Source organism: Lactobacillus sp. W8093, assembly GCF_016100925.1.
GTDB classification, from domain to species: Bacteria; Bacillota; Bacilli; order Lactobacillales; family Lactobacillaceae; genus Lactobacillus; species Lactobacillus helsingborgensis.
Window position 1 is genome coordinate 57,672 of the sequence record NZ_JACFRL010000007.1, and the last position, 57,671, is coordinate 115,342.

60 protein-coding genes, 4 tRNA genes, 1 riboswitch and 1 other annotated feature (1 of these 66 only partly in view) are annotated in these 57,671 nt (G+C 36.5%); of the genes, 8 read left to right on the forward strand and 56 right to left on the reverse strand.

Going from position 1 to position 57,671, the window contains the following annotated elements; all coding sequences use genetic code 11:
- Both H3T47_RS05995 and H3T47_RS06000 read right to left on the reverse strand, forming a co-directional pair.
- Positions 1-611, reverse strand: partial view of an ABC transporter permease gene (locus H3T47_RS05995; protein ID WP_199282844.1) — the 5' portion only. The gene continues 589 nt to the left of window position 1, outside the view; only the first 611 of its 1,200 coding nucleotides appear in the window; the start codon lies at positions 609-611; its stop codon lies beyond the left edge, outside the window.
- Entirely contained in the window at positions 604-1,344 is a 741-nt protein-coding gene (locus H3T47_RS06000) for an ABC transporter ATP-binding protein (protein WP_199282845.1), read from the reverse strand. Before H3T47_RS06000 ends, H3T47_RS05995 begins: the two co-directional genes overlap by 8 nt.
- A gap of 90 nt (positions 1,345-1,434) precedes the next feature.
- Between H3T47_RS06000 and H3T47_RS06005 the strand changes: the two genes are divergently transcribed.
- The 3 genes from H3T47_RS06005 to H3T47_RS06015 all read left to right on the forward strand — a co-directional run bounded on the left by H3T47_RS06005 (position 1,435) and on the right by H3T47_RS06015 (position 3,231).
- Entirely contained in the window at positions 1,435-1,866 is a 432-nt protein-coding gene (locus H3T47_RS06005; RefSeq protein WP_038523342.1) for an HIT family protein, read from the forward strand.
- 9 nt (positions 1,867-1,875) lie between these two features.
- On the forward strand, positions 1,876-2,217 hold the full coding sequence (locus tag H3T47_RS06010; protein ID WP_046327329.1) for a hypothetical protein: 342 nt from the start codon (positions 1,876-1,878) through the stop codon (positions 2,215-2,217).
- Positions 2,218-2,331: 114 nt separating this feature from the next.
- Complete coding sequence (locus H3T47_RS06015; RefSeq protein ID WP_046327330.1) at positions 2,332-3,231, forward strand: peptidylprolyl isomerase PrsA; 900 nt, start codon at positions 2,332-2,334, stop codon at positions 3,229-3,231.
- 114 nt (positions 3,232-3,345) lie between these two features.
- Here the strand turns inward: H3T47_RS06015 and H3T47_RS06020 are convergent, their stop codons facing one another.
- From H3T47_RS06020 to H3T47_RS06040, 5 genes are read right to left on the reverse strand one after another with little or no spacing between them, the layout of a single operon-like run.
- The gene (locus H3T47_RS06020) at positions 3,346-4,323 is read right to left on the reverse strand and encodes a 3'-5' exoribonuclease YhaM family protein (RefSeq protein ID WP_199282846.1); all 978 of its coding nucleotides are present in this window, start codon (positions 4,321-4,323) and stop codon (positions 3,346-3,348) included.
- Positions 4,316-6,811: an AAA family ATPase gene (locus tag H3T47_RS06025; protein WP_199282847.1), complete on the reverse strand. Its 2,496-nt coding sequence runs from the start codon at positions 6,809-6,811 to the stop codon at positions 4,316-4,318. Before H3T47_RS06025 ends, H3T47_RS06020 begins: the two co-directional genes overlap by 8 nt.
- A complete protein-coding gene (locus tag H3T47_RS06030) occupies positions 6,798-8,009 on the reverse strand; it encodes a DNA repair exonuclease (RefSeq protein WP_199282848.1) in 1,212 nt (403 codons plus the stop codon). Before H3T47_RS06030 ends, H3T47_RS06025 begins: the two co-directional genes overlap by 14 nt.
- Positions 8,010-8,011: 2 nt before the next feature.
- Positions 8,012-8,368 carry a YlbF family regulator gene (locus H3T47_RS06035; RefSeq protein ID WP_046327333.1) on the reverse strand — a complete coding sequence of 119 codons (357 nt, stop codon included), beginning with the start codon at positions 8,366-8,368 and terminating at the stop codon, positions 8,012-8,014.
- Positions 8,369-8,385: 17 nt separating this feature from the next.
- Positions 8,386-10,443, reverse strand: coding sequence for a PBP1A family penicillin-binding protein (locus tag H3T47_RS06040; RefSeq protein ID WP_199282849.1), 2,058 nt, complete (start codon positions 10,441-10,443; stop codon positions 8,386-8,388).
- Positions 10,444-10,525: 82 nt separating this feature from the next.
- Between H3T47_RS06040 and H3T47_RS06045 the strand changes: the two genes are divergently transcribed.
- Positions 10,526-11,401, forward strand: coding sequence for an RluA family pseudouridine synthase (locus H3T47_RS06045; protein WP_199282850.1), 876 nt, complete (start codon positions 10,526-10,528; stop codon positions 11,399-11,401).
- A 231-nt stretch (positions 11,402-11,632) separates the two neighbouring features.
- On the opposite strand, the gene H3T47_RS06050 is transcribed toward H3T47_RS06045, so the two are convergent.
- Positions 11,633-12,547: a proline-specific peptidase family protein gene (locus H3T47_RS06050; RefSeq protein ID WP_199282851.1), complete on the reverse strand. Its 915-nt coding sequence runs from the start codon at positions 12,545-12,547 to the stop codon at positions 11,633-11,635.
- 20 nt (positions 12,548-12,567) lie between these two features.
- Positions 12,568-14,334, reverse strand: a complete 1,767-nt coding sequence (locus H3T47_RS06055; RefSeq protein ID WP_199282852.1) for an oligopeptide ABC transporter substrate-binding protein — start codon at positions 14,332-14,334, stop codon at positions 12,568-12,570.
- Positions 14,335-14,511: 177 nt separating this feature from the next.
- On the opposite strand from H3T47_RS06055, the gene H3T47_RS06060 reads away from it, so the two are divergent.
- Positions 14,512-15,888, forward strand: coding sequence for a serine hydrolase (locus H3T47_RS06060; RefSeq protein WP_199282853.1), 1,377 nt, complete (start codon positions 14,512-14,514; stop codon positions 15,886-15,888).
- A 65-nt stretch (positions 15,889-15,953) separates the two neighbouring features.
- On the opposite strand, the gene H3T47_RS06065 is transcribed toward H3T47_RS06060, so the two are convergent.
- The 7 genes from H3T47_RS06065 to H3T47_RS06095 form a co-directional block, all read right to left on the reverse strand.
- The gene (locus H3T47_RS06065; RefSeq protein WP_199282854.1) at positions 15,954-16,280 is read right to left on the reverse strand and encodes a hypothetical protein; all 327 of its coding nucleotides are present in this window, start codon (positions 16,278-16,280) and stop codon (positions 15,954-15,956) included.
- 130 nt (positions 16,281-16,410) lie between these two features.
- On the reverse strand, positions 16,411-17,280 hold the full coding sequence (locus H3T47_RS06070) for an aldo/keto reductase (protein ID WP_199282855.1): 870 nt from the start codon (positions 17,278-17,280) through the stop codon (positions 16,411-16,413).
- 192 nt (positions 17,281-17,472) lie between these two features.
- Entirely contained in the window at positions 17,473-18,387 is a 915-nt protein-coding gene (gene fba / locus H3T47_RS06075) for a class II fructose-1,6-bisphosphate aldolase (RefSeq protein ID WP_038523383.1), read from the reverse strand.
- Positions 18,388-18,485: 98 nt separating this feature from the next.
- Positions 18,486-20,171 carry an arginine--tRNA ligase gene (gene argS / locus H3T47_RS06080; RefSeq protein ID WP_199282856.1) on the reverse strand — a complete coding sequence of 562 codons (1,686 nt, stop codon included), beginning with the start codon at positions 20,169-20,171 and terminating at the stop codon, positions 18,486-18,488.
- A gap of 255 nt (positions 20,172-20,426) precedes the next feature.
- Positions 20,427-21,071 carry a L,D-transpeptidase gene (locus tag H3T47_RS06085; RefSeq protein ID WP_199282857.1) on the reverse strand — a complete coding sequence of 215 codons (645 nt, stop codon included), beginning with the start codon at positions 21,069-21,071 and terminating at the stop codon, positions 20,427-20,429.
- A 42-nt stretch (positions 21,072-21,113) separates the two neighbouring features.
- The gene (locus H3T47_RS06090; protein WP_199282858.1) at positions 21,114-21,956 is read right to left on the reverse strand and encodes an NAD(P)H-hydrate dehydratase; all 843 of its coding nucleotides are present in this window, start codon (positions 21,954-21,956) and stop codon (positions 21,114-21,116) included.
- 2 nt (positions 21,957-21,958) lie between these two features.
- A complete protein-coding gene (locus tag H3T47_RS06095; protein WP_199282929.1) occupies positions 21,959-23,188 on the reverse strand; it encodes a serine hydrolase in 1,230 nt (409 codons plus the stop codon).
- Between the two features lie 155 nt (positions 23,189-23,343).
- Here H3T47_RS06095 and H3T47_RS06100 point away from each other — a divergent pair.
- Together H3T47_RS06100 and H3T47_RS06105 are read left to right on the forward strand one after the other, a co-directional pair.
- Positions 23,344-23,427: transfer RNA gene (locus H3T47_RS06100), tRNA-Leu, on the forward strand.
- Between the two features lie 329 nt (positions 23,428-23,756).
- Complete coding sequence (locus tag H3T47_RS06105) at positions 23,757-23,981, forward strand: PspC domain-containing protein (RefSeq protein WP_199282859.1); 225 nt, start codon at positions 23,757-23,759, stop codon at positions 23,979-23,981.
- Positions 23,982-24,103: 122 nt separating this feature from the next.
- On the opposite strand, the gene H3T47_RS06110 is transcribed toward H3T47_RS06105, so the two are convergent.
- Together H3T47_RS06110 and leuS are read right to left on the reverse strand one after the other, a co-directional pair.
- On the reverse strand, positions 24,104-25,747 hold the full coding sequence (locus H3T47_RS06110; RefSeq protein WP_109918581.1) for a polysaccharide biosynthesis protein: 1,644 nt from the start codon (positions 25,745-25,747) through the stop codon (positions 24,104-24,106).
- 95 nt (positions 25,748-25,842) lie between these two features.
- Positions 25,843-28,257 carry a leucine--tRNA ligase gene (leuS, locus tag H3T47_RS06115; protein ID WP_199282860.1) on the reverse strand — a complete coding sequence of 805 codons (2,415 nt, stop codon included), beginning with the start codon at positions 28,255-28,257 and terminating at the stop codon, positions 25,843-25,845.
- 35 nt (positions 28,258-28,292) lie between these two features.
- Positions 28,293-28,485 (reverse strand) — a binding site (T-box leader).
- 56 nt (positions 28,486-28,541) lie between these two features.
- On the opposite strand from leuS, the gene H3T47_RS06120 reads away from it, so the two are divergent.
- Positions 28,542-29,204 (forward strand): phosphatase PAP2 family protein, encoded by a 663-nt coding sequence (locus H3T47_RS06120; RefSeq protein ID WP_199282861.1) that lies wholly within the window; start codon positions 28,542-28,544, stop codon positions 29,202-29,204.
- A 49-nt stretch (positions 29,205-29,253) separates the two neighbouring features.
- On the opposite strand, the gene H3T47_RS06125 is transcribed toward H3T47_RS06120, so the two are convergent.
- The 38 genes from H3T47_RS06125 to H3T47_RS06310 form a co-directional block, all read right to left on the reverse strand.
- Positions 29,254-29,742, reverse strand: coding sequence for a cupin domain-containing protein (locus H3T47_RS06125; RefSeq protein ID WP_109918584.1), 489 nt, complete (start codon positions 29,740-29,742; stop codon positions 29,254-29,256).
- 288 nt (positions 29,743-30,030) lie between these two features.
- A complete protein-coding gene (locus H3T47_RS06130; protein ID WP_109918585.1) occupies positions 30,031-30,777 on the reverse strand; it encodes a tyrosine-protein phosphatase in 747 nt (248 codons plus the stop codon).
- Between the two features lie 141 nt (positions 30,778-30,918).
- Entirely contained in the window at positions 30,919-32,373 is a 1,455-nt protein-coding gene (locus H3T47_RS06135; RefSeq protein ID WP_199282862.1) for an MDR family MFS transporter, read from the reverse strand.
- A 29-nt stretch (positions 32,374-32,402) separates the two neighbouring features.
- Positions 32,403-33,602, reverse strand: coding sequence for a methionine adenosyltransferase (gene metK / locus H3T47_RS06140; protein ID WP_199282863.1), 1,200 nt, complete (start codon positions 33,600-33,602; stop codon positions 32,403-32,405).
- A riboswitch (SMK box riboswitch) is annotated at positions 33,600-33,680 on the reverse strand. It overlaps the preceding gene by 3 nt.
- A gap of 68 nt (positions 33,681-33,748) precedes the next feature.
- Positions 33,749-33,821 (reverse strand) — tRNA-Val (locus H3T47_RS06145).
- A 4-nt stretch (positions 33,822-33,825) separates the two neighbouring features.
- Positions 33,826-33,897 (reverse strand) — tRNA-Glu (locus H3T47_RS06150).
- Positions 33,898-34,019: 122 nt separating this feature from the next.
- Positions 34,020-34,092 (reverse strand) — tRNA-Val (locus H3T47_RS06155).
- 581 nt (positions 34,093-34,673) lie between these two features.
- Positions 34,674-35,135: a DUF1828 domain-containing protein gene (locus tag H3T47_RS06160; protein WP_199282864.1), complete on the reverse strand. Its 462-nt coding sequence runs from the start codon at positions 35,133-35,135 to the stop codon at positions 34,674-34,676.
- 25 nt (positions 35,136-35,160) lie between these two features.
- Positions 35,161-35,679 carry a hypothetical protein gene (locus tag H3T47_RS06165; protein WP_199282865.1) on the reverse strand — a complete coding sequence of 173 codons (519 nt, stop codon included), beginning with the start codon at positions 35,677-35,679 and terminating at the stop codon, positions 35,161-35,163.
- Between the two features lie 1,286 nt (positions 35,680-36,965).
- Positions 36,966-37,154 carry a hypothetical protein gene (locus tag H3T47_RS06170; protein ID WP_199282866.1) on the reverse strand — a complete coding sequence of 63 codons (189 nt, stop codon included), beginning with the start codon at positions 37,152-37,154 and terminating at the stop codon, positions 36,966-36,968.
- A 491-nt stretch (positions 37,155-37,645) separates the two neighbouring features.
- The gene (locus H3T47_RS06175; protein ID WP_199282867.1) at positions 37,646-38,056 is read right to left on the reverse strand and encodes a hypothetical protein; all 411 of its coding nucleotides are present in this window, start codon (positions 38,054-38,056) and stop codon (positions 37,646-37,648) included.
- Positions 38,049-38,714, reverse strand: coding sequence for a hypothetical protein (locus H3T47_RS06180; RefSeq protein WP_199282868.1), 666 nt, complete (start codon positions 38,712-38,714; stop codon positions 38,049-38,051). Before H3T47_RS06180 ends, H3T47_RS06175 begins: the two co-directional genes overlap by 8 nt.
- Before the next feature lie 135 nt (positions 38,715-38,849).
- A complete protein-coding gene (locus H3T47_RS06185) occupies positions 38,850-39,071 on the reverse strand; it encodes a hypothetical protein (RefSeq protein ID WP_199282869.1) in 222 nt (73 codons plus the stop codon).
- Between the two features lie 69 nt (positions 39,072-39,140).
- Positions 39,141-39,536, reverse strand: a complete 396-nt coding sequence (locus tag H3T47_RS06190) for a hypothetical protein (protein ID WP_199282870.1) — start codon at positions 39,534-39,536, stop codon at positions 39,141-39,143.
- Positions 39,537-39,598: 62 nt separating this feature from the next.
- Positions 39,599-40,396, reverse strand: coding sequence for an N-acetylmuramoyl-L-alanine amidase (locus tag H3T47_RS06195; protein ID WP_199282871.1), 798 nt, complete (start codon positions 40,394-40,396; stop codon positions 39,599-39,601).
- Positions 40,383-40,703, reverse strand: a complete 321-nt coding sequence (locus H3T47_RS06200) for a phage holin, LLH family (RefSeq protein WP_199282872.1) — start codon at positions 40,701-40,703, stop codon at positions 40,383-40,385. Before H3T47_RS06200 ends, H3T47_RS06195 begins: the two co-directional genes overlap by 14 nt.
- Positions 40,704-40,737: 34 nt before the next feature.
- The gene (locus tag H3T47_RS06205) at positions 40,738-40,965 is read right to left on the reverse strand and encodes a hypothetical protein (protein WP_199282873.1); all 228 of its coding nucleotides are present in this window, start codon (positions 40,963-40,965) and stop codon (positions 40,738-40,740) included.
- Positions 40,966-40,977: 12 nt separating this feature from the next.
- Entirely contained in the window at positions 40,978-41,367 is a 390-nt protein-coding gene (locus tag H3T47_RS06210; protein WP_199282874.1) for a hypothetical protein, read from the reverse strand.
- Positions 41,342-41,512, reverse strand: a complete 171-nt coding sequence (locus H3T47_RS06215) for an XkdX family protein (RefSeq protein WP_233335862.1) — start codon at positions 41,510-41,512, stop codon at positions 41,342-41,344. Before H3T47_RS06215 ends, H3T47_RS06210 begins: the two co-directional genes overlap by 26 nt.
- Positions 41,490-41,978, reverse strand: coding sequence for a hypothetical protein (locus tag H3T47_RS06220; protein WP_199282875.1), 489 nt, complete (start codon positions 41,976-41,978; stop codon positions 41,490-41,492). The genes H3T47_RS06215 and H3T47_RS06220 overlap by 23 nt, the downstream gene beginning before the upstream one ends.
- Positions 41,979-41,980: 2 nt before the next feature.
- Positions 41,981-43,054, reverse strand: coding sequence for a hypothetical protein (locus H3T47_RS06225; RefSeq protein WP_199282876.1), 1,074 nt, complete (start codon positions 43,052-43,054; stop codon positions 41,981-41,983).
- A complete protein-coding gene (locus H3T47_RS06230) occupies positions 43,051-44,637 on the reverse strand; it encodes a hypothetical protein (protein ID WP_199282877.1) in 1,587 nt (528 codons plus the stop codon). Before H3T47_RS06230 ends, H3T47_RS06225 begins: the two co-directional genes overlap by 4 nt.
- 17 nt (positions 44,638-44,654) lie before the next feature.
- Positions 44,655-45,203: a putative phage tail protein gene (locus tag H3T47_RS06235; RefSeq protein WP_199282878.1), complete on the reverse strand. Its 549-nt coding sequence runs from the start codon at positions 45,201-45,203 to the stop codon at positions 44,655-44,657.
- Positions 45,196-46,344: a baseplate J/gp47 family protein gene (locus tag H3T47_RS06240; protein WP_199282879.1), complete on the reverse strand. Its 1,149-nt coding sequence runs from the start codon at positions 46,342-46,344 to the stop codon at positions 45,196-45,198. The genes H3T47_RS06235 and H3T47_RS06240 overlap by 8 nt, the downstream gene beginning before the upstream one ends.
- Positions 46,331-46,765 (reverse strand): DUF2634 domain-containing protein, encoded by a 435-nt coding sequence (locus tag H3T47_RS06245; protein ID WP_233335867.1) that lies wholly within the window; start codon positions 46,763-46,765, stop codon positions 46,331-46,333. Before H3T47_RS06245 ends, H3T47_RS06240 begins: the two co-directional genes overlap by 14 nt.
- Before the next feature lie 43 nt (positions 46,766-46,808).
- Complete coding sequence (locus tag H3T47_RS06250; RefSeq protein ID WP_199282881.1) at positions 46,809-47,150, reverse strand: DUF2577 domain-containing protein; 342 nt, start codon at positions 47,148-47,150, stop codon at positions 46,809-46,811.
- On the reverse strand, positions 47,132-48,163 hold the full coding sequence (locus H3T47_RS06255; protein WP_199282882.1) for a hypothetical protein: 1,032 nt from the start codon (positions 48,161-48,163) through the stop codon (positions 47,132-47,134). The genes H3T47_RS06250 and H3T47_RS06255 overlap by 19 nt, the downstream gene beginning before the upstream one ends.
- Positions 48,164-48,180: 17 nt before the next feature.
- Positions 48,181-48,867, reverse strand: coding sequence for a hypothetical protein (locus H3T47_RS06260; protein ID WP_233335864.1), 687 nt, complete (start codon positions 48,865-48,867; stop codon positions 48,181-48,183).
- Between the two features lie 13 nt (positions 48,868-48,880).
- The gene (locus H3T47_RS06265) at positions 48,881-52,018 is read right to left on the reverse strand and encodes a tape measure protein (RefSeq protein ID WP_199282884.1); all 3,138 of its coding nucleotides are present in this window, start codon (positions 52,016-52,018) and stop codon (positions 48,881-48,883) included.
- Positions 52,019-52,217: 199 nt separating this feature from the next.
- Complete coding sequence (locus H3T47_RS06270; RefSeq protein ID WP_199282885.1) at positions 52,218-52,649, reverse strand: hypothetical protein; 432 nt, start codon at positions 52,647-52,649, stop codon at positions 52,218-52,220.
- Positions 52,650-52,662: 13 nt separating this feature from the next.
- Positions 52,663-53,148 (reverse strand): phage tail tube protein, encoded by a 486-nt coding sequence (locus tag H3T47_RS06275; protein WP_199282886.1) that lies wholly within the window; start codon positions 53,146-53,148, stop codon positions 52,663-52,665.
- Between the two features lie 17 nt (positions 53,149-53,165).
- Complete coding sequence (locus H3T47_RS06280; RefSeq protein ID WP_199282887.1) at positions 53,166-54,569, reverse strand: phage tail sheath C-terminal domain-containing protein; 1,404 nt, start codon at positions 54,567-54,569, stop codon at positions 53,166-53,168.
- Positions 54,566-54,973, reverse strand: a complete 408-nt coding sequence (locus H3T47_RS06285) for a DUF6838 family protein (RefSeq protein ID WP_199282888.1) — start codon at positions 54,971-54,973, stop codon at positions 54,566-54,568. The genes H3T47_RS06280 and H3T47_RS06285 overlap by 4 nt, the downstream gene beginning before the upstream one ends.
- Before the next feature lie 2 nt (positions 54,974-54,975).
- On the reverse strand, positions 54,976-55,410 hold the full coding sequence (locus H3T47_RS06290; protein WP_199282889.1) for an HK97 gp10 family phage protein: 435 nt from the start codon (positions 55,408-55,410) through the stop codon (positions 54,976-54,978).
- Entirely contained in the window at positions 55,407-55,772 is a 366-nt protein-coding gene (locus H3T47_RS06295; RefSeq protein ID WP_199282931.1) for a hypothetical protein, read from the reverse strand. The genes H3T47_RS06290 and H3T47_RS06295 overlap by 4 nt, the downstream gene beginning before the upstream one ends.
- Complete coding sequence (locus H3T47_RS06300; protein WP_199282890.1) at positions 55,772-56,137, reverse strand: hypothetical protein; 366 nt, start codon at positions 56,135-56,137, stop codon at positions 55,772-55,774. The genes H3T47_RS06295 and H3T47_RS06300 overlap by 1 nt, the downstream gene beginning before the upstream one ends.
- Positions 56,138-56,139: 2 nt before the next feature.
- Positions 56,140-57,090: a capsid protein gene (locus H3T47_RS06305; protein WP_199282891.1), complete on the reverse strand. Its 951-nt coding sequence runs from the start codon at positions 57,088-57,090 to the stop codon at positions 56,140-56,142.
- Positions 57,077-57,643, reverse strand: coding sequence for a phage scaffolding protein (locus H3T47_RS06310; protein WP_199282892.1), 567 nt, complete (start codon positions 57,641-57,643; stop codon positions 57,077-57,079). The genes H3T47_RS06305 and H3T47_RS06310 overlap by 14 nt, the downstream gene beginning before the upstream one ends.
- Positions 57,644-57,671: the final 28 nt, after the last annotated feature.

Genomic DNA, 57,671 nt, shown 5'->3' on the forward strand with positions numbered 1-57,671 from the left:
TGCGGCTTTAAAACAAAAATTATTAGGCAGATAACTAATAACCCTGCAATTATCAGTAAACTTTTGGGCTTAAACATTCCCAAACCAAACAAAAAAAGGAAAAAGATATTTACTAGCGAGATGGAAATCTTACGGTTAAAAAACAAATTATGTTCCATAATTTTAAGCTGCAGCAGCTTAGCTAAAAAAACAGCCAAAACAGCAAAAATATAATCTATTGGTTCAATCCTTGCCCTAATCGTAGCAAAAGGAAATAAAATTCCTGCCGTTAACACCAAGCAAATTGTAGGTACAATCAAGCTGTAATTTAGCATTGGTTTCAAATATAATTTTATATTTTCATCTTCAGGCAGTAAAAATTGTAAATCAGCTGGTTTTAACAAAGTTACCAGTTTGCCTATTAAAAGTGGCAGCCATAGCAAAATACCAACTAGTGGACGGTAGTACCACAGATTTTCGGGCATGGTTTTCATTGTCTGCGCATACCAAAACATGAGTGCTCCAAAGAGAAAAATTAGAGCTAAGATAAAGAAATCATTAAAAACCAATACAAGATATTTTAAAGATTGGCGTAAATTTTCCTGCAGCCTTCTTTTAGCCAAATCACGCATTTTGTTGCTCCTGACTTAAAATTTGGTAAATTTGGTCAAATGAATCTGCTTCCTTTAAACCATAGTGCATGCGAATTTCGGCTAAAGTGCCGGCAGCCGTAATTTTGCCATTATTTAAGACCGCGTAACGTGAAACGGCCTGAACACTGTTAGCTAAAATATGCGTTGACATTAACACCATTTTACCTTGACCAGCAGCGCTTTTGATTAATTGTACTAAATTAGCTACTGCTAAAGGATCTAGTCCAGTAAACGGCTCGTCAATTACAAGTAGTTTCGTATTTGCTAAAAAGGCGGTTACAATCATCACCTTTTGCTTCATACCCTTAGAAAAGTGAATTGGCAACCAATCAAGCTTATCATCTAGCCTAAACATCTGCAGCAACTCATGAGCTTTTGCCCAAGCCTGTTTTTCATCTAACTGATAGCTAAGAATAGTTAATTGCAGATGTTCCTTCAAAGTCAGTTCTGAATACAAAACTGGTGTTTCTGGAATATATGCAACTTGTCTTTTAAATTTAGTTGGTTGAGCAGCTAAATCAATGCCATTCAGAGTAATTTTCCCTTTTTGGGGTCTTAATAAGCCCAGAATGTGTTTAATAGTAGTAGATTTACCAGCACCATTTAGCCCAATAACCCCTAAAACTTCCCCTGGTTTAATTTCCAAGTTAATATCTTTAATGACCGGCACACCCGTATAGCCACCTGTCAAATGTTCAATTTTTAAAGTCATATTTCCTATCTTTCTTTTAATGAATTTACTCATTTATTATGATAGCATGATATTAAAAGAAACTAAATTTTGAAGTGAAGAGGTTTTAAAATGGAAGATTTAGATAAAGACTGCTTATTCTGCAAAATTATCAGAGGCGAGGCCAGCAGTTACACAATTTTTGAAAACGATGATGTCAAAGCATTCTTGGACTTATCTCAAGTTAATCCCGGCCATACTTTGATGGTCCCGAAAAAACATATTACAAACTTTTTCGATTATACAGCTGCTGATGCTCAGCGCTACTTACAATACATTCCAGCAATTGCAAATGCAATTAAAAAATTCGATCCCAGAATCACCGGTATGAATATTAGCAGCAATAACGGCGCCAGTGCCAGTCAAGTCGTTATGCACTCACATATTCATTTCATTCCCCGCTTTGACGGAGACGGCTTAAAAATTGCCACCCGTAATAATGCGGAAAAATACACTGACGAAGATTATCAAAAAGTGGCTGCCGCAATTAGAGCACAATTTTAAGGTGATGAGATGAAACATTTTAGTATTGGTTTAGCAGTTGGAGCAGGTTTTGGCGTAGTACTTTCATTATTTAAAGATAAAAATGGTAAGCGTTTATTCCCAGAAGTGCAAAAAGGCGTTAACGCTCTTAAAGCTGATATTCAGGATCTTTCTGCTTCTCAAGCCAAGCTGAAAACAGCTCAGCAAAACCTAAAGAATTCTCTGCCACAAGCTAAGAAAGCAATTTCTGAATTACAAAATGAATTAGAATATTACCAGATCAGCGTGAACCGAATCATTCACAAGTTAAAAGCTAAAACTGCAACTTTCCAGCATAATGATGATGAAGAAATGAATAGTTCTAAAAATTAGTAAAGAAACTAAGAATTTTTGGCAAAAAACGAAAAAATAAAAACTAGATTTGCCAGTTTATGTTATATTAGTTGACGGTGACTTAATTTATTAAGGATGTGGAGAATTTATTTTATGAAGAAATATATTAAAAAAGCTGCTGCGGTAATTGCTGTCGCAGGAATTGCATTGTCAACAGCCGCTTGTTCTAGTGGTAATAAAACTGTTGCTTCCTATAAAGGCGGTAAGATTACTCAGCAAGAATACTATGATGAGATGAAAAAATCTCAGTCTGGTAAAACTGCCTTGGCTAACATGCTTATTAATCATATTCTTGAGCAACAATATGGCGACAAGGTATCAAAAAAGCAAGTCGATAAACAATACAATAATTACAAAAAGCAATACGGCAATCAGTTTGAAGCAGTTCTGCAACAAAATGGTATGACCGTATCAAGTTTTAAGCAAAACCTGAAAACCAACCTGCTTTCTGAAGCTGCTCTAAAAGACATTAAAAAGATTTCAAAGAGCCAAGAAGAAAAGGCTTGGAAAGCCTACCAACCAAAAGTAACAGTTCAACACATTTTAGTTTCTAAGAAATCAAAGGCTGAACAAATCACTGCTGAACTCAAAAATGGTAAGAGTTTCAAGAGTCTGGTCAAGAAATATTCTTTAGATACAGGAACTAAAAATAATGCTGGCAAGTTGCCGGCATTTGACTCAACTGACACTAGTTTAGATCCTGCTTTTAAGGCAGCTGCATTTAAACTGAAGACGGGTGAGACCACTAAAAGTCCAATAAAATCTCAGTCAGGTTATCACATAATTAGAATGATTAAGCACCCGGCTAAGGGAACTTTTGCTTCACACAAGAAGGAAATTGATAATCAAATTTACCAAACAATGTCACAGGATCAACAAACGATGCATGAAGTCATTTCTAAGGTAATCAAAAAAGCTGGAGTTGATATTAAAGATAAAGACTTGAAGGATGTCTTAGCTTCCTATGTTTCAACTCCATCGACTAAAAAATAATTAAACATTATTTTAAAGCGAATAAAAATAACAAAAAGCACAAGCCCTTAAACAGCTTGCGCTTTTTTTATACATTAGTTTTGAAATAAAAAGAATTTAACTAATATTATGATATTACTCTAACTTGCGCGCTTTACCCAAAGACTCATCGGTCTTAGGACGATAAAACTTACGCCCTCCTTGACTCATGATATTATCCGTAAAATTACCTGGACGAGTATGTTGTAAGGCGTTAGTGATTGCATAAATTGACGCATCTAAATCATCAATTCGATGCAATAGTTCCGCTTCAAGCAGCGCTGGTAATTTAGGCGAGCCATATTCAAACTTGCCGTGATGAGATAAAACCATGTGCCGTAAAAGCAGCAAATCTTCAGATTCAAGGTCAATCTTAAGTTGTTGTGCTGCCAACATAATTTGCTCGTCAATTAAAACCAAGTGCCCAATTAAATTGCCCTCAGTCGTATACTGAGTGGCAGCAGGTCCAGTCAGTTCCAACACTTTGCCCATATCATGTAGAATGCAACCAGCATAAAGTAAGGAACGATTAATTTGCGGGTAATTAGTGGCTAAGCCCTTGGCATCACGCAACATAGATACCGTATGGTATGCCAAACCGCCACGTACGGCATGATGATTACTTTTGCCAGCAGGGAATTCGAAGAAACGTTTCTCCCATTTTTTTAACAAAAACCGCACAATCCTATTCCATGTCGGGTTTAATATCTCAAAAACGTATTGATTTATTTCTTCTTTCATATCCGCGATTTTTTCAGGAGCAGACTTTATAAATTGGCGCAGATCATAGCCTTCTTCTGGTCCCACGACACGGAGACTGTAGATTTTAATTTGCGGTTGGCCTTGATATTCTTCACGCTTACCATTCAACTCAACAATTGTACCGGCATTGAAAGTAGCAGCATCTTGATCATTAGCATCCCAAAAATTACTGCGAATTTCACCCGACGAGTCACCAAAGGACATTGCTAAATATAGTTTGCCTTTCTTGGTATGTCTTAATTGTGAATTTTTGATTAACACCACTAGTTCCAATTCCTCGCCGTCATTGTAATCCAGCAAACGTTTATACATTTTGGGTTCCTTTCGTTAAAGTCAATGGTTTAAGCTGCAATTTATCAACCAGACTCGTTTGTGCGGTAAAAATCATAACTTGATTATTTTGGGCAATTTTATGAAGCAATTTATTTATTTCATCCACCCTAGTATCATCAAAGTTAACGAATGAATCATCAATTAAAATTGGTAAATTGATCTGGTCTTTAATTTGCTCGACAAACGCTAACTTTAACGCAAAATACAATTGTTCTGATGTTCCTCGAGAAAGATACTGCACTTTAATTTTTTTACCGTCAAATCGGGTAACTGTTAATTTTTTATCAATATCAATATCATTATACCGATTATTTGTTAATAGTCGCAAATATTCTTTTGCTGTAATTAGCATTTTAGGGAAACGCTCATTTGAAGCAAGATCAAGAGCTCGTGCAATCCACTTTGAAACGACGAGATCAGACAAATAGTCAGCACTTAAATTTTTCAATGAAGTTCTTAAATTGGCAAGTTTTTGTTTTTCTGCAAATACAACGGTCGAATTGGCCAAAGCAGTCATTTTTACCTTGATTTCTGCAATTGCTGATTGTGTCTGCTGAATATCTTTTTGAATTAAGGAGAGTTCTTCTGTTAACTTGCTTAATTTTTGAGTGCTCTTTTCCTTATCTTTAGTAAAATCTTCAAGTTGATTTAGATCATCCTGTAAATTAGATTTCAGAACTGCAATTTGCCTTGCGATTTCTTTCTGTTCCTCACTTTGGTGCTTAATTTGCTGGTATTCGTTAAAGTCGGCCACATGAGCACGAGCAAAAATCATTTTTAATTTGATATTGCTATCATGCAGTTCCTCTTTACTTTCAGCCAAATTATTTTCCAAACTAATCTGTTCTTCACGCTGTGAGCGAGCAACTTCCAGCTTCTTACTCAGCTGGTCGAGCGCAGCTAACACACTGTTAAAGTCAACAGCCACATTCTGTCCAATAATTTGACTAACTTGTGCTGCCAAATCTGCTAACTCATTATGCACTTCTTTTTTGCGCACTAAAGTACTTTCTAGTTTTTGCTGCTGCACCTGATACTGCCGCCAGTCATTAATTAAACTATTTATATCAAAGTGAGCCAAATTAACATGGTAATAATTTTCAAAAGCTTGGCGCTTTTGCCTAACTTTTTGTATTCTTTGCGCCTGATCACTGTTTTTTTGCTGCTTTTGCTGGAAATATCCTGATAGAAGTAAAAGGGCGCCTAAAGCTAAAGCAAGCAACCCAAACGCACGGGCAATAAATAATAAAACAATACCCAATACAACAGCAGCAATACCAATAAGCATGACGGAGTTGGCCTTACTATTGTCAGCTGCTTCATTTTTTGTTTTGTCATCAGGTAAATTGCGATAATCATCTTGCAACTTGAGAATTTGTTCTTGTGAAAATCCTGCAACCTGCTTTAAATTGGGATCTAATGTCAACAGCTGTTGCTCATCATTTTTTATTTGGGCTTCTTTTTGAATGCAATTATGATATTCCGTTTGCCATTGCAAAACTGCGGGCTTTTTTTGAATTAAATCCTTTTCATTAGAATCATCATTTTGATTTTGCCTAAACTCACTTAACTTAGCCGCTATTTTTTCCTGCTTTTTACGTAAATTTTCTATTTGCATAGTTAAAGTTTGTGCAGACTGATATTGTTCTGAGTCAAAAGCAATTGGTTTAGCCTGCTGCTTTAAATGTTGCAGTTTTTCATAACTAGGAATGAGCTTTTGGGTCTTTTCCAAGTCATTATACTTGGTTTGGAGTTCAAGTTGTTTTTGTTCTTGCTTATTTAAGGCTTCTTCCTGCTCTTTATAATCTTTACTTAAATCTTGATAAAGCGCAAATTCGTTTTCAGAGGCACGAACATGATTTTCTTGATCTTGCAGCTGCTTTAGCAGTTGGTTAACAGGTGGATTTTTACCTGCTTTTTTAAAGAGACTACCAGCATTTTTAGCAAAATAATCACGTAAATCAAGCAGTTTATCACTATTAGCAGCTCCGAGATAATAAATACGTTCTAACAAATCGGATTGCTGAATTTGTCCAACCTTTGCTAACATATCTTGATTAAAAATAAAACTGTCTGCGTAAAAACCACCATTAATATTTTTTATTTGATCAAAAAAAACATTCTCTGGAACTACCTGATTATTGCGTTTGACAGTCAAAGTGCCAAGTTTTGAGCCTTTGCCACTAGCATATAGTCTTTCTAATTCATAAAGCTCATGATCATCATTTTCAAAAAAAAGCGACCCACCCATTGGGCTAACTCTTGCTAGTGGTTTATAGTCTTCAAAAAAAGCAGAGCTATGTTTAGCTAAATGAAAGCCAAACAAGACTTGCTTAATGAAAGCAACAATAGTACTCTTTCCTGCTTCATTAGCACCGTAAAAAACGTCAATATCTGAATTGGGCAAATCAATAGTAAAATTTGAAAATTGACCAAAATTAACTATTTTGATTTTAATTAATTTCATCGTTAACACCTTTCAATTTACTATTCAGCTTCACTTCAGCTAATTGTTTTACTTCTTCCACAAAGTCATCACTTTGAGCTAAATCATCGGTGTATTTGTCTTTTAAAGCCCAATCCTTGCTAATTCGTGCAAACTCATCTGTAGCAAAAATTTCTTTTTCCGCTTGCATAAAATACTTCCGATCATTTTCAGCAACTTCCAAATGGCTATCAGTAACAAAACGCACATCTACAAGCTGAGATTCATGTTCAAGCTTAGCCGAAATCATTTGCCAAAAATCGTTATCTTGAACCAATTCTCTTTCCTTTTCACTAAGCAAGTCCGCACCTTTAATCCGCAAACAAAAATAAGTAGTTGTAGTAGCCGTGAGCTGCGCAACAATTTTGTGTTCTAGTTCAGTTTTTGATAGAGGCTCAGTTAATTCAATTTCTTTTTGCATCCAAGTGATCGGATTAGTTTGCACAAATTTTATTTCCGTTTGCTTAGTCTGCTCATCGATATTGCCTAAATAACATCCCTTTGGTCCGGTTTCATTAATATGGCGGCCTTGGATATTACCCGGATAAACAATTAAAGGGGAATTGGCTAATACCTGCCGCAAATGAATATGACCCAAAGCGAAGTAATCATAATTAAGATCTTGCAGTTCACTCAACTTGAACGGTGCATATACATTTTGACTATTTTGACTGGTCTTTTCTTGAGCATGCATTATCCCAAAGGTGTAGCAATTTCTTTTAACGGGAAATTTCGCAATTAAGTCACTGGTAATGTGGTTGGCAAAATAAGAAAAGCCAGTTACGTCATACTCAAAACCAGTTTTCGTTGTGAAAGAACAAGTTTCTATTTTTTCGCGGTTACCTAATAGCTTAAAAAACGGACTTTCAGGCATCAATAAGTCCTCTTTTGCCATATGATCATGATTACCAAAAATCATAATTACCTGGATTTGAGCCTGGATTAAACGCTCAATTTCATGAGCAAAGAAAATTTGTGAGCTGGGATTTGGTTGATAACTGTCAAACGTATCTCCAGCAATTAGAACTAAATCGACCTGCTCTTGCAATGCTAAATTTACTATATTGGTTAAAGACTTAAGTGGGGCTTTTTGAATTTGCGCAAAACTATCAGATGGCAAAAAAGATAGCCCGAGAAAAGGACTATCTAAATGTGCATCAGCAAAATGGATGAATTTCATTGTTACTTATTATTTCTAAGACCATCATAGAGGTCATTAATCGGCTTAGTTATTGCTTTTTGAACGTCATCAACAGTTTTATACAGAGCTTGTTCAGCTTGCAAAAGCTTTAGTATCTGTTGGTCTTTTTGGACCTTTTCGTTCAATTTTTGATAGTCATCTTTTAAATCTTTGGGAAAATCTCTGCCTTCAGTTTGAGAATTGATAATTTTGGTTTGCATTTCGTCCATCTGTTTAAACAGAGCAGTACTTTCTTGGTTATTTTTAACTGCCGCAATCGCCTCTTGCAATGCTTTAAATTCGTCCAGTTTTTGCAAATCAGTTGCTACTTGATTTGCTGAATCATAAATATTAATCATGTATTATATCCTCCTTATTAATGACCCAAAAGTCCTTTAAGGTCATTATACCATTCATTGATTTTTTGACCTGCAGAACCCAGACCTTTTTCAATTTTATCTCCAATTCCTTTAGTCCAGTCTGTGCCGGCACCGTTATTTTGGATAATTTGTCTTGGAGCTTGTTCTTTAAACTGATTTTGAGCTGTATAAGGCAAAATACTTTCCATTTCAGCTTTATAAAGTCTGGTAATTTCAGTTTCAGAAACACCGTGCATAAAATGCTGCCGGTTAGTGCGGTCAAAGCCGACCCAGGTAGCAACTACAATATCAGGTGTATAACCAACAATCCACTGGTCTTTTGTGCCAAAGCCATAAGAATTCGGCACTTCAGTTGAGCCTGTTTTTCCTGCCACACGGTAGCCTGCTGGTTGCGCAGAAGTTCCCGTTCCTCCGGCAAAGACTCCTAACAGCATTGTAGTCATTTCTTTAGCAGTATTTTCGGAAATAATGCGGTGAACTCCAGTATCATGATTTTCAGCTATGACATTGCCACTAGCATCAGTAATTTTTTTAATGAAATACGAATTGTTAGGTAAGTTGCCCTTATTAGCAAAAGCAGAATACGCCCGCGCCATTTGCACAGGTGATACCCCTGTTGAAAGTCCCCCTAGAGCCAGTGCCAAGTTTTGATCCTCTTTTGGCACCTTAAGACCAAAATTATTGGCAGATTGAACGCCCTTCGCAACGCCTATACGGTCTAAAAGCCATACAGCAGGAACATTTTTACTTTGTGCTAATGCCATATACATTGGTATTTTATCTGAATAACCATTATCAACGTTATGTGGTTGGTAGCCATTTTTACCAAAACGCTGTAATTGATTTGAAAGTTGGGAATCATAATGATATCCCTGCTGCAGCGCAGGCGCGTAAGAAACTATCGGCTTAATGGATGAACCTGGCTGCCTCTTCATCTGTGTTGCCCTATTATAGCCGCGAAAAACATGTTTACCACGACCGCCAACTACGGCGCGAACTGCACCTGTAGTTGGATCCATGACTACTGTTGCACCCTGCGTTCTTGTGCCATCAGCTGCATTTTGCGGGAATAAATAATCTTGCTCAAAACGTTGCTGTAATTGCCGTTGGTAGTTTTGATTAAGGGTAGTATAAATCTTAAGCCCCTTGTTCATCACGTCTTCTTCTTTTAAGCCATAGCGATTGATTGCTTCATCAACCACAGCATCAAAGAAGTATGGGTAACGATAACCATTTTGATTATGATATGTATCACGCAGAGTTAACCCGATCCTTTGCTCACTTTTGGCACGTGCTTTTGTTAGTTTCTTATTATCCACCATCAAATTCAATATTAAATTACGTCTGGATAAAGCATAGGACATGTGATCAATAGGATTGTATCTACTAGGATTACGGAGAATTCCCGCCAATGTGGCACCTTCACCTACAGTCAGCTCACTGGCATTTTTGCCAAAATATTTCTTGCTGGCATCCTGAACTCCCCAAACGCCATTGCCAAAATAGGAATTGTTAAGATACATAGTCAAGATATCTTTTTTGGAATAAACATGATTAATTTCAACTGCAAAGAAAAGTTCTTCAATCTTGCGGGAAAATGTTTGCTTTTGAGTCAATAAAGCATTTTTGGCTAACTGCTGGGTAATTGTTGATCCACCACCAGCAATTTGCCCGTGATTAAGCACTATACCAAGAGCGGCACGACCCATGCCCTTGATGCTAAAGCCCGGATTTTTCCAAAATGTTCTGTCCTCAGTCGAAATGACAGCATTTTTGACGTTAGGAGAAATCTTGTTGTATTCCACAAATGTGCCCTTTTGCGAATACAGCGAGCCTGAATTTTGGTTTTTATCATCGTAAATGCCGGTCGTTGCGGCTAATGATGCTTTTAAATTTGATATATTTGAAGTTTTAACTTTAACGGTATAATAAGTACAAACCAAGAGAGTTACGGTAAGCAAAATCAAAATGATCCAGCGACCGATAAAAAAACGGTTATCAAAACGGTGCCATAAAGCACTCAGCCCGTTTTTCCGTGGTTCATTGTTTTCCATTTGTATCTGCTCCTTTACAAACAAAAATTGTACCATATTAGAAAGAATCGCTTTTATTTTCAAAAAGATTTAATAAATATTTATGAGCTATTATTTTACACTAAATTATCCGCAAAAACTTAAACCGTGTTCTGTGAGCGATTTACTGCGTCTTTTATTAATCCCGCGTAAATGGCGTCATTTCTTACGTACCGAACGCAAAGTATTGATTAACGGTAAATATCACTCATTTAATCAACTGGTCTACCCTAAAGACAAAATTGAGCTCTGGCTGGATCACGTTGAAAAAAAACAGAATACATATCCTGCAAGCGGCAATTTACCAGATGTTATATTTGAGAACCAAAATATTTTAATCATTAATAAGCCAGCCGGTCAGAAAACGCATCCCAATTTAGCTGAAACAGATACCGCTTTAAATGATTGCGCCACTTATTTGGGTTATTCACCGTTCATTGTACACCGCTTAGACATGTTAACGAGTGGTCTGCTTCTTGTTGCCAAAAATCCTGCTGTTGTCCCAATTTTAAATCGTGAATTAGTCAGTAAAACTTTTCACCGTGAATACTTAGCAGTAATAGATTTTTTAAAACCCTTCCCCCAAAAGGGAACGATTAGTTTACCAATTGGGCAAGACCCACTTGACCAACGCAAACGGATAGTAACTGCATCTGGTCTTAAATCCGTAACTCATTACCAGGTACTAAAAATTCTTTCAAGACAGACTGCTTTAGTCCAATTAGCACTAGAAACAGGTCGCACACACCAAATTCGTGTTCATTTGGCTGCACTGGGTTGTCCAATAGTAGGAGACCCATTATATAACGCTAATTTTAAGAATGAAGAGTTCTTACATTTAACTGCATATCAAATTTCCTTAATTTCTCCTTTCACATTTAAGCGCATTAATGTCAAGTTGTCTAAAGATAAAATCTCTTTATTTACAGACATAACATAGTTTCAAAAAAGCAAAGAGACCGTTAGTCATTTTAGACTGACGATCTCTTTTTTGTTAATTCGGAGATATTATATCTAACAATTTAAAATTTAGTATATGCCATGATTGCTTGTTTAGTAGTTTCTAAAATCAGTCAAAGCAGTATCATAAAACACAATTTTCACCTGAATAACCAACACCTAAAACCATTAAAAATCGCAAGGCTTACTATTTGCACTGAATTTTAGCAATTTAATCACCCACGAAAGTACCAGCTTCTACTTCACGAATAAAATCTGCTACGTGCTTATAGTAAACTTCAGGATTATCGACCATGTGATGATGTCCTGCATTCGGTGTGGTAACTAAGCGTGAGTTAGGAATTTCACGTTGCATAATCTTTGCGGTCTCAAGGGGCATAGTATCTTCTTCACCAAAAGTCAAAAGGGTCGGCATTTTTATTTGCTTTAAGTACTTTCTAAAATGCCAATCTTTTAATTTACCTGTTACTACAAATTCATTATCACCTTGAAAGGCATGGTAAACAGGCAAACCACCGATACGTTTAATATGATATAGCTTACATGGCTGTCGCCGATCAAGAAAATTAATGTTTAATATTTGAACATCCTCTTGGTAACGTTTATTGTCATAGTCGTTGTTTTCTTCACATTCACGCATAAAGTCTATTTCTGATTGGGGAAAAATTTCTTGTCTACGGCGGTTAATTGACTCAATATAGTCATCAGTATCATCAACCATTGAAGAAATAATCGTGCCTTTTAAGTGCTGACCATATTTAACAGCATATTCTTGTGCAAGTAAGCCACCCCAGCTTTGTCCAATTAAGTAGCAATTATCAAGACCAAGCTTAGCGCGAACTTCATCAACTTCGTCAAGAAAATATTCATAAGTTAGGTATTTGGCTGCAATTTTAGGATCATCATAATCCGGTTGATCTGAATAAAGCGAGCCTAATTGATCATACATAGTAACTTGAACATGTAGTCCCTGCTTTGCTAATTGGTCAGCGGCGTCTTCCCAATATTCATGATTTCCTCCTGGACCTCCGTGAAGCGCTAATAAATGAATATCACCTTCACCTTGAGTACTTGTCCACAAATGATAGCCATTATCTAAAGTTATAATTTTTGTTCCAGTCCTCATTAAAAATTTACAGCTTCTTTCTATTTAATAAAACCTACTTCATTCCATAAAGGATGACTATTGTTTTGTTTTGACGGCTTAAGCGAATAGCCAGAAATCTTGTCATTAACAGCAAAGATCTGATAAGAATTATCAACTGGGATAACATAAGCCTCCTCATTCATATATCTTTGCCATTCATGAAATTTTTTAACCCGATAATCATGATTAAAAGCTTTTTGAGAATTTATTTCATCTAAAAGCTTGTTGTTTTTTGCAGTTACAAACCTGGTCATGTTAAAGGGTGCTGATTCACTATAATACGGGTGGGGCGAAGGCTCAGTTGGTGTTGACCAACCAGCGAGATACATGTCAATATCTTTATTATCATGTTGTAATTTATCGTAGAAAGAATTGTGTTCAATTAAGCGACCTGTGGCTAACTGGACATTAAGTCCAACTTTATGCCATTGCTGTAAATAGTTTTGAACTATTGGCTCTTGCGTAGTATCTCCACTCATGGCAGCAAAGCGAATTACGAGAGGTTTTCCGTTAGGCTGAACGCGCCACTTTCCTTTCTTTTTATAACCCGCTTTATCTAGAATCTGATTTGCCTTTTTTAAATCGTAATTATATCCTTTTTCAGTTTTATCAAAGTAATCACCAAACTTTTCTGGGACTAAAGTTTTGACCCTAAACGTTAAGCCATACGTATAACGCTTATTGACCGCATCAACATTCATAGCGTAACCTATTGCCTGCCTTAAGGCCTTATTATTCATCTTAGCATTAGAATTCATGACATTCTTGCTCTTATTAGCATCCCATTTTCCTACTTTAAAACCCAAATAATGATAAGCAATAGGAATTTGAGCAATGAAGTTCACGTTTTTGGTAGTTTTAATTTGTGGCCACTGGGTGTTAATTACAGGAATAATATCAAATTTATGACTTTTAATTGCTTGAGAGGCAGAATTAGAAGATACTACTGAAATAACAACTTTATCTAATTTTGGTTTCCCTCTCCAGTAGTATTTGTTCGGTACCCACGTTACAGATTGTCCTCTAACTAGTTTCTCCATCTTAAACGGTCCGAAAAATAACGGATTTTTCCTAATCTTATCAGAAGATTTTAATTTTGCGAAAGGAACATCTTTCAAATAATGATAGGGTTCAACTGCTTCCCAAAGTGAACGGCTGCCTGCATTTGACATACTTGGATTTAAAGCTGAGCAGTGTAAAACAATTTTACGGCCATTTTCTCCATCAGGCATTTCAATTCCAGAAATTGTTTTAGCTTTGCCTTCGTGGTATTCTTTTAGTCCCCTTAATACTTCAAACTGACTGCTATAACGCGGACAAGCTGTATCTTTGTTAGCCAAAATCTCATATGCATATTCGAAATCTTTGGCTACTACTTGTTTGCCATCAGACCATTTAACCCCTTTTTTTATATTGATTGTGATCGTCTTTTTCTTAGGGTCTAATTTACGTGTAGCTGGCCCTTTATCAGTGACGCCATATTGATCATCACTATCAAATAAAGTTTCTTGACCAGGAGCTGCAACCATTGAGTCTACATCTTCAGAGGAAAGTTCTTGTGAAAAAATACCTGAAAATGGAGTATTTGCGACAACGGCCACTTTTACAGTTCCGCCATTTTTCACATTTTTTATAGGCGTCTCAACAGTAAATTTTTTTACTGTTTTGGTATCATCACTATTGTTAGCACTTTTAGCACAAGCTGACAGTGTTAAGGCAGCAAGGCACAAAATACCAGCAGAAGCGAATTTACTTCTTTTTTTCATAAAAATCACTCATTTCATTATGTTTTACTTATATTATTAATAAATTTATCATTAATGTCAAATTCTATCATCATATATTTTAAAGAACTATTTAAGAGAACTTTTATTTAGTGTAAAAAAGCAAATGTTTCTGTATAATTTTATTATGGAAAAAATAAATATGAAAAGAGTTAGATAATGAATATGAATAAGCAAACAATTGCTGATTTAGCTCAAAAAGTGAGCAAGACATTTAAATTACCCAGTTTAGGAATTGGCGTGTATCACAATGGTGAAAGTTTTAGCCATGTTTATGGTGAAGCCGAACAGGACAGTTTGTATCCTTTAGCTTCAATTTCAAAGACTTTTTTTGCCACTGCTGTTTGTCAATTAGCTGATTCTGGTCAAATTAGTTTAGATGAGCCACTTAAGAAATACTGGCCTGACTTTAAACTGGTTGACCAATACGCTCAAGACCATTTAACATGGCGTGATGCATTAAGTCATCAAAGCGGCTTGCCAGCGCATGATCTGATGCGGTTCACCAATATGAATAAACATGATTTAACTTTAAAAGAAAAAGCAGAACACATTGGTCATTTAGAGCCGAATCATGAACTGCGGTATAAAATGCAATACAGTAATTTAATTTATGCCGTTGCTACCTATGCCTTTGAGCAGGCCATTGGTCAAGATTACGGCAAATACGAACGCAGTCATTTGTTAGAACCATTAAATTTAAATCATACCTACATTAATCATCACGAAGCACCAAGGGAAAAGATAGTTAAACCTTATATTGGCGACAATAACATCACCAAAGAAGTTCCTTTTATAGCACCAGGAAAAGTTGGCGGTGCCAGCAGCATGCTTTCAACAATTTCTGATCTGCTTTCATGGGCGAAATACCAGTTAAAATTGCAAAAAGAAAGTAAAAATAATGCTATGGCTGAACACTTCTTGCCACAATCTATTATGTCGCCAAGCCGTGAATACGGTGGCGCTAATTTTGGCGCCTACGGTTTAGGCATGATGATGGAAGATTACCGCGGTCATAAATACTTTTATCACAGTGGTTCATATATTGGGTATTGTTCTTTTATGGGCTTTGTTCCCGATCTCGATTTGGCTTTTGTTTCAACCACTAATATGGATTCAACGGATGCTATCTTTGCACTAGCATATCAAACCATTGACAATGCTCTAGGAATAAATGAAACGGATTGGACAGCAAAAGTCAAAAAGGCTGTGGACCAAAAAATAACAAAGCGTGAACAAAAGATTAGCAGCCTTATGGGAGACGCACCACAAAAGGTTAAAGCTGACAAAGACCAACTAGGCGACTATCACAATCCGGGCTATGGTTTAATAACTTTGAGTGAAAATGACGGTAACTTAATGGTTACTATCGGTAAAAAGGAATACCCGGTAATTGTTAATGAAGATGGTAAGATGTTTGTTGAAGTAAGATTATATCAACATCAACTTTTACCAATTGCATTCCAACAAGACCAGATTTTACTCTTAACAGAGCCAGCACTAAATAAGCCAACTGAATTCAATAAAGTAAAATAAAAAAGCTTAACTGCGAAGCTAAGCTTTAGCATTGCTATTAACCAGCTTTAATCAAAGCTGGTTTTTTATTTGATATGTGCGCTAATCCACGGGACAACTTTACCAATAACTTCATTTAACTTCGTAAAATCACCTGTTTCAACGTTAAAAGTGTGATTAGCACCTGAAACGGTAAAAGAATCAACATTAGCCATGTGACACGTTTTAGTAAAATTCAGGCTAATATTAGGATCTAAAGTAGGATCATCTGTACAAACTTCAACCAAGATCGGATTTTTAAAGTTTTTGATGTTATCGTTAACTGTGTCTTTCATATCATCTAGGAATTTTTGATATAAAAGTTCAACGCCGCCACAACTTGTATGAACAAGGCTGTAGCCTAAGTTAGCCATTTCAAATTTATCATAGCCAACATTTATTTACATTTTTTCCCTTTTAAATAAACAAAAAAGACTATGTATCAGCTACTTGCAAAAGCCGCATTGATAGTCTTCTTATTATTTCATTTAAACGTTACTAAAACTACTTCTCCCTCTTGCCACCAAATACTGGAAAATGACTGGATGAACCGTAGTCAAATGTTTTGACAGCCTCCAGAGTTTTCATGTCCTCATCATTAATCACAAAGTTTAGTTCTGAGTTTTCTTTCATGTGAACTGGATTAGTTGATTTAGGTAAGACAACGGTATTTAATTGCCAATCATAACGGATACACAATTGAGCAACCGACACCTGATACTTAGCAGCCATCTTTTTAATGACTTCATTATTGAGAGCTTCACCGTGAGCAACAGGTGAAAATGACTCAACTACAATACCATTTTGCTGACAAAAATCAATTAAGGGCTTTGGCGTTGCACCAATATGGCACAAAATTTGATTAACCATTGGTTTAACGTCACTATTAGCAATTAAATTGTTCAAGTCTTCTGGTTGAAAGCTGGAAACGCCAATTGCACGTAGTTTGCCGGCCTTCATTGCTTCTTCTAGAGCACGCCATGCTTCCAGATTACCCTCAAAGTGGCGGTCATCAGACTGGTTAACTTCTATCCAAGGCTGTGGATTATGAATGATCATCATGTCCAAATAGTCTAGTTTCATGCGTAAAAGAGTTTCATCAATTGATTTTTTAGCATTAGCATAATCCTTAATTTCTGCTTCAACTTTCGAATTCACAAAAATTTGCTCGCGCTTAACTCCAGATTTTCTTATTCCCTCGCCAACTCCACCTTCATTATGGTAAGCCTGAGCAGTGTCAATATGACGATAGCCAATTGCTAACGCGTTTTCGACAGCGGCAAAAGCCTCATTGTCTGGAATTTTCCATGTGCCAAAAGCTAATTGGGGAATTTCAACGCCATTAGATAGATTTAATACTTTATCAAAAATCATAATTTGCCTCCATTCATCTTTTTCTTGAGTATAACGCTTAAATTCAACTTTAAGTCAAACTATTTTTATTTTTTTAATTTTTTAGTGGTACTGTGCAAATAATTAATACTAGCTATTAAAATTTCTGAAAAAGTTGCTAACAAAAAAGAGCAATCTTTTTGCGATTGCTCCAATGTTAATATTATTTACTAATTATTCTAAGTTCAATGAACTCTTGTCAAAACCAGCTGACTTAATCTTGTCATCAATTGATGGAGTACCAAGCCAAGTGATCATTTCCTTCATTGAAGCTGTAATTGCTTCAGTACCAGGAAGAAGAAGCTTACGAGGGTCATAACCCTTGTTGTCCTTGTCTTCATCCTTGTGGGCTTCAAAGTACTTACGAGTAGCAGCTTGGAAAGCTAATTGGAATTCAGTGTTAATGTTAACTTTAGAAATTCCAAGAGAAATAGCCTTCTTAACTTGGTCTTCAGGAATACCTGAACCACCGTGTAAAACTAGTGGTACAGAAACTGCGTCAGCAATTTCCTTTAAGCGGTCAAAGTTTAAGCCTTTCCAATCAGCAGGGTAAACACCATGGATGTTACCAATACCACAAGCAAGCTTGTCAACACCAGCAGCAGCAAAAGCTTTTGCATCTTCAACAGAAGCAAGTTCGCCACCTTCAGCACCTTGGTTTTCACCAATTTTACCAATTTCAGCTTCAACTGAGATGCCGCGTTCATGGGCTAACTTAACAATTTCCTTAGTCTTAGCCAAGTTTTCTTCAGTAGATAAAGCATGACCATCAAACATAACTGAAGAATAGCCAAGTGCAATACATTCCTTAGCAGCTTCAAAATCACCGTGGTCTAAGTTCAATACAACTGGAACTGAAATATCCATTGCATCAATTTCATCTTCAACTAAATCCTTAGCAACCTTATAGCCACCCATGTATTTAGCTGCACCCATTGATACTTGGATTAAAACTGGGGTTCTTGTTTCCTCAGCAGCTTGCAAAATTGCACGAGTCCATTCCAAGTTATTAGTGTTATAAGCACCTACTGCATAATGGTTTTTACGAGCATCTTTAAAGATTTGGTTACCATTATCTAAATATGCCATTAAAAATACCTCCTATTAAACTTACAGTCATATTGTATCGTATTAATTAAACATTGAACAATCTTTTATTTGATGTAAACGCTATTATTTAACATTTTTTACATTTCTTTAGGGGCATTGACTCCTAATAGGCGTAAAGCCTCAGTTAAAACAATTGACGTGGCCTGTACCAGTGCTAATCGCCCACCAATTTGAGCGTCATCAACTAAAACTTTGACATTAGCATAGTACTTATTGAATTTTTTAGCTAAATCAAGAGCATACTTTGCAATAACAGATGGTTCGAATTTAGCACTACTGCGTGCAATAATCCGTGGGAAATCGGCTAAAGACTTGGCAACGCCAAAGGACCAATCATCATCAATATTTATATCTGAGAGTTGTGGCTCATGACCTTGCCTCAAAGCTTTACGTAAAACGCTTTGTGCACGTGCATTGGTATATTGGACATAAGGACCAGTATCACCTTCAAAGCGCACAACTTCATCCAGATCAAAGTCAAAGTTTTCGGTTCTTTCATTTTTTAAATCATGAAAAATAACTGCGCCAACGCCAACGTCATGGGCAACCTGATCTTTATTAGCCAAATCGGGATTTTTTTGCTCAATTTGCTTTTGAGCAAGTTTAACGGCATCTTGTAACACTTGATCAAGAAAGACCACATTGCCTTTTCTCGTAGACAATTTTTTGCCGTTTTGGGTAATTAAACCGAAAGGAACGTGATGGATTTCATCAGCCCAATCATAACCCATTTTTTTCAAAACAGTCTTTAATTCCACAAAATGCTGTGACTGCTCATTACCAACCACATAAAGCATTTTGACGAAGTGGTAAGTTTTCATCCGGTAAATCGCTGCTGCTAAATCCCGGGTTAAATAAATACTACTGCCGTCAGACTTAACAATTATGGCAGGATTTTCATCCTCACCCATATCAACAACTTGTGCGCCGCGTGATTCATGCAAAAGACCCTTTTCCTTTAGTTCATCAATCACAGGCTGCATTTTATCGTTAAAGAAGGCTTCACCCTTATAAGAATCAAAGGTTACACCCAGTTCCTTGTAAATACGTTTAAAATCAGCTAAAGAAACATCACGGAACCATTGCCATAGTTTTACAGCTTCTGGATCACCGTCTTCCAGTTTTTTAAACCAAGCACGGCCTTCGTCATCAAGCTCTGGATGTTTTTCAGCTTCTTCATGGAATTTTACATAGTATTTAAATAAATTCATGATGGGGTCTTTTTTAACATCTTCTTCGACGCCCCAGTGCTTATACGCGGCAATTAATTTGCCAAATTGCGTGCCGTAATCACCCAAATAGTTGATTTTTATTGGTGAATAACCAACTTTTTCCAATGTTTTCGCAATGGAATTGCCGATTACTGTAGAACGCAAGTGTCCCATTGACATTGGTTTGGCAATATTCGGACTGGACATATCAATTGGAACATTGCCTTGGCCTAATTTTTGATCACCATAATGCTCTTTTTCTGATAAAATTTCTGCAAGTGTTTGGGAAATCAACTTACTATGATTAATAGAAAAGTTAACATAAGGGCCAACAGCCTTAATCTCGGCAAAGTCAGGACTCTCAATATTATTTGCTATATCTTGAGCAATAGCAGCAGGGTTTTGGTGCATCACTTTTGCTAAAGCGAATGCAGGAAAGGCATAGTCTCCCATTTTTTCGTTTTTTGGTCGTTCAATTAATGAACTAATTTTATTTTTAGGTAAATCGACCTGTGCTGCTATCAAGTCAACTACTTTATCTTTAAAATCCATTTCAGCCTCCTAATGCCAAAAAAAGTCCCTTCCTTAGGATAAAGGAAGAGACGAGTTTTTACCCGCGGTACCACTCTTGTTGATACAAAGTATCCGCTTTGTTTAATTTATTAATTAATCAGTTAGACACGCCTTCAACCATCTTTTTGACCCGACTCACATCAACTCGGGTTCGCTTGTTCAAAAAAATGTCTACTACTTCTAACCACTTTCAAAAAATGATTATAACAGGAAATATCGTTTGCGCCAACTATTTCAGTTATTTTTGACAATTACTTTTGTACCGGCGGGAATTTTTTCTACCAGCCAGCGCGAGTCAGGAACACTCAACCTGACGCAACCATGAGAAGCAGGTTTCACTCCCAGCTTTTCTGCTTCTTTAACATTGTATTTGCCATTATTCTTTGTTGGTACCGAGTGAAATAAATAAACATTATGTTTGTCCCAACTAGTCCAATTATTGGCACCCTCATTTAAATCGGGGTTGTAAAAGGAATCGCCACGGTCATTTTTGATTTTAAAAGTTCCAACTGGAGTTAAAGATTTGCCTTTTTTAAAGAGACCAGCACTCGCAATCATGGTATATATCCTTTTACCATTGCGCAGAATATAAACGCGATTACCTTTAAGAGAAACTCTGATAGTCAAATCATTTTCAAGATGCCTAATTTTGGGATATGGTTTAGTTTCGCTGGGCTTTTTCCAGTTAAAAGGAGCACGCAGGTCTTTAGGATCTTGATACGGACGAAAAGAAGCCGCAGTTTTTATGACAGCAGTTTTCTTATCTGTTGTTTTATGTTCCTCTGTTATCTGAGAAGGCATAGATATTCGTGCCAAGCTGATCGCACAGATTAAAAGAACACAAAAAGCTGTCAATGTTTTTAATAAACTGTTTTTCATGTTAAATTTTTCTCCTCAACCATAATAATTGCAAAATAAGCACTAATTGGCATAATGCCTCATCAGTTTGGGCAATAACGCACTAATTTCTGTAGGACGAACAACATAATTATTTTTCGCCAATTGGTCACCAGCTAAAGAATGGATATAAACTGCAGCTAAAACAGAGTTGAGATTACCACCAAACTGTGCTGTAAATCCGCCTATGATACCAGCCAAGGTATCGCCCATACCACCTGTTGCCATACCTGGATTACCAATAGGATTAACGAAAGCCGGCTCAGACTTGGAATAAACGTGGGTGTGATTGGATTTTAAAACCAAAATTGCATTCTGCGTAGGAAAAATCCTTTTTAGCGCATCCACATTGGCACTGTCAGTTTGATACGGTATTCTAATTTGACTTAAACGTTGCCATTCCATCTGGTGTGGCGTTATAACGATTAAGCCAACAGCTTGCGGAATTAATTCTGGCTCTTGTTCAATAAAGGTCAAAGCATTTGCATCTAAAATTAAAGTTTGCTTTGCAGAAATACTTTGATTGAGAATGGTCATAATTGTATGAGCAACAGAACCAACCCCTAAACCCGGACCACAAACAATCACATCCATTTGCGGGATCAATTTTACTAAATTTCGGTCACGCCAGTCAACAAACATAATTTCTGGATCGCGAGCGTGAAGTGCATCGAGATTCACAGTATGAGTGGCTACAGAAATTAGTCCTGCCCCACTGTTAAGTGCACCTTCAGCCGCCATAATAATTGCACCGCCATAGTTTTCGCTTCCACCTATTAAAAGGATTCTGCCATAATTGCCTTTATGAGAATCACTTGGTCTTTTTTTAATGACTTTTGGCAAAATGCTTTCTGTAATTGTGCTCATTTTTAACCCCCAAATAACCAGCGCCAGAAACGGACAAAGATATTTACTTTATTAGTTGATTGTAAGGCTTGAGCCGGCAAAAGTAATCCTGCAGGATTAAGTAATGAGATTATTTTCTGGTTGCCTTTTTTAAAAATATATGAATTAACTTTTTGGCCCGATTTAATTGGCGCTTCAATCTGTTTCGCAGCCAATTCAATCGTAAATTTCTGACCATTTTGCGGTACCCAAATCAAGCTGTCATTTTTCATACCAATATTGATTTGCCTTGCCTGACCATTATGAACAGCCATATTGGTTTTGCCAATAATGACTTCATTCCGCTTAAATTTTAATGGTTGATAATTTTGATAAACATAGTCTAATAATTTGGCAGTTTGAATAAAACGGGCCGGATCAGTATTGGTTTCGTGTTTAGCTCCCATCACTACTGTGATTATTCGACCACCTTTATGTTTAGCAGTTGCGATAAAACACGCACCTGCTGCGTCAGTAGTTCCTGTTTTTAAACCATCTATTTTTAATCTTTTACGATACTGCGGCATTCCTTTCAACATCCAATTAAAATTACTCATGGGTGTTGCGAAATCCTGATCTACAAAGTTCAACTTAGCTATTTTGGTAGTATTAATTACATTAGGGTAGTCTTGCAGCAAATGAAGTCCTACTAAAGCCATATCTTTGGCCGACAACATATTTTCGGCATTTTTACCTGCACCCGGGTAAGCGTCACTTCCAACACTTTTATTAGGTAAACCGCAGGTAGTATAAATACGACCATCTTTAATATCCCATTTTTGCAATTGGCGACGCATTTGTCTTACAAAAGCCGTCTGTGAGCCACTTATTGCCTGTGCCAGCATCATTGCCGCCCCATTAGCTGATTCGATCAATGTAGCTTGATATAGCTGTCTAATCGTATAAGTGTGCTTCATGCGCAGTGGAACGTTAGAATATTCTCTGTTGCTGGCAACAGCAAAAATCTGCCTTGTGGGCGTGACCCTGGTATCCCAATTGATTTTGTTCTCATCTATTGCTTTAAGTGTCAGATAAGCAGTAATAAGCTTAGTCATTGAAGCTATAGGTAAAGGCTGATTGATATTTTTGCCATATAAAACCTGTCCGGTCTCACTATCTATAGCAATTGCGGCTTTAGCATCAATTGCTACTTTGTCTTGATCATAATTATCAGGGGCCTTTTTGGCTGCAGCAACAGTGTTTACCGGTGCCATTAGCAAAAATAAGCTAATAAATGTAAGTATGAGTGCTTTAACTTTATGCTTCAAGTAATAAAACTCCCTTTCCAGAATTTTTTTGAATATTTTTCTATTTATGCTTACATTTTACCAAATTTTTGGTATGATTATTACTGTGTTAAAAATGACATGCCCCGATGGCGGAATTGGCAGACGCGCAGCGTTCAGGTCGCTGTTTAGGTAACTAAGTGAAAGTTCGAATCTTTTTCGGGGCATAATTTTACAAGCTAATCCTGCTGGATTAGTTTTTTTTGCAATTAAAGTTGGATAAAATTGAAAAATTATTTGGCTCAATCCTGATTTCTAATATCCTGTAGCCAGATAAAATCATTCTGATTTATCACAAACGAAGTGGATATTGAATTAATGTTATTAGCTGGCGTAAAAAAACAACATCATTAATTTGCTTTTTTAAAAAATAAGTTTATTCTGATCATATCAAATTACTTCTCGAAAGGTACAATAATCGATTTTATCTAGCAATAACTAAATCTTACTATGTAGGCAAAATGTATTGTGCTTTAAAAGCAAAGGGGGAATTAGCGTGCAAAAGGGGTTAACAAAATCAGATGATAGAGTTTTATTTGGCGTTTTAGGCGGAGTTGCTGAGTATTTCGGCTGGGATAAAGCTTGGACCAGAATTGGCGGAGCGTTTTTAATATTGTTCACAAATATTGCGGGTTTACTTTTATATCTGGTCGCTGCAATTGTAATGCCTGACAAAAATCGTCATGATGATACTCCTGCGGGTGAATTTCACCACCGTTAACATTGAGATTTAAAAATTTATCTAGTACAATATAGTTCCTTGGCAAGGGCGCGCAGAAATGTTTTTAAACCATTTTTGCAAACAAAGAGCGTTATTATCAAATATGATAATAACGCTCTTTTTTATGCATGAATATGCAATTTTTCTAAAAGAGGTACGATCTTTTCTCCTAAAATCTTTTGTGCAAGTTCAGATTTTATTGCAGCAAAGGCGTAAAATAAACATCCAGCAATTACTGAAAGCAGGACAATTACTAACGATTGCAAACTACTCTTTGGACTTAAGAAAAGTTCTAATGCCCTTTCTAAAGCTAAGACTAATATGAACATCATTACTGAAAAGGCGGTAATGCCAATAAAACGCCTTCTAGTCCGATTTTGATTAAAATTATAGCCGATTTTAAGATGCTTCAGCGCCATAAAGATAATTACCAACATGCCCAAGTTAGTTGCCAGCAGAGGTCCATAAACTTTAAAGAGATAAATCATTGGATATTGCATCAGAATTTTGATAATTAGCCCTAAAACCAAATATTTTATTGCCAACGTATTTTCTGATAAGCCCTGTAAAATAGCCATCAATACAGTAAATAACCCCAAAGAAATAGCAGTAAAAGAAGAAAGGTACAGTACATTTGAACCTAATTGGTCGTAGCCATAAAAAATAGTGTAAACCGGGGTAGAAATTGCTGCCATCCCAAAAGCAGCCGGTATCATGACAAATAAGAACAAATCTAATGTATTACCTATTTGATCCGAAATTGCGTGAAAATCATGTTTCGTATGAGCTGCTGATAATAGCGGTATTGCAGTTACTGCCATCGCACTAGCTAAAGACACAATAATCATGATCAACTTATTAGCATTAAGTGCAAACAAAGCATACCAAGTTTCAATAGTATTGTTGCTTGCAGTAATTAAATTAGCAATCATTGGATGGAAAGTATATTGATCTACGAGATAGAAAAGCTGAATGCCGGCATCAATAATAATAAATGGAATAGCTTGGGCGATGATTTCAACAAATAAGGCCGAAGTTGAAACCTGAATTTCATTGTCGGAATTTTCTACCAATTCGTCAAGCATGGTTTTTCTGGAAAACAAAAACCACGCTAAAATAGCAATACCAAAAATCGCACCAATTGCAGCTGCAAAGTTGGACTGCACTACAGCATCCACAAAATTGCCGTGCTGCACCTGCATAATCACGTATGCAGTCAGCAGCATCCAAATAACACGGGCTAGCTGCTCGACAAACTGGGAAATTGCAGACGGCATCATATCTTCATAGCCCTGAAAATAACCCCTCATGATGCTCAATACAGGAATAATTAAAATGGCATACGATAGGCTGCGCATTACTTTTACCTGTCTAGGATCAACTTGGGCACCGTTAGAGGCTAAAAAAGGCGAAGCAAGGTACATGATCCCTGCTGAAATAATTCCTAAAATCACCATAAGAATTAGGCCGCGATGAAACAGTTTACGACCAACGCCATATTCATTAAGTGCATTATATTTTGCTACCTGCTTGGCAACAGCACCAGGAATTCCCGCAGTAGAAATTAAGATAAAAATACTGTAGATGTTGTAACTTCTTGCAGTCAGAGCGTTAGCAATATTACCGTAAGGTGACATCCAATAAAACCACGGAATTATATAGAGGGCACCTAAAATACGTGAAGTAATAGACCCAAAAGTCATCCACGCACTGCCTTTAATAAAAGTGTTTTGCGTATTTTGTTCTGCTGAATTATTTTCTCTCATTAATATTCCCTAAATCTTATTTACTAACTATATTATTGTGAATGAAAAAAGGCAATTAACAACAAATATACTTTGCACTTTAGGAAAAATTAACTTTATTTGGCTACAATATTGACTATTTTATTAGGTACAACAATGACTTTTTTAATTTCTTTGCCGCTTAAGAATTTTTGAACGTGAGGTAAGGACAAAGCTTGCTTCTTAACTTCTTCTTGAGCCATATCCTTTGCAGCTTTAAAGTTTCCTCGTAACTTACCATTGACTTGAACCATTATTTCAACAGTAGTTTCTACCAACTTAGCTGGATCATAGGATGGCCATTTGGCAAATGTAACTGATTCTTCGTGACCAAAGATTTGCCAAATTTCTTCCATCATGTGAGGAGCAATCGGAGCTAAAAGCGTAATAAAGCCTTCTGCATATTCTTTAGGAATTGTTTTAGCCTTTTGAGCAGCATTAATAAAGACCATCAATTGTGAAATTGCCGTATTAAAGTGCAGATCATCAAAATCTTCGGTAACTTTTTTAACAGTTTCGTTATAAATTTTATCTAAAGTACCATCATTTTCGTCAACGATATTTTCTTGAGGTATTGACTTTAAGTCCAAATCGTTAACAAATAAGCGCCAAACTCTGTCTAAAAATTTCTTTGTAGAAGCTGGACCGTTATCATCCCAATCGATCGAAGCATCAAGCGGTCCCATAAACATTTCATACATTCTCAGGCTATCCGCACCATACTCGTCAATCACATCATCCGGGTTAACAACATTGCCCTTTGATTTAGACATTTTGTCATGATCCTTCAGAATAAGACCCTGATTGTAAAGTCTTTGGAAAGGTTCCTCATTTGGTACAACACCCAAGTCATAAAGGACCATATTCCAAAATCTAGCATAAAGCAGGTGTCTAACGGCATGTTCAGCACCACCAATATATAGGTCAACCGGCATCCATTTCTGCAACAATTCATAATCAGCCAGTTTATTATCATTGTGCGGGTCAACAAAGCGTAAGAAGTACCAAGAAGACCCAGCCCAATTTGGCATAGTATTCGTTTCACGTTTACCTTTGCGGCCATTCTTGTCAACTACATTTACCCAATCCTTCAAGTTAACCAATGGACTTTCAGGAGTACCTGATGGTTTGATATCAGTAGCATGAGGCAAAACAAGTGGCAGTTCATCTTCGGGAACTAAAGTTGTTTCTCCATCTTCCCAGTGAATTACAGGAATTGGTTCACCCCAGTAACGCTGACGACTGAACTCCCAGTCACGCAATTTGTAATTAACCTTTTGTTCTCCAGCGTGATGTTCTTCTAGCCAAGCCACAATTTTTTTCTTGGCATCTTCAATATTAAGACCATTTAAGAAATCGGAATTAATGTGCGGACCTTCACCGGTATATGCTTCTTGAGCAATATCTCCACCCTTGATTACAGCCTTAATAGGCAAATTGAATTTCCGAGCGAACTCATAATCACGCGTATCATGGGCCGGTACAGCCATTACCGCGCCAGTACCATAGCTAGCAAGAACATAGTCAGCAATCCAAATCGGAATTTCCTCGTTATTTACTGGATTAATTGCATAAGCCCCAGTGAACACACCGGTTTTGGTTTTGTTTAAATCTGTTCTTTCAAGGTCGGACTTAGATTCAATTTGTTTAATATAAGCGTTAACTTCATCTTTATGACCAGCAGTCATAATTTTTTGAACTAATTTATTTTCAGGTGCTAAAACTGCATAAGTTGCCCCAAAAAGAGTGTCTGGACGCGTACTGAAAACGTCAAAGGTCTCTGTAGAATCTTTAACTTTAAAAGTGATTTGGGCACCTACCGAGCGGCCAATCCAGTTTCTTTGCATCTCCTTAATATTTTCTGGCCAATCAAGATTGTCTAAACCTGCTAGCAGCCGATCAGCATATTTGGTAATTCTAAGCATCCACTGCTTCATATTACGACGATATATCGGGTAACCTCCACGTTCAGTCTTACCGTCTACTATATCTTCATTAGCGACAACAGTGCCTAAATCAGGTGACCAATTAACTGGCGCTTCTGCTTCATAAGCCAAGCCGTTTTTATACATTTGTTCAAATGTCCATTGCGTCCACTTGTAGTATTTGGGATCGCAGGTTGCCAGCTCTCTATTCCAATCGTAAGAAAAACCCAATTTATTAAGTTGTCTTTTAAAATTAGCAATGTTTTCCTTAGTAACAACAGCTGGATCCTGACCAGTCTGCAGCGCATACTGCTCGGTTGGCAAACCAAACGCATCCCACCCCATTGGGTGAAGAACATTATAGCCCTGACTCCGTTTCATCCGTGCAACAATGTCAGTTGCTGTGTAACCTTCAGGGTGCCCAACATGCAACCCTTTACCAGATGGAAAAGGAAACATGTCTAGAACATAATAATTTTTCTTTTTAGAATCAGTGCTAGTTTTAAATGTTTGATTTTTTTCCCAATAATCCTGCCACTTTTTTTCAACGACTTTGTGATTGTACATATTTTCACCTCATAAAAAAAGCCCTATGAAACAATTCATAGGACGAATAATCGCGGTACCACCTAAGTTCCACACTAAAAAGTGTGACACTCACGCCCCTTAACGCGGATAGCAAACGATAGACTTGTCTTCAGGCTCAGTTCATAACTTGTTTTTCAAGTCTTGCATCAACCGACTCTTCTCTATAGAAAAACAAAATTACTACTAATTCCTGATCTTTCCTTTTTGACCAATAATGATTATAATTTACCACAAATGCTAAAAAAAACAAGGGGAGAAAGTTTTTGAACAAAACAATTCAAACAAAAAGAGATACCATAATACCCGCCACCATATTCTTAATTTTATATGCTGCATGGGCAATTCTAGTTGCTTCAGAAAACCAGTTTATTCATGAATTTGACCGGACTGTAATTAATATTATCTGCAACAATAATCCAATACTTATCAAATTTGCTACTGTTTTTACTAATCTGGGCAATACGAATGTGATTATGGTCGAAACCATTTTGCTGGTAATCGTCTTAGCAGTTTTTAAAAAGTTTGCCTATGCGTTTTTTACAGCCGGAACGATGATTGCTGCCAACGGTTATAATTGGATTATTAAACATGCTATTGCTCGTCACAGGCCTTTCACACATCATCTAGTTGCAGCACACGGTTATAGTTTTCCTTCTGGACACTCGGTTGGCAGTGCTACTTTATTTGGAATTTTAATTGTTTTAACAATTTTATTAATCAAAAATAAAGCGGCCAAATATGTGTTATGCATTGTTTGGGCCTGCTTTCCCATATTAATCGGATATACAAGGATTTTTAGCCACGTACACTATCCTTCAGATGTAGTTGGCGGCTTTTTAGAAGGGATTGCATTCTTACTAATCGGCTACTCCTTCTTATATCACTATTATTTAGAAATGCGCGCACAAGAAAACAGTTTAGTTTAAAACAAAAAGTTCAAACTTTTAGTAGTTTGAACTTTTTTTGTAGTCAGAATTAATCTTGAGCTAGACGGTCAATGACGTCTTTATATTCTGGATACTTCTTTAACAAATCTGCTTTTTTAAGCAGCTCAAAATCGTGATAATCAAAGCCGGGAGAAACAACACAGCTTACTAGGCAAAAGCTGTCAGGCTCGGTCACTTCCGAAGCAAAGATAGTATATTTTGGCACCCTAAACTGCAGACATTCACATTGCGCAACATTTTTTCCTAATTTAACCGCATAATATTTGCCCTCAGGCGAAATGCAGTGAATAGTAATTGCCTGACCATCGTGATAATACCACATCTCATCATGATTTAAACGGTGAAAATGAGAGCAATTCTTATCATCGAGTAAAAAATAAATTGAGGTGTAGTAGAAACGTTCTCCCTTGCTATCTTCGTCATAAAATTGCTTATCACTGGTATAAACTTGTCTGAACCAGCCACCTTCTTGATGGGGTTCAAGATTGAGACTTTTGATATATTCGTCGCGTTGCATTTTTTCTCCTTTATTCAAATTCTTGTTAGTTTTAATATCATACTAACTAAATTTAGCGCATTTTAGCTGCAAAGTCAGCTATTAAGTTGAATTTATTAGCAAAAATCAACTTGATAAAAGTTTTACTTAGTTATTTATTTTAATGATGAACATTTTATAAACTTTTAACTACAAATAAGAAGAAATATTTAATTTAGTAATTATAGTTTTACCGGTATTTTTACCTTCATATATTAATTACTTATTTAAAGTTAAACGCTGCATTGAGCATCTTTTTAAAATTGTGACCTACACTAAATAAATTTGGCGCATCTTATCTTTAAAATCAGCTGGTAAATTCAGTCCTTGCATAAGATAATTGTCAAAATCACCAAAGTTGCGCTTGATAGTAGCAAAATATCTTTCTAAATAAGCTTTTTTTACGGTTAGTGCAACCGCAACCTCATCTAGCTGCGCACTAGTTAAATGATCTTGCAAGTAGTCTAAAATTTCTTGATTTTCTTGTTTACGTGCCGGAATAGTTTCAAGGTAGTCCGCATAAATTTCCTCATCACTGACTCCTAAAGTTTTTAATATGAGAGCTGCTGCTACGCCAGTCCTGTCCTTGCCCGCAAAACAGTGAAATGCTGTTGGAGTGGGATCATTGATTAAAGTCAACAAAAATTGCCGATAACCTGTTTGTGCAGACTTCTCCATTACCAGTTCTTCATAAGTAGTTAACATATCTTCTTCCGCGCTATAACTACCAGAAATAATCGTTTCCACACTGGCTTGATTGACTTGAGCATCCTTTAACACATCAATTACCACGTAGTCTAGACCTGACCACAAGAAATCTGGAAATTGTTTGCGTTCATCCTGCCCTCTAAAATCGAAAACACGTTTAATTTGATATTTATCTTGTAGTTGCTCCTTTTGAAATGGGGTTAAATTATATAATTGACCACACCGAAAAAGCAGGTCATCTCTAACCTTTTTTCCTCCAGCACCGACATGTCCGCCTAAAGAACGCCAATTGGTAATTTGCCTTTCCATGCTATACTTCCTATCTGTAAATTTTTTGATATCGTCTATTATAATTTTTAGAAAGCGACTTTTCTACTATAGAGAAAAGTTAAATAAATAAAAAAACTGCTGATTTGGTTACCAGCAGGTTTTACTCAATATTTATTTTAGTTAGCTATTTTTTTGTTGTTTTTTATAAATGCAGTTAAAAATAATTGAAATTATAATTGCTATTAGAGAAACGCAGTAAACACCTTTTAAAGCGCTAAAGAGCACTCCTCTTAATTGTGGAATTAAGTTAGCGGCAAGCTCCTTTGCTTTAACTGAAGAAACAATTTTGTTCATCATTGATTGAGTTAAATTAGGACGATGAGCAAGTTGGTTTGCAACAATGGTGTTAAAGGTAATACCAAAAATTGAAACCATCATGGTTTGCCCTAAATACCGCATCAAAGTGTTAAAAGAAGTAGCAACACCGATATTTTCTTTTGAAACCAGCACCTGTGAGCGAACCTGTGATGCGGTTAAAACGCCACCAAAGGAAAAGCCATTTAATGTGGCAATCACACAGAATACCCAAAATGGCGTGTGTATCGGCACAATTAGCAACATGCAATCTGCTATTAAAAGAATGGTTAATAGTCCGAAGAAGGTTTTTCTTACGCCCCAGCGGCTAAGCATACCACCAATTAAGAATGAGCCAACTACCCACATTACTGAACTTGGCGTTACGGCAAAACCGGCTACAGTAGCTGAAGTACCGTTAATTCCCTGCATCCAGGTTGGTATGTAAAATTCAAAACCAATAACTACCCCTGCGATAAGCAGTGTAATCATATTGACGGCTAAGAACTCCCTGCCTTTGAGCATTGAAAGGGGCATTATAGGGTCTTCTGCGCGTTTTTCTTCATAGTAGAACACAATTGCACTAATAATGATTAAAGCAACTAGAGCAGCCAGCATAAGCGGCTTAATTGTCCCTAGATCCTGCAGTGTAAACATTAAGGTCAGAAGTAAAACTATTAACCAAAATGTTCCTTTAACATCAAGTTTGCTTTTCTTCTTATTCTTTGGTTCCTTAAGGAAAAAGATAATTAACAATAGGGCAATAATGCCAATTGGCACATTAATGTAGAAAACCCAGTGCCAAGAAAGATTTTGGACAATAAACCCACCAAGCAGTGGTGCAATAACTGATGCTACACCCCAGAAACCGGAATTAAGACCTAACATCTTGGTTCTTTTTTCCAAGCTGTATAAATCGGCGATAATGGTCATTGCCACCGGTTGAACAGCTCCAGAGCCTAACCCCTGAATAACACGGAATAAAATTAGTTCAACCATATTTTGTGCTTGACCACAAAGCGCTGAACCAATCACAAAAAGTGCTATTCCTAATAAAAAGATTGGTTTACGACCGAAACTGTCTGCCAATTTACCGTATAAAGGAGTCGATACAGCAGTCATAAACAAAAATATGGAAACAACCCAATTCATGATTTCTAATCCATTCAGATCAGAAACAATTGTCGGCATTGCTGTAGAAACGATTGTACCTTCAATGGCGGTCATAAACGTCGTCATAAAAATCGCAATCATTACTATTCGTATATTTGTCTTCTTCACAATCACAACCCCTTCATTAGCTGATAAAACTATTTATTTTCGTGAACAAAGTTTAAAAGTTCTTGAACTTTATCGGTTTTTTCCCATGGTAAATCAATATCGGTTCTGCCAAAGTGACCGTAAGCCGCGGTCTGTTCGTAAATTGGTCGCCTTAAATTAAGCATTTTAATGATCCCAGCCGGGCGCAAATCAAATATTTTACGTACTGCCTTAGTCAATAAATCATCACTAACTCTGCCAGTTCCGGCAGTATTAATCATGACTGAAACAGGGTGAGCAACTCCAATTGCGTACGCAAGCTGAACTTCACAGCGATCAGCTAGATCCGCAGCAACAATATTTTTAGCAACATATCTGGCAGCATAACTAGCACTACGATCAACTTTCGTAGGATCTTTACCTGAAAATGCACCGCCACCATGGCGAGCATAACCCCCATAGGTATCAACGATTATCTTACGTCCAGTTAGGCCTGAATCGCCTTTAGGTCCACCAATAACAAAGCGGCCAGAAGGATTAATCAGAAACTTCGTCTTTTCATCCAAGTATTTAGCTGGAATAACTTTTTTAATCACCAAATCGATCATTGCTTGACGGATTTCTTCGTTTGAAACCTGATCATCGGTTTGCGTTGAAATAACCACAGTGTCAACTCTTAAAGGTTTTTGCTGTTCATCATACTCAACCGTTACTTGAGCCTTGGCATCTGGTCTAAGCCAGCTTAAAGTGCCATCCTTGCGTAACTTGGCAACTTGTCTCATTAAGCGGTGAGCCAGTGAGATTGGCAAAGGCATTAACTCTGGCGTTTCGTTGATCGCAAAGCCAAACATTAATCCTTGGTCTCCTGCCCCGATTTGGTCAAGCTGGTCTTCGTCAGAGTGATTTTCACGTGTTTCAAGTGAATGATCAACTCCTTGAGCGATATCAGGTGATTGCTCATCAATATCAATTAAAACTGCACAATTGTTGCCGTCAAAGCCTAATTCGGGTTTGTCATAGCCTATGCGCAAAACAGTTTTACGGACAATACTCTGAATATCAACATAAGCAGATGTTGATATTTCACCAAACACATAGACAATTCCCGTATTGACAATAGTCTCACAAGCAACGTGTGCTTGGGGATCTTTGGCAATAATTGCGTCCAAAATTGCATCTGAAATTTGATCAGCAATTTTGTCAGGATGTCCTTCAGAAACAGACTCCGAAGTAAATAAACGTTTTTCCATAATAGTCCCCCTATAGACAATAGCTATTCGGTTACAAGGCATCTCCATTACAGGATCCTCTCAGGACTTGAACCGATTTTTTAAAAATTTCGTTCTATATATTGATAATAAAAAAGGCTACCGCAGATTCGGTAGCCATAGAACGATGGAGGATACAGGGCTCGAACCTGTGACCTCCTGCTTGTAAGGCAGATGCTCTCCCAGCTGAGCTAATCCTCCAAAGTGACCCGTACGGGATTTGAACCCATGTTACCGCCGTGAAAGGGCGATGTCTTAACCACTTGACCAACGGGTCATTGTTCTGAATCAAAGCACTTTTAATAGTATACCTATTTTGAAATAAAATGCAAGGATTCAAGTTATTAGTTAATCAATAAATAATGGCGGCGCGAACTTCCCTTCACACCACCATTATTATGGAGGATACAGGGCTCGAACCTGTGACCTCCTGCTTGTAAGGCAGATGCTCTCCCAGCTGAGCTAATCCTCCATTTTTGTTGTCGTCTCTCGACTACTTCTAATAATTTAGCATAAGTTTCTATTTATGTCTACATTTTTTTGAAATTTTTGTTTGTTCGAAAATTATAATTCCGAATTTATTAGAATTAATTTTTCACTTATAAATTTATGGATAATAAAAAATATAACTTCCCTTAATATAAAAAAGTACATTCTATGCAATCTAAAAGACCAATTAACATTAAAAACTAGCATAATAATTTTAATGCCAATTGGTCTTAGTACTATCTTATCAAATTTGTTTTATATTTTTAAAAACAACAATTAATGTTATTTATTTTTATATATTATCTTTTTTTATTTAATGAAAAGCCAAGCAAAATTAAACCTAAATAAATTCAGAGCGTTTAATATGCCGAATTATCATTCTAATTTATTGCTACTTATTTTTTATGAACTTATACAAATTTAATTTAAGTTAGTATTAGCACTCAAGTAAAAAAATATAACAATTATTCTACCTCTTTAAAATAGTAAATTAGCTATAATAAAAACTTTTTCTCCACATTTATTTTTTAACTAAATGAATAGTTTTTTCAAGAACTTAAAGTACTATTTTTCAAATTTTGACATAAAAGAATAAACGGAAATTATTATTTGAATTAAAGGTGATATCAATGTTTCAAGATTTAATTTATCCGAAAGATTTAACAATTTTTTTTCATTGAACTTAAACTCACCGTTTATCTCCAAAACAAAACTTTTTTCAATAAGTTTAATATCATTTGTTTGCATCAACTTTTTTTCATATGAAGAAAAGTAATCTTTATCATTTAGATTTTGTTCTTCTAAATTAATACCCATCTCCTCAAGGTTACTTAATGTCCACCCATCATCAGTAAACTTTATTATTTTATTTTTTTCTTGAATTCCATATATTACAATTCCATCATTAAAGTTATCTAAATAAGGAGTATCAATCCGTACAATTCCTTCTTTGATATAACTATATTTGTATAGCAACTTATTTGAAAAATCATTTTCTTCATTATACAAGCTATTTTTATTATTCATTATTTACCTCACTTTCACAATAAAACTAATTAGTATTTTGAGGTTTAGCATTTTGAGGAATTTGTATATGAACAAATCTTTCAAAATGTTTTAATGACTCACGTAAATTATCTTTTGAACTAAAAATTGAAAAATCCCTTAAGTAGTATGCATGACTGATATCATTTTTATCATAAATATGTATGTGACTACCTTTTATTTTTTTCTTATTTTTATTTTTGTGGTTTCCACCATTCATGCATAGCCTAACTAAATGTATATTATTATGACGAAATCTTATATGAATAGAATATTTATTCTTTTCCACATTACCTTGCCTTATAAATAAAATGAAATTTATGTTAATTTGTTTTTTTTGATCATCAGGATCTTTATAAATTAGTTTAACGCAGGCATCATCTTTATAACCAGGTTTTAGGAGAAAAGCAAAATTTGGATCACACAAGAAGTGCTTTGAAAGGTCTATTAACATTTTAACTACGGTTTCTGAAAGTGGAAAAGAAAGCATTTTTTCTAAACTTACTTTATTATTTGTATCTATCAAAATCACTCACTACTTTCATTATTATAAACATATATATTTTGATTATATTATTTTTAAATATTTTGTCAAACCGTAAAAAAATTATTTTATACAATTGATAATAATTAATTATTTTAAGTAAAAAGCCCATAAATTAGCGTTTAAAGCTTTTATTAGTGCGATTTGAGAGATCAACTCTGCTAATTACGAATAATTAAATAGCTAATTTATAGCATTTATATTTACGAAAATTGAAAAGTTTTGGATTATCGTCAACTATTTTTATGATGAAATTAGGGTAAAAATCTTTTTTATACTATAATCATTGAAATTAGTTGTTACCATACAATACTGTTTAGTCAGATGAGTATCATCTTTATTAAACAGTATCATCAAGTGAAACAAATACACCTAATCTTAAAAATGCCGATATAAACGCCCAATATTGCCAATACTTCAAGGTCTTTCCTTTGGATCAGACTTTTTTATTTTTAAAGTCACAAAACTGCCAAAAAACTTAGTATTCCAATAAAAAGGACATTATTTCACCACTAAATTTAATATTACCCATTATTTTTTAAAAAAGATCAAAGGAGCAATACTACAGCAAAGCTAATTTTTTATAATCTTGGTTTATAAACTCAATATTTCAAATACAGTTTGAAAATCAAAAATAACCTACCTCATATAGATCTAACCATATAACAATAGAAACCAAAATGGTTAATTATTGTCTTCTCGATACTGCTCAAGTCCATCTGATTAGCTTTATACCTAAAAAATTTAACGGATTCGGTCATTGAAAGAGGTAAACAGCCTTAATAATTTAATTCAGTATCCTATATCTTGGATTTTGAACATGATATTGATGTACTTTAAATAGCTAAAAGACAACAGTTAGCTGGTTGATAAAATAAAACTGAGTTTCCTTTTATCATTGGATATAAATTAGTCATTTTTAGACGATAACATAGTTTAACTTGTCTTGTAGTATTTTTATTTGAAGTAAATCAAGTTCATCTTTTTTTAAAAATTTAATTCATAAGATTTAAAGCTAAAAAAGATTCTCGAACAAAAAATATTTATTAAAACTTGGCGAACATAGACAAATAAAAGGGCCGTAACAGTTTATATTATAACCTTTTATTTACGGAGTGTGAGAGGATTAAGAATAAGGTTTTATACAGTTTCTGTACTTATACAATTGCTGATATAACAGCATTTTTATTTCTGAAGGTTCATCTTTCTATAGTTTTATGCCGTGCAAATGCCGTGCGGTTTAAAACATTGCAAAATTTAAAAATCGATCAACTTCGCTTTAACTCTTCTCTCCTCATCTTGATGTATTCCAAAGTTTTGTCTAAATCTTCTTCATTTGCATATTTGAGAATAAAATTTTTAGAATCTGATCTTCTCCTAATATAATTCATCCTTTTTTTATGTGAATCATTCCATTTTTTTTTTGCTCGCTTTTGAGCTTCAGTTAGTTTAGCCATTTGATCACTCCCGAAATTAAAACAATTGCCATAACTATAACTAATATTGTTTTGCAGATTGTTTTAAGTCTTATGTCAATCTTTGTTTTAATCGTCCAGTTTCTTTTTTAGTTTCAAAGTTATAAATTTTATTCATTGTAATAAATACCTTTCTTTAATATAATCTTCTTATAAACAACAAAGAAGGGAAGTCCCTTCCCTGTTGTTCATCTCTTATAGATGATTTCAAAAGAAAGCTATTATCCCGAGATTTATTTTGAAGTGAAGCTCGATAGTAGCTTTTTTATTTTCCTTTTTTTCCTTCATCTCCTTACTTCCTTATAAATATATAATATACTTACGGATATACATTGTAAATAATTTCATAAAATTCGTTTCTAAAAAAAGATATTATTAAGAAACTAGAATATGGCATCATCTACTTATTGCAGCTCCCATTGTGTACTTTTTTGTAATAAAAAAAAGCACCCTAGATATATCATAGAGCGCCTTTATATTAATTTGATTTTTCCATTTAATTTATTTAGTTCAATCCTATCTATCTCATTATCAACGCATTCTTCATCGTCTATTTCACTTTTTATCTCTTGAAATAATTGTGCTGATACATCACGACGACTTTTAGTAAGTATATCTTCCGATATTAATACATGTTTTATGTTAAAGCGCTTATCACAATCAATTAGAGATGTACGAACAAATGGATTTCTCGAACTATTTGGTTCTTCAACAAGATAATGATTCAGTTGATAAAACCTATTTTTAAAAGACTGACATTTAATAAAACAGTAATCATTCCCAACCACGTTTTCACATATATACATATGCGCTTTCACCGCAAGACCAGAGCTTATATTGGGAAAAGGTAATTTCATAGTTATAACATCATGTGATTTAATCAACTAGTAATCGTCCTTTCTTTTCTGGGTCCATGGAAATATACACTGGATTTTCCAGATCTTCTAAATTTGCTAATTCTTGAAGGGTATCCATTTGTTCCGGACTTAAGCTATTTGCATCATTATTTGATAAAACAAAAATTGTATTACCGTATTGAATAACCTTACTATCTTTAATCATTTCTTCAGAATAAGCAGAAAGGATCTTGTCAACCATTTCTTTGTCCTTTAAATTAAAATCAACACTACTAAGTGGTACTTCACGTTCACCAGCCAGAATTCTATCTTTTTTACATTTCCAAATATTCATTGTGTGAGTTAAATTTGATAATTCAATTGAATTGCATGTTTTTATAAAAAAGTCTATTTTTTGTATTATTTCAGGAATAATATATTTTTCTTGATTTATTTTATATTGATTATTAGCAGCAATATCGAACTCATCCCTTTCCTTTGTATAATCTCCCCATACCGGACTAAACACAGGACCATTTTTATACCCTTTTAAGCTGCTAAAGTCGTAATCATATCCTCTAGTATTACATGCACATTCGTAAAAGAATATAAATTTTTGTATTTTCATAGGTTCGTCATAGCTTGCATAATCATTCTCTCGGAGCCAACCAGCTATAGTTAACTTCCTTATATTCGAATTAATCACAGTTTTCCCCCTCCTTTACTTACATGATTATTTAAACAGAAACAGCAATCAAACGCAATAAAATATAGTCAGTTAAATAAAATATTAATAATCGGACAAAAAATAAGCCACCAAAAAAATAATCTGAGTGGCTTTTTAATCATAATTATAAAGATCGTACTTGTACTTTTCTTTCTTTTGTTGTTCTAGTTCTTTTTTATTGTTACTATACTCGTAATACTCAGAAATTATAAAATTATACATTTTAATTGTTGGCAAAAGTAAAGCTAAAATTGGTAAATCAATTTTAACAACTTGTTCAAATAATGGATCAAAGTCGTAAAACTTATTATTTAAAATAATAAATGATTTAACCATTAGAAAAGCTATTAGACTAGTAGTTCTTTCAAATATTGATTCGATTAAATTCCAAAAAAATAAGCTTTTCTATTTGAGATTAATTTCTGTTAAAATGATAGATCCGTATTTATAAGTAATAATCCACGACAAAAAAATAAAAATAGCTAATGAAACCATGGGGCCCCAGAATACAGTTTTAGTGAAAACATTGATAAAGGAAAAAATAATAATAAAAGTTAACTCTGTAACAATTAAAGCAACCATATTTGTTTTAAATTCTTCCATTTTATCTTTAATTTCACAATTAACAAATTTTTCCCTATCTTTATTGTATAGTATTATAAGTATAATGCTGAAAACTAATAAAATGCTTTCTATCAGGTTTTTGCTATTTACTAAATCCCACAAGCACAGGAACGCAAAGATACACCAAGGAACCCATCCTCGCAATTTCCTTTTTTTCATAATAACATCACCTTTCATAAAATAATTATACCACCAAAATAAGCCACCCCGAAGCAATGCTCCAGAGTGGCTTTTTTAAATTATTTAAATTTTCCCATTGTCTTGCCGTACTTATCCTTGCCCACGATATAGCCATAGCCGTTTACTCGTGGCTGCCTTAGCCATAGACGCTTAGGTCCTTGCAGAACAGCATCGTACCTGATTGCGCTGCCCTTTGGTAATTTAGCAATTGCAGGGGCGGTAATGTGTGGCGAGGTATGCAGTTTAAGCGCCTTTCCTAAAATAAAGGTACCAGGTTTTTTAACCCAGCTTGATTTTTTACCTGAACTTTTAGCAGGCTTCTTTGCTGAAACTACTTTACCGCTTACACCATGAGCAATGTCATGTGCAAACTGCGCCTTGCTAATACCAATTTTTGACAAGTAGCCATAAGGATCGCTGTGATCAGTGTTACCTAGATTATGAGTGATCCAGTTGTGCGTTTTCACGCCACGCTTTGCATTAGTATCCAGTGTTAGCGGTATACCGTACTTTTGGGCATATTCACGGATTAGCCCGATATAGTTACGGTAAGCCTTTAATGCACGTGTCTTATCACTAAACTCGCAAAGCTCAATCTGCATTGGTGATAGTTGATTACCATAGTAGCCACATCCCCAAGCGACATAGCCTAAGTCACCTACCAGATAACACTCTTTGTCATCTACTACCAGATGGACGTAGGTTTGTGCGGTATTAATGCCAGCCTTCATATTGTGAGCGATTGCCCACGCCTCACCGTTTGGCGTTGCCGTAGAGTGTGCCACAATAATATCTCTTTTAGCTAAAGCAGACGCTCCCTCATTGGCAGATAATGCGTATTTTTTATTTAGTTTCATTTCTTATACCTTCTTGGTAAGCTTTCTCTACCATGCCCTCGGCTGTTTCTTTGGTTAACTTAGCTTTAGATGCCTTAGCCTGTTCTAGCAAAGCGTCAGTGGCTGCCTGCTTTTTCTCTGCGCCCGTGATATCGGTATGTGTTGCTTGTTGCGTAACGATATATTGCGCTACGTCATACAGCCATTTCATCTTGTCTGCAAAGGCAGGATTGTGCTGTTTAGCATATTGATAGACGGCAACAATACCGACTGCCAATAAGACAATGTATGGTAATAATGAATTCAATAGATTAATAATTTGAGCCATTTTGAAATTTCCTTTCGACAAAAAAAGAACACTACTAGGTGTTCTCCAACTTCTTTATTAATTTTTCGTACTCATCTTCAATTTCTAAGCGCCTTTTTCGCTCTAATAGATAGTCCTGTTTAAAATTATCTCGTTCGATTTTTAGGTTTTTTATAACATCATCCGTGTCCTCCTTATGTGATGTGTGCGTCACAGCTAAAAAGGTAGCAGCTGCTTCGATTAGTGTCCCCAAAACATAGATTAGGCTAGTCACATCATGCACGCTACCACCTCTCTAACTTTGATATATACAATATAGGCACAATATTGAAATTACTGTTTCACCTATAACTGTTAAATCCATACGATACTCACCAGCTCCAAAAGCGTGTCCTAACTGTATGCCGATTAAAAACCACATTGTCCAAGCACCGACAATTAAAATAAACATACGCCAACCCCTATGTTTTTTAGTAAATAGAGAATCAAGCATAATTAAAAGACCTAGTAATATTATTGCTAGGTCTAGTCTTTTATCGTTCATGAAAAGCGTCCATTCTGGTGGCCAGAAAAAATAGTTTCTGTCTAAAAGCAAAGCTAGACCAATGGCTAAAATGGTGCCACCTGCTATGGTCTGGTCATGATTTTCATTGATGTTACTAAGCAGACTGCGCCACATAGTCATCACCTGTTATCTCTTTATAATCATCGCTAGTTAACCATCCTAACTGCACAAAATAAGCCACATCAGCTTTATCATACATCTGTGATTGATAAAACTGTGTGACTAGTGTTCTATAGATTTCATTAAGCATTAGTAGTACCTCCATCCTGTTTGCTATCGGTAGTGGTTGGAGCTTTAGGACTAGTGGCACTGCCGATTAGCTTCAGCATTTCAGCTTGCCCTTTAGCAATGCCGCTAAGGTCATCCTTGATTTCAGTATTGTCTTTGGCAGTTTGAGCATCCGATTGTTTTAAAGATTGAACCGATTTTTCAACTGCATTTAAACGGTAGCTGTTATTAGTAGCATCCTGCTCAAGCCACTGGTGAGTATGCCAGTCATACTTCGGGTTATTAAGACCTGTTGGTTCACTGACAACAATTGGCCATACGTCATGGTCATATTTTCTTGTTAGTAAAATAGGCTCGCAGTCGACAGCGTCGATGCCATCGCATGACTTGTAAGCAACCTGTACTCCCATGCTCCCAGTAAAGATGCGCTGCTTTAAATCATTGGCTACATTCTGCCAATTTTTCTCTGTATTTTCTGTATTATTAGTTGTTTCGTCTGCCATTGTTAATTTCCTTTCTTGACTAGATTAATAATTTTAGTAATTAAAAGTTCGTAATTAAAATTTCTATAAACATAATAAATATTCCCATTATTATCAACTGTTAGCCGTCCGCTGGTTGCATTGCTATCATTAATAATTCGGCTATTGTATATTAGTGTGTTGTCTGAGCTGATTTTAAACAAATCAGTCAAGACTTTATTATTAGGGGTATTGGAAAAAGAAATCCCATACAGATTTTGCTGATAATCAATACATCTCAAACTAAAATTATAACTTGCTGTCCCCATATTCATAATTTTTGTTTGCTGTTTAGTATCGATGTTGTATTTAAAGATTCCTTCACTAGAAGATAAAATAACGTTGCCTAGATTATCTAAAATAGAACTATCTATTGTATTATTAGATCCAATTTGTGTAGCTATAAGAAATGTAGAAGTTCCCTTTTTCATTTGATACAGAGAGTTACCATTAGTAAAGTAGATGTTTGGACATGTTTCAGTTGTAGCAAGATTGTTAACATTAAAACTAATCAGAAAGCCAGGGTTGAAAAAGTCACTATTTATTAATTTTTTATCAACTTTATATATACTATTGTTCACTGAAGATTTCCGACTAGATATGTATAAATACGTTTTGTCAAAAGTAAAACCAGTAATATCATCGCTAATATATGCATTGACCTTAATTTTATTTATGACATTGCCGCTGGTATCCAGGTGATTAATAATAAGACTCTGGTCAGTGTCAGTCTGATTTAAATATGCTAGTTGTGCTAAATAGATATTATTATCTTGATCAATACATATTTTTTGTGCGCCAGAAAAAGCTTTTCTCCATAATAAAAGCCCATCAGCACTTATTTTATAAACAAAACTTTGAACAGCTATATAAATATTATTGTCTTGATCCATAGCACAATCTGTCGGAAAGGATCCGATAGACCCAAAGTTTTTAGTCCATTCCACCTGAGGTGCGCTAGGCAATGTTTCCCAGCCTTTAGACTGATAGATCAACGCATTTTTAAGATAAATTTGCTGAACGACCCTTTTGCCCATAAAAACGTTATCTAAGCTCATTTAACCACCACCTCGTATTCGCTAATAATAAAGTACATGGTCATTGGATCATAACTAGTTAATGCCTGGTATTGTGTCAACGTGCCAGTCCATGACTTCATTGCACTAAGTGCATTGCTGGTTATCTGGTTTTGCATGTTTTGAATATCGTTCTTAATCCCAGACACGTCAGGTATTGGCACAGCAACATTGCCCTTGCTGTCCGAAGCAATTTTATTAACGGTTAGTGGCCGCTTATTAATTTCAGCTTCTAACGGAGATAAATCAGGAGCAGGTACAGTAATATTAGCAATGCCCTTATCATCTGGGCTAACAGCCGTACCACCATTAACGCTGATTTGTTTTAAAGTGCTATAGATGTCTTTTAGGTTTGTGAAACTTACAGTGTAATAAGCATTAGAGCCATACTGATAACCAGCTCTGTACCAGCACTCAAAATTAAATTTTGTTGCTTGGAACATGAATTGTTGGAAATAGTTCAACGTGTAGCCGGGGTTTTCACCTTCCAGAACGGACATATATGTCTTGCCATCACTCCGATAGCCGTTGGGTATGTCACTTTTAGCGAAATTAAAACCATTTTTTGAAAAATAAATCCCTGGTTCTGTGAGTGAATCAGGGTTTGTTTTATTATCAACTTCTAATGGGTTAGCAATGGTATGAATTTTGCCTAAATCTATGTCATTTGCAACTTTGAAGAAGTCTTCTTTACTTGTCGCATCAGCTTTGGTGCGCATGTATGTTAGGCTCCCTTGACCGTAGTCGCTAATGTAGACAATCTGTTCATACGTATTTGCACCATTCCACTTTGGCACGTCAAATATCCAACCATATAAATTGCCTTGCGTTGGGTCAAAGCCTGCCATTGCGCCATCTGACTGCAATTGACAGCCTAGGAACTTGCTGATACCCACTGTGGAAAAAGTATCAAGATTAATCTTTGTATTATAGATATTATTGCCACTATCGCTATTTAGGGCCACCAAATTTTTAATATCGGTATTAATCGTTTGATGAAGCATATTAATGTCAGTATCAATCTTATTGAATAGGTTAGCAATATCCTCCTTTTGCGGCAACGCTTGAACTGCCTTAGTTAGTTCTTTTTGGGAAACTACACCATTGTCAGTAACATTCACAGTGACATTATCTTTCTGACCAACTACAACAAACAGAGTTAAATTGAATTTGAACAATACCTTATCTTTAAAATCAGGCATCGTTTCAGGCTCAACTGCAGTAGTTAATGAGTAAAGAATCTCTTTGTCGCTGCCATCTTCTTTAGCAAATAAACCTATGGTATTGATATTGTAGCCAGTGGATAAGTCCTTATTATTAAAAATAAGCTCTGTCCCAATGACAATGCTTTTATCTTGAGCAGAATCTGCAACATTATTAATCTCGCCATACTGCATCAAGCTAGGCAGTGCTGTTAACTGTTGCAATTCACTGATACTTTCATCTGCCAATTTTTCAGTAGACGTTGCCGCCCTGGTAATTGTGAACTTAGTTTTTCCTGAGCTGGCTTTTGCAGCCAAATCAAGACCTGCGTTAGTTAATATTGTTTTATTGTATTTCGACAAAATTTAACCCCCCCTTTCTAATTAATAAACTGAGAAACGTTGGCTTGCACTGCAGTTGTTGCTTTTAGCCAATTGCCCAGACCAACTTTAAAGTCGTTGCTAATTTCAGCTCTGTTCAATGCTACTCTAATTTCATAGATCATGTTGGCTGGCAGATAGATGTTAAGCAGGTATTTAATGTTTTCAATTTGACTGCTATTAATTTCGGCACTTTTAGCTTCAACGATTGCATCCCTCTGAATAACTGTGATTGTCGCAGGTATTTTAAGTGTCGCAAATAAATCACGTAAGTAGTCAATGGTAATTGGTCTTGGAGGCAAAAGTCGCATCAGCACTTTGTTTTGTCGTGACGCTAAATCATCACTTGGAGCAGGTTTAATCCCTACCTGATCTTCAAAAACAGAAATCCCTTTCGCATCTGTTTGTGTGACAAATTGGTTTAAAAGCAGCCGTAATTGTTCACTTTCTGCTTTGTCTAAGACGTTTCCTTGTGCATTCATAATTGCCTGCATTTCGTAGACATCATTGTAATAATCAGGAAGATAGTCCATTAAATTGTTAGCCATCAAGCACCACCTCCCCTAAAACTGGCAGTTGTGAAGTCTGATTATCAAACACAAGGGCAATGTCTTGATCAGAGCCATTTAATGTTGGAACTGACGCATTGATTACCCCGTTAACCATCATTATTTGAGATAGGATTTTGGAGCGATAAATTGTTTGAGAGTAACCTCGCCCAGTTTTAGCATCAATGTTGTTCCAACTTTGCCGTAGCAACTTAAAATACTCATCGATGGCGGTTCTAATCTTAGCTTTAACTATATCGATTCCATGCGTGCCATCAATATTGACTGTTGCTGCTATATTAACCGTCAAAGGTGTTGGTGCAACAACAGTTACTTGATGGTCGATTGGAGCCAAGCCATAGCCCTGACTTTCATTATCTGTGGGATCAATGATGTTTTTAACCTTTTTGACTAAATCGGCACTAGCTGGCATTAAGTTATTGTCAACAATCACCAGCTTTACTGTGCCTGCACCATTCCAGACTGGATAAACCTGCCCTGCTCCAACTTCGCTAATTTTGCTGAGCATTGCCAAATAGTCGGTAATGTTGCCACCGTAAGCAATCCAGTCATCCGCTTTAAGCAGTCGGTCACGCAAGTGGTCATCTGTTTCTTCATCACGAGCAGGAGCCACTATCTCGGTTATTTCTGCCCAAGAAAGAGTGTCGTTGCTAGTTACTGGCAGTATCTGCCCAATATAAGAGTTGGCTGTTGTTCCTGGGTCATCGGCAGTTAATTCTCCGGTTAAATCATCATTGATTTTCTGAACAGTATAAAAAATAGGCGTTTCGCCAATACTGGCAAATTGGTCGCCTATTTGAACGTTATTAATTGAATTGCCATCGGAATCTAAGAATTTAGCCTTAACTTCCGTTTGCGTTGCCGTATATCTGGCTGTGCCGTGTTCGGCTGCCCGATAATCTAGAAATTGTCCCTGAGCTGTTTTGATGTATGTTTGTTTAATAATATTTGCACGTGTTAGAGATTGTTGGGCCATAACCATAGCTGCAGGCGCCAGTGCATCATAGATAACTGAGCCTTCTCGCTGGTCAATATCATCTGGAACATAATCCAGCATTAAATCAAGCCAGTAGCCATAATCTTCCGCCATGTAGCTCTCAGCTAACTCATCTGGTGTCATCCACGCTCACCTCACTATCTATATTAATATTGCCGTACACCGTAACGCAGGTGCCTTTAATTTCTAGGGTATCTCGGCTTACTTCATTAACTGTGTCAATATCAACTTCAACCACTCGATCATCAGCTAATAATGCCTCTTTAATCATCCTTTCAGCTTCTACTTTCGCATAGCCCATGTCTTTACCAATTAAATCGTTTAAATCATTGCCGTACTGATCGGAGTAAATGGGATATACTAGACGCTCTGTTTCCAGTATTTTGTCGACTGCCTGAATCATGGCTTGCTTTTCATCAACTTTTCCACGAATGCGTCCATTTTCAATCTTAAAAGTTAGGGTAGGTTCATCATCCAAAGTCTCATCATCATCGCCATCAGTGTCAATATCGGTATCTTCCAATTCGGCACTCTCATCGTCCATGTTGTCATCGTCAGTCACAATAATATTGTCATCATCTTCCATGCTATCCCTCCTCTCTCTCAAATAGATAAAACTGCTGACCACCATCCATGCGAATCATGGTTACCTTGTCGTTCTTTTTTAAGCTATTGTCAAATTCCATATCTTTAAAGGTTATTTTTTCGTTTTTTATGACATCACTGCCATTAATAGTTGCTTTACAAGGTAATTTGAATTTGCCTATGTGTTTGCCTAACACAATGAAGTTATCGTCAATTACCATGTTATTAGATAACTGCACCTTCAACGGCTCCGTGCTAATAACAACTCCATAAACAACATCCGCATAATCACTGTCCTGACCGCCGCGGCTTTGTAGCATCTTAATTAAGCGTTCTCCAGCCATGAAGCACCTACTTTCATTGTAAGATGACACATGTAATCAGTACCAAATTCATGTTCAGCCTTTAATATCGGGCAATTCTTCAAAGTCTTATTAATATCGTTAATTTTAATCGTCACGGCATTACCTGCAACAAGGTCAACGTTTCCAATACAATCAACGGTTAATTCTTTGTTGGCACGATTACGCTTGCGCAGCTCATCTTTTGCCTGCTTAACCATCTGTGCATGGTTAGCCTTATTTTTCTTATTAACAGTAACCTGCAATTTGCCCCATTGCTCCGTTGATTTACCCTTGGCGCTAGTAGACTTAAAACTAGTACGCTTAGGGTCGTCTTGCTTAGCAGTGGCGGATTTTGACTTAGACTTTTTCGTGTCTTTCTGAATAACTTTAACTACATTTGCTGTGTCGTTAATATCGACTGCATAAGAAAAACCCGTCATTGCGGACTTGCTGCCTATTATGATTTTTAACTTCTTATATGGCGCCCTTCGTAGCTCAACCACATCGTAATTGCAATACACATAATACATGTGCTTAGTGGCGCTCAAAGTTTTAGTAATGGCACTTTTAAGCATGTCGAAGTAAGTCTTACCATCACATACTTCAGCCGACACTTTATGCTTTGGCTTATTAACCACTTTATGCTTAATTCCAGCGCGTTTGCAGACGTTGTTAAAACGGTCAGCAATTGTACCTGACTGCCAGACGATTGAGTCTTGGTTTTTTAGATAGCGTTCCTTGTCATAACAGGTCACGCTAACCGTATTGTCTTCTTTGACTTCATACTTAAAAACATAACCGTAAAAGATTTTATGGTGCTCCCAGCGAAACTTGATGATGTCTCCCGTATAAGGAATAATCGGATGTATTTTCTGAATTAAGTCAAATGACAACTCACTGGCACTAAAGTTAAGATCTGTCGTCCATTTAACATTAGAAACTACTTCACGCAAATCGTAAGTGGTTCCCTTACCATTCTTTTTAGACTTGCGGTACAGATTGCTTCTACGCACTAACTTAAAAGTCGTTATCATGCTTTCTTCACATCGCTTTTCTTAACCCAACCTCTAGCGACACCGTTGATACCAACACAAATAGGATACTTATGCCCCGTGGCAATGTTAATTACTTGGCGCTTGGCATTTTTCTCATAGACGCCTGCTCCATTGCCGTTCGAATCTAAGTGTAAACGTCCATTAACTATTACGGTAGAATGAATGCCAAACTTTTTAGGTGGCGCAATTCGCTTTTTGCCTTTTTTAGCTTTCTTCTTTTTCTTTTTTGAAGTTGTTACTTTAGTCGCCTCAAATTCGCGGTATTGCTTAAGTTCGAGCGTGTATTTGTATTCTTCATCAAAGCCGTCTTCGAAACCATAATTAAAACTGGCAATGGTCATGCACATACTTATTTTAGTTGTCGCTACAACCAGCCTAATTAATCCTTTTGCTTTCTGGATTTTCTTAATCCAGTCAATGTAATAATCAGGTTCTTCAGGCTGATCATCTGCTAAGTAGGTTGTTTTATACTTTGGAAAAACGGAATCAATAGTAATTCCCACTAACTTCAAATTACCTAGTCGATTTACTTCGCCCAGATTGACCACTGTCTGGCTCTGGTCATCGTTTTCATAATTTAGCTTTAGTTCGGCCGGGTTGACTGGTAGTTGGATAGTCTTACTTGTTTTGTAGCTCGTCAAAAAGACGCCAAAGCCGTCCATTAATATCACCTCTCTAACTTAATGATTTTTCATTCTGAGCAATTAGTCTATTTTCAATCGCTGCTAAAATTGTATCAGCGTCATAGTCCGCATTGCCTGTACTGTTAATTTGAATAGCGCCACTTTCGATTGTGACTGTGGAACTACGATTGTCATTACTGGTAGCACTATTGCCAAACCTGGTGTTAATTAGTCCACCGGGTTGTCCTGAACCGTTAATATTAGCATCATAATCAACGCCTATTGCATCAGGTGTAGCGATGGCAATCATGGCCTCACTGGCACTAGCAATAACTCCTTGTGTGCTATTCATACCAACCGCCATACCTTGACCAATAAAGCCACCGATTTCAGCAAACAGCCTAGATGGTGAATGAATTTTAGCCTTAGCACGTGCTGCTTTGTCTGCCTGTGCAACTAGTGCATTAGCAGCTGCGGCCACAGCTCCAAGTTGAGATCGCATACCGTCAGCTAAACCTTGCCCAATCATTGTGCCGGCATTATACATTGGTCCAGTCCCTGATCGTGCAATAGCTGCAGCCTGATTAATTGCAGATCGAACACTTGCCAAAAATGCACCCGTTTTAGCTCTGCCAATCTTAGGACCTGGGATAGTCTTCAGTTTTGGCATTGTTGGTTGTGGCACTTTAGGCTTCGCCACTTTGGCATGCAAAGTTTTAATTTTTGGCACTTTTGGTGTAGGCACCTTAGGTCTAGCTACCTTAGCATGTAATGTCTTAATCTTTGGCCTTTTTGGAGTTGGTATCTTAGGTTTAGCTACTTTAACTTTAATTGGTTTTGAGCCAATTTGTGATAGAAGTTTCTTCTTAGCTGTTGCAGCTGATGAGGTGTCAACTTTGACTTTCACTTTAGTTGCATGTTGCTGAAATTGATTCAAAAAGTTTTTACCTGAAAACTTAAATTTTTGACTTGATTTACCTTTAGAAACTTTGGAATTAAGCTGGTTTTGAATTTTTGCTAAAGATGCTGGATCTGCTGTGTAATAGATTGGCAATTTGGTTTTATTTTTCTTGAGTTGAGCTTTTTGCGCACTAACATTGTTCATATCTGCAATAGCCTTATTGTTATCTACTACCCCTTGCGACTTTATTTCGTCTAAGCTTGATTTAGTTTTTTTTGCTTTCAAATCAACGCCTTGCAGTGACGCAATGGTGTTCTCAAGAGTTGTATTATCATTAATACGACTTAGGCTGTCTCCAATTCCCTGCAGATCTCTTAGGACACTATGTGAAGCATTTCTGGTATTGCTAAAGTTCCAATTACCAGTGAAAACATCTTTTATTGCATTTCCCACAGTACCTAAAGCATCAATAAAGCCACGAATAAAATAAATATCAGCTGCTAATATGCTTACTAAATGTGCAGCTCTATCAGCCACTAACGACAATGCAATGGCAATGCTATAGATTGACATAATACTAATTCTGCCGATAACTTGACCGAAAACTGATAATGCGCCACTAGCTGGTTCTAGTGCTTCTCCTAAACCGCTAAACGCAGTTTGCAAAGGCTCTAATACAGATCCAAAATTGCTAAACAAGTTTTGCATATTATCTCTGAAATTCCAGATATTCTTTTGCCATGCGTAAACTGCTCCTGCTATTAAGATTGTTATCCCAGCAATTATTAAACCGACTGGTCCAAGTGCTGCTGTTATTGCGTCACCAAGTCCACTAAAAGCTGTGGGCAAGGTCGTGCTAAAGAAATTGACAAGATTGCCCATACTTTCTTTAGTCCTGTTAACAAAACCAACTATCTCAGAAGCTGCATTAAGTGCCCCTACTGCAATTTTAAAGGCAACAAAAGCTGTGGCTAAAGCAGTAATTGCTGTCGCTAAGCGTTGTAATTGACTGGGGCTTAACCTGCTAATTATTTTTAGTCCAGCTGCGATTGCCACTAGTTTTAAGCCATTAGTACCAAATTTTAGGGCTAAGAAAGCAACTCCTAGAGCTTTAATCGCACTAGGATCAATTTTAGAAATCGCTTGTATTAAATTGGCGATTCCCTGAGCCATACTTAGTGCAAACTTACCTACTCTTTGTCCAATATTAGACAATAAGTTTTTTAGACCTGACTTATTAGTTAATTTTGAAAATATTGTGGATAAACTGTTTGCGTTCTTTTCTAATAAATTAAAATAATCTTTTTTTCCGAAAGAACTTGTAAATCCTTTAGTAAAACTAATGATTCCTTTTTTAACGCGAATAATGTCATCAATTAGCCTATCCGCAAACTTTTTGAAGTTAACTTTGCCCAATTTATCACTAAATTTCGTGATTTCCTTAATTATGATGTCACTAAGCTTTTTAAATTGTGGCTGAACCTTATTAGCAAGCGTTTCTTTAAGTCCAGCTAACGCTTGCCCAACAGTTTTATATTGCGTAGCCATTTTTGAAAAGTTCGCATTAGTACCTGTTTTGGCAACAGCACTTAAGAATTGATCAGTTTTGATAGTACCATCTTGGACATTTTTTACTAACTGTCTCGAAGACATTCCCATAGCCTTTGCGACAGCAGCCATACCTGCCGGGGTCTGATCTAGCATTAATTTAAAGTCCTGCCACTGTATCATTGGCTTTGCGGCCATTTGAGTGGCTTGTTGGCTGAGTGTCTTCATCGCTTGCTTAGGATCGGTAGCCGCAGCTGCTAATCCACCAAAGCCCTTAACTAACTGAGTCGTGTTTTTCGTGCCGACCGCTGCTAATTGGCTATAAGTTGATGCCATGTCGGACGAGGAGTATATGGTATCTTGGGCAAATTTTTGCAATGACTTTTTGGCTGCATTTATTTCTGCTGGGCTTTTACCCATTTGTTGCATGTTACTTTCAAATGTTGACCATGCAACAGTAGAATTGTTTAGTTCTTCAATTAAGGACGTTATTCCAGTTCTAGCTAAGCTAGCAGCATGATTGATCATACTGCCAAATACAGAGCCTGCATTGAGATGACGGAAGCCTACTTTCGCTTTATTTGCACTATTACTTAAGGCTGTCATGCCATTGCTGCCACTATTGAGCGTTGACTTTAGCCTGTCACTGGCTGCAACGCTCCGCTGTATGCCTGAATTAAATTTATTTAACACATTGCTAAAGGCATCATTAAGCCTTAAGGTGCCACTAATTGTTGCCATCTTTACCCTCCTTTCTATCTGTTTTTCTTAGCTTCACGCTTAGCCTCTTTCTGAGCTTTATCTTCAGCTTGAACTTTAATATCAATGGTAGCTTGTACTAATGCTTTTTCCTTAAGTGACAAGCCTGCATACTGCTTAGGTGTCCAGTGATACTCGTTAATGCAGTAGTAGCAATAATTAAAGTCCCTGTTGGACTCAATTAGTTTTTTGCTCGCTCAACAAAATCACTCAATTTGTCAATTTCAAAGCCAGATATTTTCTGAATGTCTTCCAATAGATCGCCATATTCACCAGCTTTCGGAATCATTTTCCTTAATAATTTAGCTGGCTCAGCCAGACATCCCCAACTCTTTTGGAGCTTTTCATCATGCAGGTCAGGTACTACGACTGACTTCTCAATTAACAGATCAACGAATTTGTCGTTATCAGTTTTTTCTATTTCTTGATATGTTTTCTTGTTAATTAGCTTTCGTGTGGCTTGTTTTTGTAACTGGTCGAATTCTTCAGATGTCACACTTTGAATAACAAAAGGCTTCTTATAGCCCGTAATCTTAACTTCCTTTGTGGTCCTTTCTTGCTTAACGTTTTCTGCCAAAAAATCGCTTACGTTATATTCTTTACTTACAGTCATTTTTCATTTCTCCTTATAAATCAAAACCAGTAAATGGTGTAACTAGGTTTACTTGTTCGAACGTAAAGTCTGATTTCCATTGCATAACGCCATCGTCAGCCTTGAAATCGGCTAGTGGCACTTCGTCCAAGTTGACTTCGCCTAGATGGATTGTCTGTGTCCCTGCCTGACTAGTTGGGTCGTTAATGGTAAACGTCACTTCAAAGTAAAGGTCTTTGCCACCTTGTACATAGGGCAAAGCATACTTAGTCCAGTTTGAACTGATTAAATAGCCACCAAGCGAGCCAGTGCCTTCAACGGAAGTAACCTTCTTGTGCTTCCAGCGACTGCCCAATGTCTGCACATCTTCTTTGTTCTTTTCAAGTTTTGCGCTGAATTCGTTGCATTCAATTAACGGAATTACCTTGCCATCAATTGTGACGTAGACCTTGGCATCTTTGGTGGAAATTGTGTCACGGCCATTTAAAAAACTGCCAACTGTGCTTACTGTTTCATCCATTTATTTTTACCTCCTAATTATTGAACAACCATTGTCACGTATAGTTTCTCCATCGAATCCAATGGTTTTACTGCTAGGTTAACGAGAATTGAATCACGGTCATTACCAGTTTCTACCGAAATATCATCTTCCTTGAAATCACTAATTACATTCGCATCTGCTAAACTTTGCAGGTAGCTTACACGGTTAGCTTTAAACAAATCACGTCCAGTTGAACTGTTAGTAATTTTTCCAATAAACATATCTTCAAATGTCCGCTTAGTGTTTGTAACAATCGTGTCCATTGTTCTAACTACACGGTTCTTACTAAAGAATACTGGCTTTTCTGCTGTTACCTTTGTTAAGGAGTTAATATCTTGTTCAATTACAACAGTTTCATTGCGTTTTGTTGTAAAAACTATTTCGCCATTTTCCAAAGGCTCAATAGTTCTGTCATTGCTGAATTTCGGATATGCGCTAATTGCATCTGGATATTCAACGTAGGTCAATGATTTGGCTGCATTTGCAGAACTTGATGCTCCTGCAAAGAACCCTGCAGCTACTGTGGCATCTAGTTCAGTACCGTCTTCCAACACAACACCATTTGCTACGGTAGAAATACCTTCATAATTAACCTTGTCACCCGTATATGGAACAACACCACGTACTTTGATGTCATTGTCCTCCCGTAAATGCTTAATCTCATCAACCAATTGCTTATGTATCGGGCTATCAATTGGGAAACCAGCTGTAGTGGCTACATCGTAGTCTTCGGTTTCAAGTGCATCATTTAATAAATCGCTAATGTCTACTGGCGTAGTAGTTCCGCCTGTCAAATCAACAGTCACATCATGCTGTAAATCAGCTAATGGATTAAGGCTCGTTGGTTTAACAATTGGTGCCTTAGCATTGTCATCACTGTCCTTAGTGTCAGGACTTGTTGGTGTTGTTCTGTCAGTCAATTTAACAATAATATAGTCATTTGACATTAGTGTTTCTGGCTTATCCACATTAATATCCTGTTGATCAACAATCCTACTGCCTAACAAAGTTGATACGATCACCTTGCTATCGCTTTTTTGTACAGTCACATGTAAATTATTGCCAACTGTGCCAGAATATTTAGCAGTGAATGCCCATGGTAATGACTCATCGTTGGCTGTAGCCGCAACACCATCATTGTTGTTTAACAATAAAACTGTATTCGCACCTTTAAGCACTTCATGGAGCGTTTGCAGTTCAGGCTCATCAATATCATGCCCAAGCAATGCTTTAAAGTTTGAGTCACTGTTTAATTTAATAATCCCTTTAGCGCCCCAATTTAGCTGAGTGCCAACTGGTAGTAATGTCCTTCCAATATCCGTACCATTATTGTTATTGCCTTTACCGACAACGTTAAAATAGGCACCGGGACGGCGTTTATTTTGTGTTTTCCAACTCATATAATTTGTCCTTTCACTTCTTCATTGTTTAATTTAATTTCATCTTTTTTATCCGGGTAGAATCTACCCCATATTTCAAACTGATAAACCAGCGTGTTGTCTTCTTGTTGCGTAACCTGTATATGCCTTAACGGAGCAAAATTTTTTAACTCTAATAAACCGCTCAGAAGATAATCTTCCACTCGCTCCATACCCGTTTTAGGATGGTCTGGATCAGGAAAATAGATTACCTGATAGGCATACTTTCGATATTGCCTGTCAAACAATTCAGGCGCCGAACTGGTATCAATTTTCTCAATAAAAAAAGACGGCTCGTTAAATCCGTCTGCTTGATTTTCTGTGTAGATGATTGCATTAGGGAATAACTGTGCTATCTCGTCAGCAATACGTTCAATGATTGTCAATCTTACAACCTCCTTAAAATGTCATCCATTACTGGCGTAATCAGCTGTGGAATTTGGTTAGAAGTTTGCTTAGTGGCCTTCTGCAGAAAATGCTGACCAGGTACCCAGCTTGCCTTTAACTTCTTACCAATAGCTGGCACATATCTGCCTGGTGTCTGTCTATACCCATTTTCCACAAATGAAGCGTAGTTTTTGCTGTTGCGTAATTCCACTGAAATATCTGTCCCACTAAAAAAAGGACCTTTAAGTTCCCAGCTACGTCTTAGATCCCCAGTTTTAATCGGTGTATTAGCTTCCGCATTGCGCTTATAGGTTTCCCCAACATTCTTAACGCTGTTTTTGACTTCATTTTTTAGCTGACCACCTGATATTTGGGTATTAACATGTTTTGCAAATTCTTCAAACTGGCTATTGTCAAGGTCTCCAAATGTACTCATGCTTTTTCATCCCTTGTCATTGCTATTTCTTGGTGGCTCACATAACCAGAGTAACCCTTACTACTGCGTTTATATTTGGTAGTTTTGCCATTAACATCAGTTACAATAATAGTTGCACCTGCTGGCACATCTATTCCTGTTCTGAGTAGTAACGTTGCGTCATACTCGTCAGAACCAAAGAAAGACTGCTCACTGGCTTTTAATCCTTTGAGTATAACCTTAGCTGGTTCATCTGAGACGACCGTCACAGGCTCACTCGTGGTTATGTGGTGTTCATTAACTACCTTCTTGGTAGCCTGAATAGTAACCTTGTCAGTCCATAACATCGGGGCTATGTCTTTAAGCCTATTAAATGCGTCGATCATTGGGGAAGCCTCCGAAAATGGATTAAATTACCGATAAAGTCATTGGTAACTGGATTAAGTTTTTGCACTTGGGCAAAAATTTCAGCAGGTGATCCGAAGTTAACCGATACATCGCCTTCACTGATTGAATTGACTACATAACTGTTAGAACCAGGCCAGCTGTGCGTCTGAATTAATTGCAAACACATTGCCATGATAGTGCTATCTATTTCTGGAGGCAATTCATCAACAGGTATATTGGTAAAGTTGGCCACTGATTGAATTACTCTGTCTACACTAAAATTAATCAGATCATCGTTTGCCTTGTCACCTAAAAATTGGGTGACCTTATCTTTAATCTCCTTTTTACGTTCGTCATTCATTTTTACTTCCCGCTTTTAGTTGTTGACTTAGTTGATGGCGCTTGTGAAGCAACTTTGTCTGCAATCACAAACTGAATGCCCGCAGTCTTAGTGTTCAGCAATAAAACGTCATTGTAAGATTGCTCGTAATAAAGGTAGTTGCCGTTATTAGCAGCACTTGGTGAATCAAAACCTGCAAAGCTATATTTTTCAGGGGCAATTTGAACACCGTTGTAAATGAGCATCATTTCAATTTGTTTAGAATCAGCGATAGTTTTAGCCCCGATAGTGAAATCATAAGCAGTTTCCATTAAATCGGAGGGGACTACAACAATTGAAACATCATCTAAGCTATACACTGTTCGATTTATATTATTCGGATCTTTTAATGTTAGTACCCTGTTAATAGAATCAGCGCGCTTTAATACTGCATTAATTCTTGGGGTTACGTACAAAAATCTATTTTTATTTGGAATACGAGCCTCATCAAAATCGATCATCATGTTATCAAATGCTGTTAATATGTTGTTTTCATCTAGTGTATCTGTATAGATGCCTTTATTCGAATCTTTAGTTTCTTTTTCTTTAAAAAGTCTACTAAACATATATTTATCCATCTCTGGCATTTTTTCATCCAAATTGAATTGACGGGTAATGTTAGCCATTGAAACGACATAATTAGTTTCATCTATATCTGAGGGATCTACTAAAGTGCTCCAATACCGTTCATTTTTTAATTCATATATATCCCAGTCATTACTGTAGTTAGCTTCGACAGCGTTAATTGTCCTTCTTTTTCTATCTTTTCGTCCGTCTAATATGGTTAACCTTGGTAACTTAATGTGATTAACGCCAACAAAATTTACTAAATTATTAGAAGGTGATTGCCATAATGCACTAGTATATAAATTTCCATCATAAAATGCTTGTTGTACCGACTTCTGGTATGTCTCGGCATAATTAACTGTTGCCATTATTTATATTTTCTCCTTTAAAAACATTAGTCATAGTGGCTACTGGATCAGGATCGGTCTTACCGCTACCACCTTGTGGTTGATACGGTTCTTTACTGCCCTGGTCGAATAAATAGCCATCTGATTTCTGCAATGAACTAATTTGCTCGTCTAAACCTTCAAGCTCGTCCTTATCGTTGAGTTTTACCTCGTCCAAATTCAGTAGAGCTTTAGCAGCCTTAGAATTGCGAACCTTTGCCTTGCCCAATACACTGTCGACTGCGCTATTAAGCTTTGTTTGTTGCAATTCTTTAGTTAAGTTGTCGGTGTCCTGTTTGTATTTGGATTGCAACTCTTTGAATTGATTAGTGAGTTCTTCATTATCGCCTGCTTGCTTTTTGAGTGTTTTTAAATCCTTGTCACGCTCTGCAATCTGCGACTGCAAAGATTCGTTAGTCTTATTCAATTCGTCAATCTTGGACTTTGAGTTTTCAACATCGGCGCCATGTAGGCTCATTACTTTGTCAATTTGTTCATCTGTTAAATTTAATTTTTTTAGTTCTTCACGTTTCATATTTGTTTCCTCTCTCGCTTTTTTTACG

What these genes read in the sequence shown, in the direction of transcription:
- H3T47_RS06010 (WP_046327329.1), top strand. Translation starts at nt 1,876, where the DNA reads ATGAAACATTTTAGTATTGGTTTAGCAGTTGGAGCAGGTTTTGGCGTA.
- H3T47_RS06095 (WP_199282929.1), bottom strand. Translation starts at nt 23,188, where the DNA reads ATGGCACCGGTAAACACTGTTGCTGCAGCCAAAAAGGCCCCTGATAAT.
- H3T47_RS06215 (WP_233335862.1), bottom strand. Translation starts at nt 41,512, where the DNA reads ATGGAGGTACTACTAATGCTTAATGAAATCTATAGAACACTAGTCACA.
- H3T47_RS06110 (WP_109918581.1), bottom strand. Translation starts at nt 25,747, where the DNA reads ATGAGAGAAAATAATTCAGCAGAACAAAATACGCAAAACACTTTTATT.
- H3T47_RS06065 (WP_199282854.1), bottom strand. Translation starts at nt 16,280, where the DNA reads ATGGCTAACTTAGGCTACAGCCTTGTTCATACAAGTTGTGGCGGCGTT.
- H3T47_RS06270 (WP_199282885.1), bottom strand. Translation starts at nt 52,649, where the DNA reads ATGACTGTAAGTAAAGAATATAACGTAAGCGATTTTTTGGCAGAAAAC.
- H3T47_RS06020 (WP_199282846.1), bottom strand. Translation starts at nt 4,323, where the DNA reads ATGTATAAACGTTTGCTGGATTACAATGACGGCGAGGAATTGGAACTA.
- H3T47_RS06300 (WP_199282890.1), bottom strand. Translation starts at nt 56,137, where the DNA reads ATGAATGACGAACGTAAAAAGGAGATTAAAGATAAGGTCACCCAATTT.
- H3T47_RS06190 (WP_199282870.1), bottom strand. Translation starts at nt 39,536, where the DNA reads ATGAAAGGTGATGTTATTATGAAAAAAAGGAAATTGCGAGGATGGGTT.
- H3T47_RS06160 (WP_199282864.1), bottom strand. Translation starts at nt 35,135, where the DNA reads ATGAATAATAAAAATAGCTTGTATAATGAAGAAAATGATTTTTCAAAT.
- fba (WP_038523383.1), bottom strand. Translation starts at nt 18,387, where the DNA reads ATGGCATATTTAGATAATGGTAACCAAATCTTTAAAGATGCTCGTAAA.
- H3T47_RS06035 (WP_046327333.1), bottom strand. Translation starts at nt 8,368, where the DNA reads ATGATTAATATTTATGATTCAGCAAATCAAGTAGCAACTGATTTGCAA.
- H3T47_RS06130 (WP_109918585.1), bottom strand. Translation starts at nt 30,777, where the DNA reads ATGGAAAGGCAAATTACCAATTGGCGTTCTTTAGGCGGACATGTCGGT.
- H3T47_RS06260 (WP_233335864.1), bottom strand. Translation starts at nt 48,867, where the DNA reads ATGGACGGCTTTGGCGTCTTTTTGACGAGCTACAAAACAAGTAAGACT.
- H3T47_RS06085 (WP_199282857.1), bottom strand. Translation starts at nt 21,071, where the DNA reads ATGAAAAACAGTTTATTAAAAACATTGACAGCTTTTTGTGTTCTTTTA.
- H3T47_RS06305 (WP_199282891.1), bottom strand. Translation starts at nt 57,090, where the DNA reads ATGGCAACAGTTAATTATGCCGAGACATACCAGAAGTCGGTACAACAA.
- H3T47_RS06060 (WP_199282853.1), top strand. Translation starts at nt 14,512, where the DNA reads ATGAATATGAATAAGCAAACAATTGCTGATTTAGCTCAAAAAGTGAGC.
- H3T47_RS06055 (WP_199282852.1), bottom strand. Translation starts at nt 14,334, where the DNA reads ATGAAAAAAAGAAGTAAATTCGCTTCTGCTGGTATTTTGTGCCTTGCT.
- H3T47_RS06200 (WP_199282872.1), bottom strand. Translation starts at nt 40,703, where the DNA reads ATGGCTCAAATTATTAATCTATTGAATTCATTATTACCATACATTGTC.
- metK (WP_199282863.1), bottom strand. Translation starts at nt 33,602, where the DNA reads ATGGAAAAACGTTTATTTACTTCGGAGTCTGTTTCTGAAGGACATCCT.
- H3T47_RS06005 (WP_038523342.1), top strand. Translation starts at nt 1,435, where the DNA reads ATGGAAGATTTAGATAAAGACTGCTTATTCTGCAAAATTATCAGAGGC.
- H3T47_RS06015 (WP_046327330.1), top strand. Translation starts at nt 2,332, where the DNA reads ATGAAGAAATATATTAAAAAAGCTGCTGCGGTAATTGCTGTCGCAGGA.
- H3T47_RS06045 (WP_199282850.1), top strand. Translation starts at nt 10,526, where the DNA reads ATGAGCTATTATTTTACACTAAATTATCCGCAAAAACTTAAACCGTGT.
- H3T47_RS06030 (WP_199282848.1), bottom strand. Translation starts at nt 8,009, where the DNA reads ATGAAATTCATCCATTTTGCTGATGCACATTTAGATAGTCCTTTTCTC.
- H3T47_RS06000 (WP_199282845.1), bottom strand. Translation starts at nt 1,344, where the DNA reads ATGACTTTAAAAATTGAACATTTGACAGGTGGCTATACGGGTGTGCCG.
- H3T47_RS06090 (WP_199282858.1), bottom strand. Translation starts at nt 21,956, where the DNA reads ATGAGCACAATTACAGAAAGCATTTTGCCAAAAGTCATTAAAAAAAGA.
- leuS (WP_199282860.1), bottom strand. Translation starts at nt 28,257, where the DNA reads ATGTACAATCACAAAGTCGTTGAAAAAAAGTGGCAGGATTATTGGGAA.
- H3T47_RS06280 (WP_199282887.1), bottom strand. Translation starts at nt 54,569, where the DNA reads ATGAGTTGGAAAACACAAAATAAACGCCGTCCCGGTGCCTATTTTAAC.
- H3T47_RS06170 (WP_199282866.1), bottom strand. Translation starts at nt 37,154, where the DNA reads ATGGCTAAACTAACTGAAGCTCAAAAGCGAGCAAAAAAAAAATGGAAT.
- H3T47_RS06125 (WP_109918584.1), bottom strand. Translation starts at nt 29,742, where the DNA reads ATGCAACGCGACGAATATATCAAAAGTCTCAATCTTGAACCCCATCAA.
- H3T47_RS06240 (WP_199282879.1), bottom strand. Translation starts at nt 46,344, where the DNA reads ATGACACCAGATGAGTTAGCTGAGAGCTACATGGCGGAAGATTATGGC.
- H3T47_RS06265 (WP_199282884.1), bottom strand. Translation starts at nt 52,018, where the DNA reads ATGGCAACAATTAGTGGCACCTTAAGGCTTAATGATGCCTTTAGCAAT.
- H3T47_RS06210 (WP_199282874.1), bottom strand. Translation starts at nt 41,367, where the DNA reads ATGACTATGTGGCGCAGTCTGCTTAGTAACATCAATGAAAATCATGAC.
- H3T47_RS06025 (WP_199282847.1), bottom strand. Translation starts at nt 6,811, where the DNA reads ATGAAATTAATTAAAATCAAAATAGTTAATTTTGGTCAATTTTCAAAT.
- argS (WP_199282856.1), bottom strand. Translation starts at nt 20,171, where the DNA reads ATGGATTTTAAAGATAAAGTAGTTGACTTGATAGCAGCACAGGTCGAT.
- H3T47_RS06070 (WP_199282855.1), bottom strand. Translation starts at nt 17,280, where the DNA reads ATGATTTTTGATAAAGTATTAAATCTATCTAATGGCGTTGAAATTCCC.
- H3T47_RS06290 (WP_199282889.1), bottom strand. Translation starts at nt 55,410, where the DNA reads ATGAGTACATTTGGAGACCTTGACAATAGCCAGTTTGAAGAATTTGCA.
- H3T47_RS06185 (WP_199282869.1), bottom strand. Translation starts at nt 39,071, where the DNA reads ATGGTTAAATCATTTATTATTTTAAATAATAAGTTTTACGACTTTGAT.
- H3T47_RS06245 (WP_233335867.1), bottom strand. Translation starts at nt 46,765, where the DNA reads ATGGACGATGAGAGTGCCGAATTGGAAGATACCGATATTGACACTGAT.
- H3T47_RS06310 (WP_199282892.1), bottom strand. Translation starts at nt 57,643, where the DNA reads ATGAAACGTGAAGAACTAAAAAAATTAAATTTAACAGATGAACAAATT.
- H3T47_RS06235 (WP_199282878.1), bottom strand. Translation starts at nt 45,203, where the DNA reads ATGGCTAACAATTTAATGGACTATCTTCCTGATTATTACAATGATGTC.
- H3T47_RS06275 (WP_199282886.1), bottom strand. Translation starts at nt 53,148, where the DNA reads ATGGATGAAACAGTAAGCACAGTTGGCAGTTTTTTAAATGGCCGTGAC.
- H3T47_RS06050 (WP_199282851.1), bottom strand. Translation starts at nt 12,547, where the DNA reads ATGAGGACTGGAACAAAAATTATAACTTTAGATAATGGCTATCATTTG.
- H3T47_RS06195 (WP_199282871.1), bottom strand. Translation starts at nt 40,396, where the DNA reads ATGAAACTAAATAAAAAATACGCATTATCTGCCAATGAGGGAGCGTCT.
- H3T47_RS06250 (WP_199282881.1), bottom strand. Translation starts at nt 47,150, where the DNA reads ATGGCTGGAGAACGCTTAATTAAGATGCTACAAAGCCGCGGCGGTCAG.
- H3T47_RS06220 (WP_199282875.1), bottom strand. Translation starts at nt 41,978, where the DNA reads ATGGCAGACGAAACAACTAATAATACAGAAAATACAGAGAAAAATTGG.
- H3T47_RS06225 (WP_199282876.1), bottom strand. Translation starts at nt 43,054, where the DNA reads ATGAGCTTAGATAACGTTTTTATGGGCAAAAGGGTCGTTCAGCAAATT.
- H3T47_RS06040 (WP_199282849.1), bottom strand. Translation starts at nt 10,443, where the DNA reads ATGGAAAACAATGAACCACGGAAAAACGGGCTGAGTGCTTTATGGCAC.